Genomic DNA, 57,424 nt, shown 5'->3' with positions numbered 1-57,424 from the left:
ACGCTGGTCAACCTGCTCATGCGCTTCTATGAGATTGATTCCGGGCGGATCAGCATTGACGGCGTCAACACCGCAGAACTCACCCGCGATGAGCTGCGCCGCAAGTTCGGCATGGTGCTCCAGGACGCCTGGCTTTTTGGCGGGACCATCCGCGAAAACCTGGCGTATGGCAAGCTCGACGCAACGGAGGCGGAGATCACCGCCGCCGCGGAGGCCACGCACGTGGACCACTTTGTCCGCTCCCTCCCGGACGGCTATGACACCGTTCTCACGGACGACGGCGGCGGCCTGAGCCAGGGGCAGCGGCAGCTGATGACGATTGCCCGGGCCTGGATCGCCAACCCCGGAATCCTGATCCTGGACGAGGCCACCAGTTCCGTGGACACCCGCACCGAGGTGCTGATCCGCCAGGCCATGAACCGCCTGCGCAAGGGCCGGACCAGCTTTGTGATCGCCCACCGGCTGTCCACCATCCGCGACGCGGACCTCATCCTGGTCATGAACGACGGGCGCATCATCGAGCAGGGCACGCACGAACAACTGCTGGAGCAGCACACCTTCTACTACGATTTGTACATGTCACAATTTGGCGATCCCCTGGTGGAGGAAGTGGGCACGGCGTGAACGCCATGGACGCCATTGTGCGCAAGTGGAAACTGGACACCACCTCCTCGGTGCCGCCCTATGAACAGATCAGGATGCGCATCCTGGACCTGGCCGCCTCCGGCGCCCTGGCCGTCGGTGCCAGGCTGCCGTCGGTGCGCTCGCTCGCCACGATCCTCGGGGTGGCGGCCAACACCGTGGCCCGTTCGTACCGCGAGCTCGAACAGGCCGGCATCGTGGTGACGGCCGGCCGCAGCGGCACCGCCATCGCCTCCGGCGGGGACGTGCTCGGCGCCAAGGCGGCGGAAGCGGCGGAGGCCTATGCCGGCGTCGTGCGTGACCTCGGCATCCCCGGCCCCAAGGCCCTGGCGATTGTCATTGCCGCGCTGGAGCGCGGCTCCCGGCACTAGTCGCAAAGGCGTCGCCGGAAAGCCTGTTCGAGAAGCCTTGTTCGAACGAAGATTCGACTATACTGTTACGTGGTGCCACCGCAGCACCGCGTTGCCGGCACCTGTCCGGACGCCGCGAAAAGCGAAGGAAACAATGTACCAGCCTGCCACCGTGACCCCGGAAATCAAGCGTCCCGACCTCTCCCGCCTCGTGGTGAAGGGCGCCCGGGAACACAACCTGCGCAACGTCGACCTGGACCTGCCGCGTGACGCCATGATCGTCTTTACCGGCCTGTCCGGCTCCGGCAAGTCCTCCCTGGCCTTTGACACCATCTTCGCCGAGGGCCAGCGCCGCTACGTGGAATCCCTCTCCGCCTACGCCCGGCAGTTCCTGGGCCAGGTGGACAAACCGGATGTGGATTTCATCGAGGGCCTGTCCCCGGCCGTGTCCATCGACCAAAAGTCGACGTCAAAAAATCCGCGCTCCACCGTCGGCACCATCACCGAAATTTATGACTACATGCGCCTGCTGTGGGCGCGCGTGGGCATCCCGCACTGCCCCGTGTGCGGCGAGCCCATCACCAAGCAGACACCCCAGCAGATCGTGGACCAGCTGCTGGAAATGCCCGAGGGCACCCGCTTCCAGGTGCTGGCCCCCGTGGTGCGCGACCGCAAGGGTGAGTTTGTGGAGCTGTTCCGCGAGCTGACGGCAAAGGGCTATTCGCGCGCCAAGGTGGACGGCGTGCAGGTCCAGCTCTCCGACCCGCCCCAGCTGAAGAAGACCTTCAAGCACACCATCGAGGTGGTGGTGGACCGGCTGGTGGTCAAGGACGGGATCCGCCAGCGACTCACCGACTCCGTCGAAACGGCGCTCGGCCTGGCCGAGGGCCGGGTCCTGGCCGAGCTGGTGGACCTCGGGGAGTCCGAGGACGGGCGCGTGCGGCAATTCTCGGAGAACCTCGCCTGCCCCAACGAACACCCCCTGGCCATTGACGAAATTGAGCCGCGCTCCTTTTCCTTCAACAACCCGTTCGGCGCCTGCAGCGCCTGCAGCGGCATCGGCACCAAGCTGGAGGTGGACGAGGAACTGGTGGTCCCCAACCCCTACCTCTCGCTGCGCGAAGGCGCCATCGCCCCGTGGTCGCTGGGCACGGCCACCACCGAATACTGGAACCGGCTCCTGGAAGGGCTCGCCGATGAGCTGGGCTTCTCCCTCGAGGACTCCTGGAACAAGCTCAGCACCGAATCCCGCCAGGCCATCCTCTACGGCAAGGACCACAAGGTGGTGGTCCAGTACCGGAACCGCTTTGGCCGCGAACGCAAGTACAGCACCGGCTTTGAGGGCGCCGTGCAGTACATCCAGCGCAAGCACCAGGAGACGGAGTCGGACTCCGCCCGCGACCGCTACGAAGAGTACATGCGCCAGATTCCGTGCCCGGCCTGTGGCGGTGCCCGGCTGAACCCGGCGTCGCTGTCCGTGTTGATCAACGGCAAGTCCATCGCCGAGACCTGCGCCCTGTCCATGCGCGACTGCTTCGAATTCCTCTCCACCCTGGTGCTGACGGGCCGCGAGGCACAAATCGCCAGCCAGGTCCTGAAGGAGATCCAGGCCCGGCTGAAGTTCCTGCTCGACGTGGGTCTGGAGTACCTGAACCTGGAGCGGGCTTCCGCCACCCTCTCCGGCGGCGAGGCCCAGCGCATCCGGCTGGCCACCCAGATCGGATCCGGCCTGGTCGGCGTGCTGTATGTGCTTGACGAACCGTCCATCGGGCTGCACCAACGCGACAACCGGCGGCTCATCGAGACGTTGACGCGGCTGCGGGACCTGGGCAACACGCTCATTGTGGTCGAACACGACGAGGACACCATCAACGAGGCCGACTGGATCGTGGACATCGGCCCCGGGGCCGGCGAGCACGGCGGCCGTGTGGTCCACTCCGGCTCCGTGGCGGGACTGCTGGAAAACACCGGGTCGCTGACGGGGGACTACCTCTCCGGGCGCAAGAACATCCCGGTGCCGGCCAAGCGGCGTAAACACGACAAGGCACGCCAGCTGAAGGTGGTGGGCGCCCGCGAAAACAACCTCCGAAACCTCGACGTCGCCTTTCCCCTGGGCGTCATGACGGCCGTCACCGGCGTCAGCGGTTCCGGCAAGTCCACCCTGGTCAATGAGATCCTGTACAAGGTCCTTGCGAACAAGCTCAACGGCGCCAAGCAGGTGGCCGGGCGCCACCTGCGCGTGGACGGACTGGAGCACCTGGACAAGGTGGTCCATGTCGACCAGAGCCCCATTGGCCGTACCCCGCGCTCCAACCCCGCCACGTACACCGGCGTCTTTGACAACATCCGCAAGCTGTTCGCCGAAACCAACGAAGCCAAGGTCCGCGGCTACCAGCCGGGCCGCTTCTCCTTCAACGTCAAGGGCGGGCGCTGCGAGGCCTGCGCCGGCGACGGCACGCTGAAGATCGAAATGAACTTCCTGCCGGACGTCTACGTCCCCTGCGAGGTGTGCCACGGGGCCCGCTACAACAGGGAGACCCTGGAGGTCCACTACAAGGGCAAGTCCATCGCCGACGTGCTAAACATGCCCATTGAGGAGGGCGCGGAGTTCTTCGCCGCGTTCACCCCCATCGCCCGGCACCTGCGCACCCTGGTCGACGTGGGGCTCGGCTACGTCCGCCTGGGCCAGGCCTCCACGACGCTCTCCGGCGGGGAAGCGCAGCGCGTGAAGCTGGCCGCGGAACTGCAAAAGCGCTCCAACGGGCGCAGCATCTACGTCCTGGACGAGCCGACCACGGGTCTGCACTTCGAGGACATCCGCAAGCTGCTGCTGGTCCTGCAGGGCCTGGTGGACAAGGGCAACACGGTGATCGTGATTGAACACAACCTGGACGTCATCAAGAGTGCCGACTGGATCGTGGACCTGGGCCCGGACGGCGGCACCGGCGGCGGCCAGCTGGTGGCCCAGGGCACCCCGGAGAAGGTGGCCAAGAGCACCGAAAGCTACACTGCGACGTTCCTGCGGGAGGCACTGGCCGGCTGACGGCCGGCGCAGGGAAGTCCAGCCCCGGCCGGGCGTACATGCCCGCCGGGGCATGCTTGTCCGGCAGGGCGGGCGGCACATGAGAAAATGGGCGGGTGACTACTGCCCAACCCGCGCTGGCTGCCGGCCGGCCCGTTCCCGACGCCCCCGGCGGCGCTGCCGTCCATGAAGCTGTCTCTTATGATGCTGTTGTCTTTGACCTTGACGGGACCCTGGTGGACCCGGCTGGCGGCATCACCGGCGGGATCGCCCACGCCCTGCACAGCCTGGGCCTGCCGGTTCCCGCCCCGGAAATGCTCGACCGGATGGTTGGACCCAAGCTGGCCGACGGGCTGGTCAACATTTTGGGCGTCCCGGAACCGCAGGTCCCCGCGGTGATCGCCAGCTACCGCAGCTGGTACGCCGAACGCGGCATGGCGATGTCGGCCGTGTATCCCGGCATCAAGGAACTGCTCGGGCTGCTGCGCGCCCGGGGCGCGCAGCTTGCCGTCGCCACCCAAAAACCGGAGCCGCTGGCGCAAACCCTGCTGGCGCACCACGGGCTCGCGGGATGCTTTGACGTCATCCGGGGCTCGCACGCCGACGAGACCCTCATGCCCGGCGACGCCGGCTACCGTGCCGGCAAGGCAGAGATCATTGCCGCAGCCCTTGACGCAATGCCCGGCGCGGACCGGGCCGTCATGGTGGGGGACCGGCACCAGGACGTCAACGGGGCCCGCGCCAACGGCCTGGACTGCATCGGCGTCGCCTGGGGCTTCGCCCCCGACGGTGAGCTGGAAGCGGCAGGGGCCGCCGGCGTCGTGCATTCCACGGAGGGGCTGCTGCAGGCGCTGGCGGCGGAACCGGCCCGAGCAGCCGGGGAGGCCGCCGATGGCGCTGTATGACCTCACCCGCGCCCTGACCCGCGGCACCATCGCCGGCTTGTGCCACCCCACGGTGGAGGGGCTGAAGAACGTCCCCGCCGACGGGCCGTTCATCGTGGCGCCGAACCACCTGTCCTTTTTTGACTCGGTCATCGTCCAGGCCCTGACGCCGCGGCCGGTGTCATTTTTTGCCAAGGCCGAGTACTTCACCGGCAAGGGCCTCAAGGGCAGGCTCATGAAGCAGTTCTTCGAGGCCGTGCACTCCATTCCGGTGGAACGCGGCGAACAGGCGGCCAGCGTGCAGGCCCTGAAGACCCTGCTGGACATCCTGGGCCGCGGCGAAGGCGTCGGGATCTACCCGGAGGGCACGCGCTCCCGCGACGGCGTCCTGTACCGCGGCCGCACCGGGGTGGGCTGGCTGGCCCTGACCACGGGCGCCCCCGTGGTGCCGGTGGGGCTCATCGGCACCGAAAAGCTGCAGCCGGCCGGCCGGAACACCGTCAAGCCGGCCCCGTTCACCTTGAAGTTCGGCACGCCCCTCAGCTTTGAAAAGACCGGCCCGGACCATTCCCTGCCGGCCCGCCGCGCCGTCACCGACACCATCATGGACGCCATCGCCGCACTGACAGGGCAGGCCCGCAGCTCCAAGTACAACCAGAGCCCCGGCACGGAGTAGTCGTGGCAGATCCTTCCAGCTACCGGCCCAAGCCCGGGGAGATCCCCACCAACCCCGGCGTGTACAGGTTCCGGGATGAACACGGCCGCATCATCTATGTGGGCAAGGCCAAGAACCTCCGCTCGCGGCTGAACTCATACTTCGCCAATCCGGCCGGCCTGCTGCCCAAGACCCACGCCATGGTCCACCATGCCGCCAGCGTGCAGTGGACCACGGTGGGCAGCGAGCTGGAAGCCCTGCAGCTGGAATACACCTGGATCAAGGAATTCGCGCCCCGGTACAACCTGGCCTTCCGGGACGACAAGACCTACCCGTACCTGGCAGTGTCCATGGGGGAGAAGTTCCCGCGCGTGCAGGTCATGCGCGGTGAACGGCGCAAGGGCACCAAGTACTTCGGCCCCTACACTGCGGGGGCCATCAGGGAAACCATGGACACCCTGCTGCGTGTCTTCCCCGTGCGCAGCTGCAGCCCCGGCGTGCTGCGGCGCGCCGAACGCAGCGGGCGCCCCTGCCTGCTCGGCTACATCGACAAGTGCGCCGCACCCTGCGTGGGCCGCATCAGCGAGGAGGACCACCGGGCGCTCGCCCAGGACTTCTGCGACTTCATGGGCGGGGAGGCCAAGCGCTTCATCAGCCGCCTGGAGAAGGAGATGCAGGCCGCCGTCGCCACGCTCGACTACGAGCAGGCAGCCCGGCTGCGCGACGACATCATCGCCTTGAAGAAGGTGTTTGAACGCAACGCCGTGGTGTTGGCGGAAGACACCAATGCCGACATCTTCGCCGTCGAACAGGACGAGCTGGAGGCCGCCGTGCAGGTGTTTTACGTCCGCGGCGGGCGCATCCGCGGCCAGCGCGGCTGGGTCGTGGAAAAGGTGGAGGACGCCACCGACGCCGACCTCTGGGAACACCTCATGCAGCAGGTCTACGGGGCCGGGGACCAGCAGCAGGACGCCATCCCGCGCCAAATCCTGGTGCCCGAGCTGCCGGCCAACCACCTGGACCTGGCGCAGTGGCTGGGCGGGCTGCGCCACGGCAAGGTGGAGATCAAGGTGCCCCAGCGGGGGGAAAAGGCAGCGCTCATGGACACGGTCCGGCAAAATGCCCGGCAGGCCATGGCGCTGCACAAGTCCCGCCGGGCGGGGGACCTCACCACCCGCTCCCTGGCACTCGCCGAGCTGCAGGAGGCACTGGACCTGCCCATGCCGCTGCTGCGGATCGAATGCTATGACATTTCCCACGTGCAGGGCACCAACGTGGTGGCCTCCATGGTCGTCGTGGAGGACGGGCTGGCCAAGAAGGGCGAATACCGCAAGTTCGCCATCACCGGCGACGCCGCCATCGACGACACCGCCTCGATGCACGACGTCATCACCCGCCGCTTCCGCAACTACCTGGCCGAGCAGGGGGAGCGGGCCCAGGCCGTGCCGGCCTCGGGGGACATCTCCGCCGCCGACGCCGCGCCCGAGGCGGCCCGCAAGTTTGCCTACCCGCCCAACCTGGTGGTGGTCGACGGCGGCGTGCCCCAGGTCAACGCCGCCTCCCGCGCACTGGCAGAACTGGGCATCACCGACGTTGCCGTCGTCGGGCTGGCCAAGCGCCTGGAGGAGGTCTGGGTGCCGGACAGCGACTTCCCGGTCATCCTGCCCCGGTCCTCCGAGGGGCTCTACCTGCTCCAGCGCATCCGCGACGAGGCCCACCGCTTCGCCATCACCTTCCACCGGGCCAAGCGCGGCAAGGCCATGACGGCCTCCGCGCTGGATGCCGTCCCGGGCCTGGGCGCGGCGAAGCAAAAGGCGCTCCTGGGCCACTTCGGCTCCCTCAAAAAGGTGCGGGCCGCGTCCGTGGACGAACTGGCCCAGGCCCCGGGGATCGGCCCCGTGCTGGCGCAGGCGGTCCATGACACCCTGGCCGCCGGGGGCCAGGGTGAGGCCGCGCCCGCCGTCAACATGGCCACCGGGGAAATCCTCGACTGACCCGGCCGCGGACCGGCTGGGGGACGGCTCCGGGACGCCCCGGGGACCACTGCGGGACAGCCGCGGGGCCGTCCCCGCCCGGCTCCGGGATTCCGGGCCGGCGGGAAATTCCTCTAGGCTTGCAGGTAGCAAAGCCGGACGCCCTGCCGCGCAGGAAGCGGCGTCCACACCACCGATTCCAAGGGAGCGCCATGCCAGGGCACCAAGATCCAGCAACCGCTGAACGTCCGCTGACCCCGGTCAAGCCGGTCGAACCGGAGCTGTTGGTGGTCACCGGAATGTCGGGGGCCGGGCGCAGCACGGCAGCCAACGCCCTCGAGGACCTGGGCTGGTACGTCATCGAAAACCTGCCCCCGCAAATGCTCGCAGCCCTGTCCGAGCTGGTCTCACGCATGCCCGGTGCCCTGCCGAAACTGGCCGTGGTGGTTGACGTGCGCGGCAAGGCCCTCTTTGCCGACATCCGCGAATCGCTCAACGCGCTCTCCGCCGCGGGTGTGGCCTACCGGGTGCTGTTCCTGGACGCGAGCGACGAGACGCTGGTGCGCCGGTTTGAGCTGGCCCGCCGCCCCCACCCCCTGCAGAAGGACGGGCGCATCCTGGACGGCATTGGCGCCGAACGACAGCTGCTGGCCGAGATGAAGTCGCAGGCGGAGATGGTGCTGGACACCTCCGTGCTGAACGTGCACGAACTCGGCGCGGCCGTCACGGAGCTGTTCTCCGAATCCGGCCCCGTGGTCCTGGCCCTGACCATCATGAGCTTCGGCTTCAAGTACGGGCTGCCCGTGGACGCCAACTACGTCGCCGACGTCCGCTTCATCCCCAACCCGCACTGGGTCCCGCAGCTGCGCCCCCTCACGGGCGAGGACAAGGCGGTGAGCGACTTTGTGCTCAAGGACCATGGTGCCGCCGACTTTGTGCAACGCTACGTGCACGCCCTGGAACCCGTGCTGGAGGGGTACCGCCGGGAAAACAAGCACTACGCCACCATCGCCGTCGGCTGCACGGGCGGCAAGCACCGCTCCGTGGCCGTGGCGATCGAGCTGGCCAGGCGCCTGAGCCAGTACCCGCGGGTCACCACCAGCATCAGGCACCGCGACCTGGGCCGGGAGTAACGGTGTACACGGGTATTTTGCCGGTGGTCCCGGCCGGCGGCGGGCGCCTGCCCGCCTTCGAATCCGGCGTGCAGGTCACCGCACTGGGCGGCGGCCACGGCCTGGCCGCGTCCCTGTCCGCCTTGCGCCTGCTGACGAGCAACCTCACCGCCGTCGTGACCGTGGCGGACGACGGCGGTTCCTCCGGCCGCCTGCGCGACGAGCTCGGCGTCCTCCCGCCGGGCGACCTGCGCATGGCCCTGGCCGCGCTCTGCGACGACACCGACTGGGGCCGCACCTGGCGCGACGTCATGCAGCACCGCTTCACCTCCCGCAACGGCACGGCCGGTTCATTGGACAACCACGCCCTCGGCAACCTGCTGATCGTGACCCTGTGGGAACTGCTGGGGGACACCGTGGCAGGACTGCGCTGGGCCGGCGCCCTGCTGGGCGCCCGCGGCGAGGTGCTGCCCATGGCCAGTGTGCCGCTGACCATCGAAGGCCGCGTGGTGGCCGCGACCGACGCCACACACCCGGACGGCACCGTCATCCGCGGCCAGGCCCATCTGGCCAAGGCCGGGGGGCTGGACAACGTCCGGCTGCTGCCCGAGGACGCCCCCGCCTGCGTCGAGGCCGTCACGGCCATCCACGAGGCCGACTGGGTGGTGCTGGGGCCCGGTTCCTGGTACACCTCCGTGCTGCCCCACCTGCTCCTGCCGGAGATGCGCCGGGCGCTGTGCACCACCAAGGCCAGGCGCCTGTTGACCATGAACCTGGACGTCAACGACCTGGAAGCCACCGGACTGGATGCGGCGGACCACCTGCGGGTCATTTCCCGCTATGCGCCTGGCTTCGGAGTTGACGTGGTGCTGGCGGACCCGTCCGGCATTGCCGATGTGGCGGGGTTCACCGAGGCGGCCGCGATGCTGGGCGCCGAGGTGGTGTTCGGTAAGGTGGGGAGCTCCGCAAGGACCTCCGTCCACGACCCGCTGCGGCTGGCCGCGGCATACCGGGACATTTTTGGGGACAACTGGAATTCGAAAGTGAAGGGCTGAACCATGGCGCTGACAGCGGCGGTCAAAGAGGAACTGTCCAGGCTGGACATCAAGAAGTCCTCTGTGCGCAAGGCGGAAGTTTCGGCGCTGCTGCGCTTCGCCGGGGGACTGCACATCATTTCCGGGCGGATTGTGATCGAGGCGGAGGTGGACTCCGCCGCCACGGCCCGCCGCCTGCGGGCGGCCATCGCGGAAATCTACGGCCACCAAAGCGAAATCATTGTGGTCTCCGGCGGCGGGCTGCGCCGCGGCAGCCGCTACGTGGTCCGGGTGGTCCGCGACGGGGAGGCCCTGGCGCGCCAGACGGGCCTGCTCGACGGCCGGGGACGGCCGGTGCGCGGGCTCCCGTCCGTCGTCGTCAACGGCTCCGCGGCCGACGCCGAAGCGGTGTGGCGCGGCGCGTTCCTGGCCCATGGCTCACTGACCGAGCCCGGCCGCTCCTCCGCACTGGAGGTCACCTGCCCCGGCCCCGAGGCCGCCCTGGCCCTGGTGGGCGCGGCCCGCCGCATCGACATTGCCGCCAAGGCCCGTGAAGTGCGCGGGATCGACAGGGTGGTGATCCGCGACGGCGACACCATCGCCGCACTGCTGGTCCGCATGGGTGCCCACGAAACCCTGCTGGTCTGGGAGGAACGGCGCATGCGCAAGGAGGTCCGGGCCACCGCCAACCGGCTGGCGAACTTTGACGACGCCAACCTGCGGCGCTCGGCCCAGGCTGCCGTGGCCGCCGGCGCCCGTGTGGACCGGGCCCTGGAAATCCTCGGCGACGACGTCCCCGACCACCTCAAGTACGCCGGCGAACTGCGTGTGGCCCACAAGCAGGCCAGCCTGGATGAGCTGGGCCGCCTGGCCGACCCGCCACTGACGAAGGACGCCATCGCCGGGCGCATCCGCCGTCTGCTGGCCATGGCGGACAAAAAGGCGCTGGAAACAGGCATCCCCGGCACGGAGTCAAATGTCACGTTCGACATGTTGGAATCCTAAACGTGCCTAGTATGGAAGAGTAGAAACATAACCGGCACCACAGTGGTTATGCAGTTTGCACGGGGTTGGAAAACCCGGTGCCAACCCACCCGTAGAATCCAATCGGAGGAACCGTGACCAAGTACACACTTCCAGAACTCAGCTATGACTACGCTGCCCTGGAGCCGAACATTTCGGCCCGCATCATGGAGCTGCACCACAGCAAGCACCACGCAGCATACGTCGCCGGCGCCAACACGGCGCTTGAGCAGCTTGCCGAAGCCCGCTCCACCAACAACTTCGCCAACGTGGCCAAGTACTCCAAGGACCTGGCCTTCAACCTGGGCGGCCACACCAACCACTCCATTTTCTGGAACAACCTCTCGCCCGAGGGCGGCGACAAGCCCGAAGGTGAGCTTGCGGCAGCCATCGACGACGCCTTCGGCTCCTTTGACGCCTTCCGCGCCCACTTCACCGCAGCAGCCCTGGGCATCCAGGGCTCCGGCTGGGCGCTGCTCTCCTTCGAGGGCCTGGGCGGCAACATCGTGATCGAGCAGCTGTTCGACCAGCAGGGCAACGTCCCCGTGGCCACCACCCCGCTGCTGATGCTGGACATGTGGGAGCACGCCTTCTACCTGGACTACGTCAACGTCAAGGCCGACTACGTCAAGGCGTTCTGGAACATTGTCAACTGGGCCGACGTCGCCAAGCGCTTTGACGCCGCCCGCAAGAACGCCACCGGGCTGATCCTGCCGTAAGCAGACCGGCCTGCCGGCCGCCTGGCGGCCGGTCCATGGGTGCCCGCCGCCGTCACATTGGCGGGGCGGGGCCCTAGGAACGTAATATGGATCACGGCGCGCGCATCGCAGGCGCGCCAGCGTCAATCTCTGCCCAACGTCGTGCGGGAACCACCGGTTGAGTGCCCACACCCAACCAGACAACGGGTGCCGCAGGCACCAAGGAGAGAGAAACAGTGACTACACGTATTGGCATCAACGGTTTCGGCCGGATCGGCCGCAACTACTTCCGCGCAGCGTTGGCCCAGGCTGCCGACATTGAAATTGTGGCGGTGAACGACCTCACCAGCCCGGAGGCCCTGGCCCACCTGCTCAAGTACGACTCCGTCAGCGGCCGCCTTCCGGTGGGCGTGGAAGTTGCCGACGGCCACCTCGTGGTGGACGGCAAGACCATCACCGTCCTGGCTGAGCGCGACCCCGCCAAGCTGCCCTGGGGCGAGCTCGGCGTTGACATCGTCATCGAGTCCACCGGCTTCTTCACGAAGGCCTCGGACGCCCAGAAGCACATCGACGCAGGCGCCAGGAAGGTCCTGATCTCCGCGCCGGCCTCCGACGAGGACATCACGATCGTCCTGGGCGTCAACGACGAATTGTACGACCCCGCCGCGCACCACATCATCTCCAACGCCTCCTGCACCACCAACTGCCTCGGCCCGCTGGCCAAGGTCCTCAACGACAGCTTCGGCATCGAGCGCGGCCTGATGACCACGGTGCACGCCTACACGGCCGACCAGAACCTGCAGGACGGCCCGCACCGCGACCTGCGCCGCGCCCGCGCCGCAGCCATCAACATGATCCCCACCTCCACCGGTGCCGCCAAGGCCATCGGCCTGGTCCTGCCGGAGCTCAAGGGCAAACTGGACGGCTACGCCATCCGCGTCCCCGTCCCCACCGGCTCCGCCACCGACCTGACCGCCACGGTCGGCCGCGAAGTCACGGTGGAGGAAGTCAACGCCGCCTACAAGGCCGCCGCGGCCGAAGGCAAGCTCTCCGGCTACCTGACGTACACGGAAGACCCGATTGTCTCCTCGGACATCGTGGGCGACCCGGCGTCGTCCATCTTTGACTCGGGCCTGACCAAGGTCATCGGCAACCAGGTCAAGGTGGTCTCCTGGTACGACAACGAATGGGGCTACTCCAACCGCCTGGTCGACCTGACCGAACTCGTAGCAGCCAAGCTCTAAGGAATCGCATGACACTCCACACCCTCAGCGAACTCATCGATGAAGGTGTCCGCGGGCGGCACGTTCTTATCCGCAGTGATTTGAACGTGCCGCTCGACGGCGCTTTGGTGACTGATGACGGCCGCATCAAGGCCTCGCTGCCCGTGATCAAAACACTGGCCGAGGCCGGTGCCCGCGTCCTGGTCAGCGCCCACCTGGGACGGCCCAAGGGGACACCCGAGGCGACGTACTCGCTGGCACCGGCCGTGGCCCGCCTGGCGGAGCTCGCGCCGGAACTGAACGCCACCCTCGCAGCGGACACCACGGGCCCCGCGGCCCGGGCCGGTGCCGCCGCGTTGGCCGACGGATCGGTGCTGGTCCTGGAAAACGTGCGCTTTGACGCCCGTGAGACCTCCAAGGACGACGCCGAACGTGCAGCCTTTGCCGCCGAGCTCGCCTCCCTCACGGGGGACAACGGCGCGTACGTGGACGATGCCTTCGGCGCCGTGCACCGCAAGCACGCCAGCGTATACGACATCGCCAAGCTGCTCCCGTCCTACCAGGGTGACCTGGTCCGGACGGAGCTGGAGGTGCTGACCAGGCTCACCACGGACACGGTCCGACCCTACGTGGTGGTGCTGGGCGGCTCCAAGGTCTCGGACAAGCTGGCCGTCATCGACAACCTGCTCGGCAAGGCCGACACCATCCTGGTGGGCGGCGGCATGCTGTTCACGTTCCTGGCCGCACAGGGCCACCAGGTGGGGGCGTCGCTGCTGGAGAAGGACCAGATCCCCGTGGTCCGGGCGTACCTCAAGCGCGCGGCGGCGGCCGGGACAACCTTTGTCCTGCCCACCGACATCGTGGTGGCCTCCGGCTTTGCCGCCGACGCCGATCACGAAACCGTCGCGGCGGAAGCCATCGAGGCCTCCAGCTTCGGTGCCACCGGGCTGGGCCTGGACATCGGGCCCGAGTCCGGGGCCGCCTTCGCTGCGGCCATCGCTCCCGCCAAGACGGTGTTTTGGAACGGGCCCATGGGCGTCTTTGAGTTCCCGGCATTTGCCGGCGGCACGCGCGCCATTGCGGAGGCACTGGCCAAGAACACCGCCAACGGCGGCTTCACGGTCGTCGGCGGCGGGGACTCGGCCGCAGCAGTGCGCACGCTGGGCTTCGACGACAGCGCCTTTGGCCACATCTCCACCGGGGGCGGGGCCAGCCTGGAGTTCCTTGAAGGCAAGGAACTGCCGGGCCTGGGCGCCCTGGAGCGCTAGCCACACCGGGTGGCGGCAGCAACGCTGCCGCCACCTTCGTGCGCCTGCCGGCGCACCCTGAAGATTTTTCACTTTGAGCACTGCAAGGAACGAGAGAGCGATGACGACTTCGACCAACGGGAAATTTGACCGCACACCGCTGATTGCCGGCAACTGGAAGATGAACATGGACCATGTCCAGGGCATCACCCTCCTGCAGAAGCTGGCGTGGACGCTGTCCGACGCCCGCCACGACTTTTCCCGGGTAGAGGTTTCCGTCTTTCCCCCCTTCACCGACATCCGCGGCGTGCAGACACTAGTGCAGGGCGACAAGCTCAAGCTCAGCTACGGCGCCCAGGACCTCTCCGACCAGGACTCCGGCGCCTACACCGGCGACATCTCCGGCGCCTTCCTGAACAAGCTCGGCTGCACATACGTGTTGGTGGGCCACAGCGAACGCCGCGAGATCCACGGCGAAAGCGACGAACTGCTCAATGCCAAGGTCAAGGCCGCGTTCCGCCACGAACTGACCCCCGTGCTGTGTGCCGGCGAAGGCCTGGAAGTCCGCCAGGCGGGCACCCACGTGGAGCACACGCTCGCCCAGGTGCGTGCCGCCGTCGCCGGACTCACCGCTGAACAGGCAGCGCAGCTCGTCATCGCCTACGAACCGATCTGGGCCATCGGCACCGGTGAGGTTGCCGGCCCCGCCGATGCGCAGGAACTGTGCGCAGCCATCCGCGCCGAACTGGCCGGGCTGTTCGACGCCGACACGGCCGCCAAGACCCGCCTCCTCTACGGCGGCTCCGTCAAGGCGGCCAACGTGGCGGCCATCATGGCTGAGCGCGACGTCGACGGGGTCCTGGTGGGCGGGGCCAGCCTGGACGCGGGGGAGTTTGCCAACATTGCGCGCTTCGAAAACCACCTCGTCACCAACTAGGCCCCGTCTCCGGCCCGTCCAGTGTCCCGCCGGCCGCGCCGGTTCGCAAAGACCGGACCGGGGCGGATAGACTGGGTCGAAACGGTGCCCTGCACCACCCCTGAGACAAACCGCGCTGAAAGGCCACAAGTGGAAGCACTGAAAATTGCCCTGCAGATCCTGTTGGGCATCACCAGCCTGCTGCTGACCCTGCTGATCCTGCTTCACAAGGGCCGGGGCGGCGGGCTGTCGGACATGTTTGGCGGCGGCATGAGCTCCAACCTCGGATCCTCCGGCGTGGCAGAACGAAACCTCAACCGCTTCACCGTGGTGCTGGGCATCACCTGGGGCGTCGTGATCATCGGCCTGGGCCTGGTCATGTCGTACGCCACCTAGGAACTGGGTCGTATAGGAACTGGGTCGTCTAGGAACTGGGTCGTCTAGGAACGGCGCCACAAACGCACAAAGGTCCCGTCCGTAAGTCTTCTTCCGGACGGGACCTTTTTGCGTGCCGGCTGACCCGGCGGTGATCAGCTGTCGCGGCGCATAAGCTGTTCGGGGACCTTCGCGGCAGCCTCCTGGTCGATGAGCCACAGGGTCTTGTTGACCCCGCGCGCACCGGACGCAGGCACCTGGACGGGGTTGGCGCCGGCCAGGCCCAGCCCGACGGCGGCCGCCTTGTCCGCGCCGGCGGCCACAATCCAAATTTCCTGGGCAGTGTTGATTGCTTCCAGCGCAAGCGACACGCGCGTCGGGGGCGGCTTGGGGGAGTTGCGCACGCCCACCACGGGCTCGCCCTGGCTGCGGATGCCGGACATGTCGGGAAACAGGGAGGCAATGTGGGCGTCCGGGCCCAGGCCCAGCAGCAGCACGTCGAAGCGGGGGACGGCCGGGGCACTTTCGGACCGGTCGTCGTCGTCGTTCTCCCATTGCAGCTTCGCCGCAGCGGTGAGCTGGTCCGTATAGTCGGCCACGGCCGCATCCAGGCTGTCCACGGCATCGGAGGCGGCCATGATGTGCACCCGGGCGGGGTCGGTGCCGATGTGGTCCAACAGTGCCTCAGCGGCCTGGTTGGCGTTGCGGTCAGGGGAGCCGGCCGGCACGAACCGTTCGTCGCCAAACCAGAAGTTCACCTTGGCCCAGTCGACGGCGAGGCGGGCCGGCGACGCGGCCACCGCCTTCAGCGTGGCAATGCCTACGCTGCCGCCGGTCAGGACCACGGTGGCCTCGCCCCGTTCGCCCTGGACATCCAGGAGCCGCGTAATGAGCCGGGCCGCCGTGGTGGCGGCCAGCACGTCAAAGGAGGGGTGCAGGGTGATGCGTACATTGCGGCTCATGCAGTGACTACCTTCTCTTCCGCCAACAGCTTGCTCATGCCTTCGGTGACCACTTCGCCGAAGACCTCGTCGGGGTCAAGCCTACGCAATTCTTCGGCGAGGCAGTCCTGGAGGGTGCGGCGGGGCAGGGAAATTTGCTGGTCGGGCTGGCCGGGCTGGGTGAGCACGGCCTCGACGGAGCCGGGGCGGTGGAGTTCGACGTTCCCGCCATCGCGTTCGAGCACGACGCGCCGGATCCCGGTGCCGCGGGGGTCCTCCGTGACCGTGATCGGCACGTCCAGTGCCTGGTGCAGCCAGGCGGCCAGCAGCAGCGTGCTGGGGGAGTCGCTGGCGCCCTCGACCTGCAGCCCGGTGATGGGCCCGGCCGTGTCCAGCTGGTCCAGGACCGCGGCCAGCTGGATCCGCCAGTTCGTCAGCCGGGTCCAGGCCAGGTCGGTGTCCCCGGCGGCATAGGTGGCACCAATGTGCTCCAACGCCGCGCGCGGGTCCGCCTGGCCGGCGGAGTCGGTGATGCGGCGGTGGGCGATGCGCCCGATCGGGCTCAGGCTCGCGGACTCGGGCGCGTTGTTCGGCCACCAGGCCACGATGGGCGCGTCGGGCAGCAGCAGGGCCGAGACCACGGACTCGCTTTCCGGGGCGAGCTCGCCGAAGCCGCGCAGCACGATCACCTCCGACGCGCCGGCATCGCCGCCCACCCGGATTTCCCCGTCCAGGCGGGTCGGCTCCCCGGCCGAACCGGCCGCCAGGACGATGATGCGGCACGGGTGTTCCCTGCTGGCCAGGTTCGCGGCCGCAATGGCCTCCTCCTCCTGCCCGTTTTGGGTGATGACCACCAAGGTCAGCACACGGCCCAGGGTGACCACGCCGCCCTGTTCACGCATCGTGACAATCCGCTTGGTGATCTTAGAGGTGGTGGTGTTGGGTAGGTCAACGATCACGGTCGCCGCCACGTCCTTCCGTCTCGCTTTAACAATTCATCGGCCGAGGTCGGCCCCCAGCTCCCGGGCGCGTACGCCTCCGGCTGGATGTTTTCCGCCGCCCAGAAATCCTCAAAGGGATCCAGGATCTTCCAGGACAGCTCCACCTCCTGGTGCCGCGGAAACAGCGGCGGCTCACCCAGGAGCACGTCCAGGATCAACCGCTCATACGCCTCGGGGCTCGACTCGGTAAACGCATGCCCATAGCCAAAGTCCATGGTCACATCCCGGACCTCCATCTGCGTCCCGGGCACCTTGGAACCAAAACGGATCGTCACCCCCTCATCCGGCTGGACCCGGATCACCACCGCGTTCTGCCCAAAGTCATCCTCGGCATGGTCGGTGAACAACAGGTTCGGGGCCCGCTTGAACACCACCGCGATCTCCGTCACCCGCCGGCCCAGGCGCTTGCCCGCCCGCAGGTAAAACGGCACCCCGGACCAGCGCCGGGTGTTGATGTCCAGGCGGATCGCAGCAAACGTCTCCGTCGTGGAGTCCGAGGGGATCCCCTCCTCCTCCAGGTACCCCAGCACCTGCTCCCCGCCCTGCCACCCGCCCGCGAACTGCCCGCGGGCCGAATGCCCCGTCAAGTCCGCCGGCAGCTTCACGGCCGCCAACACCTTCTCCTTCTCCGCCCGCAGGTCCTCGGCATTGAAGGAAATCGGCTCCTCCATCGCCGTCAACGCCAACAGCTGCAACAAGTGGTTCTGGATCACGTCCCGGGCCGCGCCCACGCCGTCGTAATAACCGGCACGGCCGCCCGTGCCAATGTCCTCCGCCATGGTGATCTGCACATGGTCCACATAATTCGCATTCCACAACGGCTCAAAAAACTGGTTCGCGAAACGCAGCGCCAGGATGTTCTGCACCGTCTCCTTGCCCAGGTAATGGTCAATCCGGAACACCGAATCCGCCGGGAACACCGACTCCACAATGTCATTCAACGCCCTCGCCGAAGCCAGGTTGTGCCCGAACGGCTTCTCAATGACCACCCGGCGCCAATTCTCCTCCCCGCCCTGCGCCAGCCCATGCACCGACAACTGCCGGCACACCAGCTCAAAGGCCTTCGGCGGGATCGAAAGGTAGAACGCATGGTTGCCCTGCGTGCCCCGCTGCTCATCCAACCCCGCCAGCGTCGCCTTCAGGCGCTCAAAGGCCTCGTCGTCGTCAAAAGTGCCGCGGACGAAACGGATGCCCTCGGCCAGCTGGTTCCAGACAGCCTCGTCAAAGGGGGTGCGGCAATGCGCCTGTACGGAGGCCTTGACCTCCGCGGCAAAATCCGCACGGTCCCAGTCACGCCGGGCAAAACCCACCAACGCGAAACTCGGCGGCAACAGCCCCCGGTTCGCCAGGTCGTACACGGCCGGCATCAACTTCTTCCGGGACAGGTCACCGGTCACTCCAAAGAGCACCAGCGACGACGGACCCGCCACCCGGGACAGCCGCCGGTCGCGACCGTCCCGAAGCGGGTTTGCTTGTTGTGTTGCAGTGTTCATGGGCATGTGGGGTGGCTCGGCCTTATGCGTCGGTGCGGCGGCCGGCAAGGGCTGCCACAGCAGTTTTCAGTTGTTCAACACCGGTGGCGACGTCCGTCAGGTGCAGGCGCAGCACGGGGCGGCCGTGGTCGGCCAGGACCCCGGCGTCGCCGGCGGCCTGGGCTGCGATCAGCTGGCCAAAGGTGAACGGGCGGTCCGGAATGGCCAGGTCCTGTGCAGCAGCTCCGGTCACCTGCAGGAAGACGCCGATGGCCGGGCCGCCCTTGTGGAACTGTCCGGTGGAGTGCAGGAAGCGCGGGCCCCAGCCGAACGTGACGGGGCGGGCGGTCGCGGCCGCCAGTTCGTCGCGGATTCCGGCCAGCGGCGCGTTGGCGGGCCGGTCCAGGTAGGCCTGGACGCTGAGGTAGCCGTCGGCCGGCAGTGCCCCGGCCAGGGCGGACAACGCCCCGGCCACGGTCGAGGCACCGGCCAGCCAGCCGGCGTCGGCGTTGGCCGTGCGGACCTCAATGGCACCGTCGGTGAACAGGGCCGGCGTGGGCTGCGGCGTGGCGTCGAGCAGCCCGCGGGCAGCGGCCTTGGCGGCCTCCACGTCCGGCTGGTCGAAGGGGTTGATGCCCAGCAGGCGCCCGGCCACGGCCGTGGCGAATTCCCACACCATCATCTGCGCGCCGAGGTCACCGGCGATGGACACTTCATTGTTCCGAAGTTCGACGTCGGCATCCCCGGCCACCAGCCGGACCACCAGGACATCGGCGAGGCCTTCGGTGACCTCGGGCGAGGCCGGATCGGCCACGACGGGCAGCAGCCCGGTGCCCAGCTTGCCGGTGGATTCGGCAATGAGCTGTTCGGCCCAGTCGGCGAAGCCCACGATTCCGGAGCCTTCGTCGACGATGACCACCTTGTTGCGCAGCGGGGTGGTGCCGCCCAGGGCTGCGCCGAGGCGCAGTCCGATGTTGTCGGCGTCGTCATCGCGCAGGATCTCGGCGGCCTCCTCAGCGGAGTCAAGCAGCGCCTGCACGTCCACGCCGGCCAGGCCGGAGGGAACGAGCCCGAACGCGGTCAGGCCGGAATAGCGCCCGCCCACGTTGGGGTCCGCGTTGAAGACCTTGCGGTAGCCGGCCTCGCGGGCCGACTTGTCCAGCGGGGAGCCGGGGTCGGTGACGATGACGATGCGCTGCCTGGCGTCGATGCCCGCGGCGGTGAACTCCTGCTCGAAGATGCGCCGCTGGGAGTCCGTCTCCAGGGTGGAGCCGGACTTGGAGGAGACCACGATGGCGGTCTGTGCGAGGCGGTCCTGCACGGCGGCACGCACCTGGCCCGGCTCGGTGCTGTCCAGCACGGTGAGCTCAACGCCGGCGGTGGCCGTGATGACTTCCGGGGCCAGCGAGGAGCCGCCCATGCCGCAGAGCACGATGTGGCTGATGCCCTCGGCCGCGAAGGCGTCGCGGAGGGCGTTGATCTCGGCGACGAGCGGTGCCGAGACCTCGGGGGTCTCCACCCAGCCCAGCCGTTTGGCGGACTCGGATTCGGCGTCCGGCCCCCACAGCGTGGCGTCCTTGGCGAAGATCTTGGAGGCGACCTTGTCGGCGACGAGTGATTCCAGGTGGATGGTTCCGGCGGCCTGTGCGGCGCCTGTCGCGGCGAATGCCAGGGAGGTCATGGCTAGGCCTCCTTGCCTGCGGCGTCCAGGGCGTCCTGGACGTGGTTGAGCAGGTCCTTCCAGCTGGCGACGAACTTGTCCAGGCCCTCGGTTTCAAGCAGCCCCACGACGTCGTTGTAGGAGATGCCCAGGCCTTCGAGCTGGTTGAGCAGCGCGTTGGACTCCTCGTAGGTGCCGGTGACGGTGTCGCCGGTGATTACGCCGTGGTCGAAGGTGGCGTCGAGGGTCTTCTCCGGCATGGTGTTCACCACGTCCTTGGCAACCAGGCCCGTGACGTACAGGGTGTCCGGGTAGGCCGGGTCCTTGACGCCCGTGGAGGCCCACAGGGGGCGCTGGGGGAGGGCCCCGGCGTCGGCCAGCAGTGCCCACCGCTCGGAGGAGAAGACCTCCTCGAAGGCCTGGTAGGCGAGGCGGGCATTGGCCAGGCCGGCCTTCCCCTTCAGGCCCTTGGCCTCGTCGGTGCCCAGCGCGTCCAGGCGCTTGTCGATTTCGGTGTCCACGCGGGAAACGAAGAAGGAAGCCACGGAGTGGATGTCGGCCAGCTGGTGGCCGTTGGCCTTGGCCTGCTCAAGGCCGCTGAGGAAGGCGTTCATCACAGCGCGGTAGCGCTCCAGGGAGAAGATCAGCGTGACGTTGACGCTGATGCCCTCGGCGAGGGTCGCCGTGATGGCTGCCAGGCCCTCGACCGTGGCCGGGATCTTGATGTAGACGTTCTTCTTGTTGACCTTGGCGTACAGGCGCTTGGCCTCGGCGATGGTGCCTTCCGTGTCCCAGGCCTTGCGGGGATCGACTTCGATGGAAACGCGGCCGTCAACGCCGTGGGTGGCCTCGGCCACGCCGGCGAACAGGTCGCAGCCGGCCGCTACGTCCGCCGTCGTCATCTCAAAGACGGCTGCCTCGGCGTGGACGCCCTTGGCGGAGAAGTCCTTCAGCTCCGTCTTGTAGGCGTCGCTCTTGGTGATGGCGGCCTCAAAGATGCTGGGGTTGGTGGTGACGCCGACCACGTTCTTTTCCTCGATGAGCTTTTGCAGCGTGCCGGTGGTCAGGCGGGTGCGGGACAGGTCGTCGAGCCAGATGGACACTCCGGCGGCGGAAAGCTGGGCAGTGGGTGATGCGTTGGTCATGGCTTGGTGCTTCTTCCTGCAAAAAATGGATGGGTGGGAGCCGGCGCGGGACCGGCGCTGCGGTTCCGGGATCAGGCCCCGGCGGCGGCCAGCGAGTCCTTGGCTGCGGCCGTGACAGCCGCGGCGGTGATGCCGAACTCCTGGAACAGGCGCTTGTAGTCGGCGGAGGCGCCGAAGTGCTCCAGGGAGATGGAGCGGCCGGCGTCGCCGACGAACTCGCGCCAGCCCAGGGCCAGGCCGGCCTCGACGGAGACGCGGGCCTTGACGGCTGCCGGGAGCACCGACTCGCGGTAGTCGGCCGGCTGGGCGTGGAACCACTCGACGCACGGCATCGAGATGACCCGGGCGGCAATGCCGTCGGCGGCCAGCGCCTCGCGGGCCTCCACGGCCAGCTGCACCTCGGAACCGGTGGCGATCAGCAGCACGTCGGGGGTGGCGACGGCGCCGTCACGCACGGCCTCGGCCAGCACGTAGCCGCCCTGGGCAACCCCGGCGGCGGAGCCGAACTCCGTGGCCGTGGCAGCGCCGTCACCGCGGGCGTAGGTGGGGATGTTCTGGCGGGTGAGCACGATGCCGGCCGGGTGGTCCGTGGTTTCCAGGATCTTCGCCCAGCCTGCGGCGACCTCGTTGGCGTCGCCGGGGCGGACCACGTCCAGACCCGGGATGGCGCGCAGGGTGGCGAGCTGTTCCACCGGCTGGTGGGTGGGGCCGTCCTCGCCCAGGCCGATGGAGTCGTGCGTCCAGACGTAGACCGAGGGGACGCCCATGAGGGCGGAGAGGCGGATGGCCGGGCGCTGGTAGTCGCTGAAGATCAGGAACGTGCCGGAGAACGCCCGGGTGGGCCCGCCCAGGTGGATGCCGTTGACGATCGACGCCGCGGCATGCTCGCGGATGCCGAAGTGCAGCACCCGGCCGTAGGGGCCGCCGGACCAGGTGTCGGTCTGCTTGGACGTCGGGACAAAGGAGCCGGCACCCTCGATGGTCGTGTTGTTGGAACCGGCGAGGTCGCAGGAGCCGCCCCACAGCTCGGGGAGGACTCCGGCGACGCCGTTGATGACCTTGCCGGAGGCCACGCGGGTGGAGACGTCCTTGCCGGCCTCAAACACCGGCAGGTTCTTCTCCCAGCCTGCCGGGAGCTCCTTCTTTTCAATGCGCTCCAACAGGGCCGCATTCTCGGGGTTGGCGGCCTTCCAGGCCTCGAAGCCGGCACTCCATTCCTGGTGTGCCGCGGCGCCGCGGTCGGCGACCTGGCGGGCGTGGGCGAGGATGGCCGGATCGACGTCGAAGTGCTTCTCCGGATCGAAACCAAGTTCCACCTTCAGCGCGGCGACTTCGCCGCCGCCCAGGGCGGAGCCGTGGATGGCGCCGGTGTTCTGCTTCTTCGGCGAGGGGTAGCCAATGATGGTGCGCAGCAGGATGATGGACGGTTTGGTGGTCTCGGCCTTGGCGGTTTCGAGGGCGGCGTTCAGTTCCGCCACGTCCTCAACGTATTCTCCGGTTTTGGTCCAGTCGACGCGCTGGATGTGCCAGCCGTAGGACTCGTAGCGCTTGAGCACGTCTTCGGAGAAGGCGATGTTGGTGTCGTCCTCAATGGAGATGTGGTTGGAGTCGTAGATGACGACCATGTTGCCCAGCTCCTGGTGGCCGGCCAGCGAGGAGGCCTCGCTGGTGACGCCTTCCTGGAGGTCGCCGTCGGAGGCGATGACCCACACCGTGTGGTCGAACGGGCTGGTGCCGGGGGCGGCGTCGGGGTCCATGAGCCCGCGCATGCGGCGCTGGGAGTAGGCGAAGCCGACGGCGGAGGCCAGGCCCTGGCCGAGCGGGCCGGTGGTGATTTCCACACCCTTGGTGTGCTTGTACTCGGGGTGGCCCGGGGTCAGGGAGCCCCAGGTGCGCAGTGCTTCCAAGTCCTTTAGTTCCAGGCCGTAGCCGGAGAGGAAGAGCTGGATGTACAGGGTCAGGGAGGTGTGGCCGGGGGAGAGGATGAAGCGGTCGCGGCCGATCCAGTCGGGGTCCTTCGGGTCGTGGCGCATGACCTTCTGGAACAGGAGGTAGGCGGCCGGGGCCAGGGACATGGCGGTTCCGGGGTGCCCGTTGCCCACCTTCTCAACGGCGTCCGCGGCCAGGACACGGACGGTGTCCACTGCCTTCGCATCTGCTTCGGTCCACGTAAATGTTGCTGTTTCAGGATGTGACACTGACAGTTCCCTCTCGTTGGGTGCGTGCATGAAACAAGTGCCGGGCACACGGATGGCCTGCGGGGGTGAACTCGTCCGCCATCGGGTACTGCGCACTGTCCAGCGTTGAAACGTTGATCTGTCTTCAGCTTAGTGCCACGGGTGCCGCCATGGGCCAAACCAGGGAGGCCCCCGGAATTCACAAAGCCGGTGGCGGCAGGGCATTTGATCTAATTTCCGTCAAATTCCCGTAAAGACTTGACATATGCGCGTTCACGCCTTTTCACGTGCGGCCAGCTATGATATTTAGAGGCTTGGCCCGGCATGGCCCTGTTGTCCGGCTGGTGCGGTGCACCGGCTGCGCGGCGTGCGGGCCATGGAGAATGAATGAGAACGACCGACTAGAACATGGTGACATTACACGTGAGTGCAACGCATGCCCCGATCGCTGGAACTTCACCGGAAGCACCCCGTGCACGGTTGGGATTTTCGGCCAAAGCCAAGGGGTACCTGGCCCTGACCAAGCCGCGGGTGGTGGAACTGTTGTTGGTCACCACGCTCCCCACGATGTTCTTCGCCCAGGGGTATTCCGGCCGGGGCGGTCTTCCCGGCGTGTGGCTCATGGTCGCCACCATGGTCGGCGGCGCGTTGGCCGCCGGCGCATCGGGGGCCTTCAATTGTTACATTGACCGCGACATCGACAAGGTGATGCACCGCACGTCAAAGCGGCCGCTGGTCACCGGCGTCATCACCCCGCGTGAGGCACTTGTCTTTTCCTGGATCCTGACCGTCCTGGCCGTGGGCCTGCTGTGGAGCATCAACCCGCTGACGGGCGTCCTGGGCATCGGCGCCATCTTCCTGTACGTGGTGGTCTACTCGCTGGTCCTCAAGCGCCGCACCACGCAGAACATCGTCTGGGGCGGGGCGGCCGGCTGCATGCCGGTGCTCATCGCCTGGTCCGCCGTCACGGACACCGTCCAGTGGCCGGCCGTGATCCTGTTCATGATCATCTTCCTCTGGACGCCGCCGCACTACTGGCCGCTGTCCATGCGCTACAGCGACGACTACAACGCCGTCAACGTCCCCATGCTGGGCGCCGTGGCCGGTTCCCGCACCGTGGCCGTGCAGGTGGTCCTTTACACGTGGGCGATGGTGGCCTGCTCGCTGCTCATGGTGCCCCTGGGCGGTGCCGGGATCGTGTACACCGTGGTGACCGTGGCCGCGGGCGCGTGGTTCCTCGTTGAGGCCCACACGCTGTACAACAATTCCAAGAAGGACCTGGTCACGAAGAAGAACGCCATGAAGGTCTTCCACGCCTCGATCACCTACCTGACGCTGGTGTTCCTGTCCCTGGCCGTGGACCCCTTCGTGGGCCGGGCCCTGATGGGCTAGCCTCTCCTGCGAGGCACGTGAGGCACGGTCCTTGTTGATCGACGGCGGCACCCACCGCATGCGGACGGGTGCCGTTTTGCTGTAGTGGGCTCCCGTGGACGCAGGCGGCGACTCCCAGGACGCAGCAGGCCCCGCACCTTTGGTGCGGGGCCTGCTGCGTTATTCAACGGCTGGTGCCGTTACGCGGACCGGACGGGATCCTTGCCGCGGCGCAGTGCCAGGTCCACGATGTTGGTGCCGGTGGCCAGCAGCAGGGAGGCCCCCACCATGTGCAGCCCGACCAGGAAGATGGGCACGCCGGTGAAGTACTGCCAGTAGCCGATGGCGCCCTGGTAGACCACGCTGACGATGAGCAGGATGGCCGCGTTGCGCAAGATGTCACCGCGTCCGCGGCGCCACAGCAGCACCATGAGCAACACCGAAACCGCCACGAGGACGTACACCGGCAGCACGTGGATGCGGGTGACGAGGTAGCCGTCGAGGTTGGTGCGCGGGGATGTGGCGTCCCCGGAATGGGGGCCGGTGCCGGTCACCAGGGTGCCGAGGATGACGGCCAGGTAGGTGCACACGGCTGCAACAACGCTGAGCTGGCGGATGGTCTTCCGCGGACGCAGTGCCGCGGGAGGCGCAGTCCGGCCCGCACGGCCATAGGCACGGTTGACCAGCAGCATGGTGAACACCACCAGGGCCGCCGAGACCAGGAAGTGCAGGCTCACCACGTAGGGGTTGAGCCCGGACAGCACGGTGATCCCGCCAATGACCGCCTGGACAGGGATGCTGGCCAGCAGCGAGAAGGTCAGCCAGAACAGGTCCTTGCGTTCCTTGCGAAGGTTCCACAGCACCACGACCAGGGCCAGTGCCACGGCGGCCAGCGCAAACGTCAGCGTGCGGTTGGTGAACTCAATGACGCCGTGGATGCCCATCGCAGGGGTGTTGGTGAGCGATCCGGGCGTGCAGTTCGGCCACGTGGGGCAGCCCAGGCCGGAACCGGTCAGGCGCACCACCCCGCCGGAGACGATCAGCACGCCCTGGCCGATCAGCAGGCCCACGGAGAGGCGCCGGATCGCGGGTGTGACTGTCGTGGGCAGCTTGCGCGCCACGGACTTGATCGTGTTGTTTTGACTCACTTCATTCACAACTTTCAGTTCCACTTGAACCATTTGATTGCCGCGATGGAACCGGCAACGGCCCAGGCCAGCAGGATGACAATTGAAAAAACATCAATACGGCCCTGCAGCAGCGCGGCCCGCATCAGGGTGCCCAGGGCTCCGGACGGCAGCCATGCCACGATCCCGGCCATCGTGGCGGAGAACTTTGCCGCCGGCAGCACAATGCCGCCCAGGGCGGCCAGCAGGATCCAGCCCAGGTTCGTGATCGCCAGGGTGGCTTCGGGGCGGACGGTGCCGGCGATCAGCAGGCCCAGGGCCGTAAACGTGGCGGCCCCGAGGATCAGCAGGGGAATGCCGAGTGCGACGCCGGCCGCCGAGGGCCGCCAGCCCATGAACGCGGCCACCGTGGAGATGATGGCCACCTGGATGGCGAGGGCCACCAGGACGGCAATGACCTTGCCGGCGATGAGGCCGGCCTTGCCGAGCGGGGTGGTGGAGAGGAAGCGGAGCACGCCGTAGCGCCGGTCGAAGCCGGTGGCGATGCCCTGTCCGGTGAAGGCCGTGGAGAGGGCGCACAGGGCCAGGATGCCGGGGGTGGCGATGTTGATCCGGGAATCACCCATGCCGTTGAGGATGGGGGTCACGGCCAGGGCAACCAGGCCCAGCAGTGGCATGACGATCATCAGGACCAGCTGCTCGCCGTTGCGCAGCATGGCGGCGGCCTCGTACCGGCCCTGGTTCAGCACGCGGCGGGGGAGCGATGCCGGGAGCCCCGCGGGGGCGTCGTGGAACAGGGTGCTCATCGGATCTCCGTCTTGAGTGCGTGCGGCTTCACGGTTGCAGGTTCCCGCGACGCGGCAATGGCCAGGAACACATCCTCCAGCGACTGTGACGCCAGGTGGACCGAGGTTGGCATGACGCCCAGCCGTGCACACCATTGGCCAAAGCGGGCCAGGTCGGCCGGTTCCAGCGCGCCGGCCAGCCGGTAGCTGCCCGGCCGGGTCTCCTCGCAGTGCACATGTTCGTGGGCCAGCGCCGAGGTGTCCAGCCCGGGTCCCGCTTCGAAGGTCATGGTGCGCTGCGATTGCGACGCCGTCGACTGGCTCAGCAGTTCCGGCACGGTGCCCTCGGTGACGGATTCGCCGTGGTTGACAATGTAGACGTAGTCGGCCAGCCGCTGGGCGTCATCGAGCAGGTGGGTTGTGAGCACGATGGCCTTGCCGGCGTCGCGCAGTTCCCGGATGAGCTCAAAGACCATCAGCCGGGACTGCGGATCCAGGCCGGCGCTGGGCTCATCCAGGAACAGGACCTCGGGGTTGCCCAGCAGGCTTGCGGCCAGGGCCACCCGCTGCTTTTGGCCGCCGGAGAGCCTGCGGATGGTGGTGGCGGAAAATTCGGCAATCCCCAGCCTGTCCACGAGCGCATCCACGCTCAGCGGGTTGCTGTACAGCCTGGCCACGTGGCGCAGCAGCGCCACGGGGCGGGCCGCCGGTGGCAGGCCGCCGTCCTGGAGCATCACCCCCACCCGGGCGCGGAGCGCGGCACCGGCATTTTCCGGGTCCTGGCCCAGCAGGGAGATGGTGCCGGCGGTGCGGTTCTGCAGGCCCTGCGCACACTCGATGGTGGTGGTCTTGCCGGCACCGTTGGCACCAAGCAGCGCAGTCACCTCGCCAAAGCGGGCCTGCAGGCTAATATTGGAAATGATCCTCTTCATCCGCCCGTCCAGGGCGGGGATGGGACCAACGTCCTTGACCAGCCCGGTGATGACCAGGGCGGCGTCGGGAGCGGAGTTGGGAGTCAGCGTCACGGGCCTATTCTACGTGATGTAGTACCCCATCCGTGAAGGTGCGACGGCGGTGCATCCGCCAGGGGTGCGCGTGTAGGGTCGCCTTACTGGCATGCGGCCGACAATTACGACATAATAGTGTTGTTTATTGTTCTGTTCCCAATTGAGGTGGCGGAGGTGCCGGGAATGACGGAAGTCCAAGCGGGGCAGGTCCCCGTCCTTGATCCGGACGAGCGTACGCGCGACCGTGTGCTGACGGCCGTGCTCGAACACGGCCCCGTAAGCGCAGCCCAGATGGGGAAACTGTTGGGCCTGACACCGGCGGCCGTCCGCCGCCACCTGGACACCTTGTCCCGGCACGGCGTCATTGAGGTCAAGCTCATCAGCAACGCCAAGAGCGGCGCCGGGCGCCCGGCCCGCCGTTACGTTGTCTCCCGCCAGGGGCAGACGAAAATTGGTGACGACTACCTGGAGATTGCGCGGCTGGCCCTGAAGGAACTGGCGGCCACGCGCGGGGGCCAGGGCGTCATGGAATTTGCCGAACGGCGCTTCGCCCACATGGAATCCAGCTACCAGCCGCTCGTGGACGCAGCCGGGCCCGACGTCGCGGCACGCTCCAAGGCGCTGGCCCGGGCCCTGACCGCCGACCGCTTTGTGGCCACCTCCGACTCGCTGAACCCGCACTCCGCCATGGCTGCTGAACAGCTGTGCCAGGGACACTGCCCCATCCAGGAACTGGCCACCACCTTCCCCGAGTTTTGCGACGCCGAGACTGAAGTTTTTTCCCGGCTCCTGGGTGTCGATGTGAGGCGGCTGTCCACCATGGCCAGCGGCGGCCACGTATGCACCACCCACGTACCAACGGGCCGCGCCGTGGTCCGCAAGCGCGTCAGCGCGCCTGCGGGCACCGTGCGGACGAACGGAAATATTTCCAACCATCAGCAAGAAAGGCCGTGATGACGGATCAATTGGCGCAAGAAGTACGCGCGAATGACGTGGTGGAGGACTCCACCAACCACGATATCCTCCAACGAAACCCGGAGCTGGAGGGGCTGGGCTCCTACGCTTTTGGCTGGTCAGACAAAAACGCAGCCAGCGACAACGCCCGCCGCGGCTTGAGCGAAGAGGTCGTCCGCGACATCTCAGCCAAGAAGAACGAGCCCCAGTGGATGCTGGACATGCGCCTGAAGGGCCTGAAGTACTTTGACCGCAAGCCCATGCCCACGTGGGGTGCGGACCTGTCCGGCATCGACTTCGACAACATCAAGTACTTCGTCCGCTCCACGGAGAAGCAGGCCCAGACCTGGGAGGACCTGCCCGAGGACATCCGCACCACGTACGAGCGCATCGGCATCCCGGAGGCCGAGCGCAGCCGCCTCGTCGGCGGCGTCACGGCCCAGTACGAATCCGAGGTGGTCTACCACCAGATCCGCGAGGACCTCGAAGCCCAGGGCGTCATCTTCACCGACACCGATACCGGCCTGCGCGACTACCCGGAAATCTTCCAGGAGTACTTCGGCACCATGATCCCGGTGGGCGACAACAAGTTCGCCTCGCTGAACACGGCCGTCTGGTCCGGCGGATCCTTCGTCTACGTCCCCCCGGGCGTGCACGTGGAAATCCCGCTGCAGGCGTACTTCCGCATCAACACCGAGAACATGGGCCAGTTTGAGCGCACGCTGATCATCGCCGACGAGGGCAGCTACGTCCACTACATCGAAGGCTGCACCGCCCCGATCTACACCTCGGACTCGCTGCACTCGGCCGTCGTTGAGATTGTGGTGAAGAAGAACGCCCGCGTCCGCTACACCACCATCCAGAACTGGTCCAACAACGTGTACAACCTGGTCACCAAGCGGGCCATCGCCCACGAGGGCGCCACCATGGAATGGGTCGACGGCAACATCGGCTCCAAGGTCACCATGAAGTACCCCGCCGTGTACCTGGTGGGCGAACACGCCAAGGGCGAGACCCTCTCGGTCGCGTTTGCCGGCGAGGGCCAGCACCAGGACACCGGGTCGAAGATGGTCCACATTGCGCCGAACACGCAGTCCTCCATCATCTCCAAGTCGGTGGCCCGCGGCGGCGGCCGCTCCGCCTACCGCGGGCTCGTCCAGATCCGCGAGGGCGCCAACCACTCCGCCAACACGGTGCGCTGTGACGCCCTGCTGGTGGACAACATCTCCCGCTCGGACACCTACCCGTACGTGGATGTGCGCGAGGACGACGTCTCCATGGGCCACGAGGCCACGGTCTCCAAGGTCAGCGAAGAACAGCTGTTCTACCTGCAGTCCCGCGGCATGCCCGAGGACGAGGCCATGGCCATGATTGTGCGCGGCTTCATCGAGCCGATCGCCAAGGAACTGCCCATGGAATACGCACTGGAACTGAACCGCCTGATCGAACTGCAGATGGAAGGGGCCGTCGGCTAAATGACCGAGCTCACCGAAGAAAAAACAATCGACGCCGCCGACGGCAAGGTCTGGTCACAGGGCTTCATCAAGGGCATGACGGAGGAAGGGGAGCAGCTTTCGGACCTCAACCCCGAAAGCGGCCCGCTGGGCGGCAGCGCCGTCAAGGCGCACAGCCACGGCGACAGCCACGGCGGCGGCGTCGGCGTCCCCGACAGCTCCCGCGCAGGCCGCCTGACCTCCTACAAGCTGGCTGACTTCCCGCTGATCACCGGACGGGAAGAGGACTGGCGGTTCACCCCGCTCAAGCGCCTGCGCGGCCTGGACCGCGTCGGTGTCAAGGGCCAGCAGCTTGACGGCCCGGCACCCGCCGTGGAGGTCACCAAGCCCGACGCCGTCACGGTGGAGACCGTGGGGCGCGGCGACGCGCGCATCGGCCGCGCCGGCATCCCCGAGGACCGCGTGGCAGCCGCCGCATGGGAAAACTTCGCAGAAGCCACCGTGGTGACCCTGCCTGCCGAATACCAGGGCACGGCCGAGGACGTCACCACGCTGACCCTCACGGGCGCCGGCACCACCCCGGCCGCGTCCCACATCCTGGTGCACGCGAAGCAGTTCGCCACCGGCGTGGTGGTCCTGGACCACCGCGGCACGGCCGTGCTCAGCGAAAACGTCGAAATCCTGGTGGAGGACGGCGCCAACCTGACCGTCGTCAGCATCCAGGACTGGGACGACGACGCCGTCCACGCCAGCGCCCAGCACATCCAGGTGGGCCGTGACGCTAAGGTCAAGCACGTTGTCATCAACCTGGGCGGCAACCTGCTGCGCACCACCCCGTCGGCCCGCTACGCGGGCACCGGTGCCGAGGTGGAGATGTACGGGCTGTACTTCGCCGACGCCGGCCAGCACCTGGAACAGCGCCTGTTCGTGGACCACTCCACCAACAACTGCAAGTCCCGCGTCACGTACAAGGGCGCCCTTCAGGGCGACGGTGCCCATGCCGTGTGGATTGGCGACGTGCTGATCCGCAAGGCCGCCGAAGGCACCGACACCTACGAGATGAACCGCAACCTGATCCTGACCCAGGGTGCCCGGGCCGACTCGGTGCCGAACCTGGAAATCGAGACCGGCATGATCGAGGGTGCCGGCCATGCCAGCGCCACCGGCCGTTTTGACGACGAGCAGCTGTTCTACCTGCAGGCGCGCGGCATCCCGGAGGATGTTGCCCGGCGCCTGGTGGTGCGCGGCTTCCTCAACGAAGTCATCCAGCACATCAAGGTTCCCGCCCTGGAAGAGCGCATGCGCGAAGCCGTGGAACGTGAGTTGGCGGCAGGCACACTGTAATGACCGAACCGTCCACCACAACGCCCACCGGCGTTGTTGTCTGCCAGGACAGCGACGTCGAGGTGAAGTCCGCCCTGCTCGTGGAGATTGACGATTACCCCATCGCCATCGTCCGCGACTCCTACGGGGAACTGCACGCCATCGGCGACACCTGCTCACACGCGGAAATCTCGCTCAGCGAGGGCGATGTGGAGGACTGCACCATCGAATGCTGGGCACACGGCAGCTCGTTCGACCTCAAGACAGGCCAGCCGCTGACCCTTCCCGCCTTCGAACCGGTGCCCGTCTTTGCCCTGTCAGTCCACGGCAGCGACGTCTACGTGGACGTCACCAACATCATCAACGGCGTCAGCACGCAGTAGCGTCCGGCCCACCAGCACACCACCAAACTTTTTTACGAGAAACGAGAGAGCATGTCGACTCTGGAAATCAAGGACCTGCACGTCAGCATCACCACCGAGCAGGGCGTCAAGAACATCCTCAAGGGTGTCAGCCTGACCATCAAGACCGGTGAAACCCACGCCATCATGGGCCCCAACGGCTCGGGCAAGTCCACCCTGGCTTCCACCATCGCAGGGCACCCCCGCTACACCGTGGACAGCGGATCCATCACGCTTGACGGCGAAGACGTCCTGGCGATGACCGTCGACCAGCGCGCCCGCGCCGGCCTGTTCCTGGCCATGCAGTACCCCGTGGAAATCCCCGGCGTCACCATGACCAACTTCCTGCGCACCGCCAAGACGGCAATCGACGGCGAGGCCCCCAAGCTGCGCACGTGGACAAAGGACGTCAAGGAAGCCATGGCCCAGCTGCGCATCGAACCCGAATTCGCCCAGCGCAACGTCAACGAAGGCTTCTCCGGCGGCGAAAAGAAGCGCCACGAGATCCTCCAGCTCGAACTGCTCAAGCCCAAGTTCGCCATCCTGGACGAGACGGACTCCGGCCTGGACGTTGATGCGCTGAAGGTGGTCTCCGAGGGCGTCAACCGCGCCATCGCCGAGGGCGGGCTGGGCACCATGCTCATTACTCACTACACCCGCATCCTGCGGTACATCAAGCCCGACTTTGTGCACGTCTTTGTCGACGGAAACATTGCCGAGCAGGGCGGCCCCGAGCTGGCCGACCGCCTCGAGGACGAAGGCTACGACCGGTACCTGGCCGATGCCCAGGCCACGGCCTAGCCGCCGCCCCTCTTCAAGCGAAAGCGAAGAAACACACCATGACTGAGATCAGCGAAACAAGCCCCGCCGCACCCAGCGCGCAGGCAGGCCTCGAGGACGTCGAGGAGGCCCTCAAGGACGTCATTGACCCCGAACTGGGCGTCAACGTCGTCGACCTTGGCCTGCTGTACGGCCTGCGCTATGGCGAGGACGGCGCCCTGCTGCTGGACATGACGCTCACCACGGCCGCCTGCCCGCTTCAGGACGTCATCGAGGAACAGGTTGAAAACTGCCTCGGGCCCATCGTGGACGAATGGCGGATCAACTGGGTGTGGATGCCGCCGTGGGGTCCCGAGCGGATCACCGACGACGGCCGCGACCAAATGCGCGCCCTCGGCTTCAACATTTAGCACGGCACCCCGGGAACCGCCGTCGTCGCAATACCGACGACGGCGGTTCCCGGGCTTAAAAAGATGGGTCCCATGCCTTTTACCGACCAGCTCCAGCACTGGGCCCGCAAGGAACCGCAGCGGACTGCCGTCGTGGTGGGCGGGGCGCGGCTCAGCTTCGCCCAGCTTGTTGCGGAGGCCCGGGAGCACCTGCTTCCGCAGCCGGGCGTCGGCGCGGCACTGGCCGTCATTGACGAGCCCAACGGCACGCGCCTGGCGGCCCGGTTTGCCGGTGCCGTGGCCGGCCACGGCACCGCTGCCGTGCTCGACGCCGGCTGGCCCGATGCGCTGAAGGCGGCCACTGCGGCACGGGCACGGGCCTGGGCCGCCGCCCAACCCCCCACCTCCGCCGGGCCCCCGGGCTTCCACGACGGCCCGCCCGCCTCCACCTTCCTCCTGGGGTTCTCCTCCGGCACCAGCGGGGTGCCCAAGGCGTTTACGCGGTCGCGTGCGTCGTGGGAGGCGTCCTTCCGGGAAGGCGCACGCCACTTTGGCCTCACCGCGGCGGACGTGACCCTGGCACCCGGACCCATGGCCGCCAGCATGAACCTCTACGCCCTGGGCGAGGCCTTCTTCACCGGATCAACCTTTGTGTCGCTGCCGCAGTTCAGCCCGGATGCCGCCCTGCACGCCATCCGGCACGACGCCCCCACCCGGCTGGTCGCCACACCCACGGTCCTGTCCCTGCTGGCCCGGCGCGGCCTGGACACGGGCCAGGGGGCCGGGGCCCTCACATCCATCGTGTGCGCCGGCTCGGCGCTGTCCGGGGACGTCACGGAACTGGCGCAGCGGTGGGCGCCCCACGCCGTGATCCACCAGTACTACGGTGCGTCCGAGCTCGGCTTTGTCGCAGCCTCCCGGCTGGTGCCGGGCGAACCGGACTTCCCCGGGTCCCTGTGTGCCGGGTCTGCCTTCCCGGGGGCCGAGCTTTCGGTGCGCGGCTCCGACGGACTGCCCGCCGGCGCGGGGGAGTGCGGCAGCATTTACGTCCGTGGGCCCTACGTCAGCAACGGCTACGCCTGGGGCGACGACGGCCTGGCCTTCAACCTGCTGCCGGACCCCGCAGAATCCGGGGGGCCCTGGTACACGGTCCACGACCAAGGCTTTGTGGACCCGGCCGGCCGGCTGCACGTGGTGGGCCGGGCCTCGGACATGATCGTCACCGGCGGCACCAACGTGTATCCGCAACAGGTGGAGGCGGCCCTGGAACCCGCGGGCGGCCCCGGCACCGTGCTGGTGGCCGGACTGCCTGACGACGTGCGCGGGCAGCGCGTGGTTGCCGCCCTCTTTCCGGGCCCGGGCCCGGCGGGGGAGCCCCCTCTGTCCATCGAACAGTTGGTGGCCGCCTGCCGGCGGCACGCGGCGGGCCTGCCGGGCCACCAACGCCCCACCCGCTACTATGCCCTGTCCGAACAGCCGCTGACGGACCGGGGGAAGATCAGCCGGGCCCTGTTGCAGGCCTGGATCACGGAAGGGGACGCCCGTGCCCGGCGCATCTACTGACGAGGACCGCACGCCGGTCATCATAGCCGCCCGCCGGCTCGCAAACGCCAAGGCGGGCGGGGCCTACCGCGGGCTGCGGGTCCACGAACTGGCAGCCCCCGTGCTCCAGGCCGTCCTGGACGATGCCGGCGTCGACCGCGCCGCGGTGGACGACGTCATCCTCGGCAATGCCACGGGCGGCGGCGGCAACCTGGCACGCCTGTCCGCCCTGACGGCAGGGCTGCCGGACACCGTGCCCGGGCTGAGCGTGGACCGGCAGTGCGCTTCCGGGCTGGACGCAGTGGTCCTGGCCTGCCGGCTCGTCCAGGCCGGTGCCGGCACGCTGTACCTGGCCGGCGGCGCGGAAAGCATCAGCACCGCCCCGGCACGCGCCCACCGGCTGCCCGGCGGGGGGCTGGAGTTCTACGACCGGGCCCAGTTCGCGCCGCTGGACCCTGGGGATCCCGATGCGGGGGTGGCCGCGGAAAACGTGGCCGCCCGGTACGGCGTCAGCCGGGAACGCCAGGACGCCTATGCCCTGGAGAGCCACCGCAGGGCCTGCGCCGCCGCGGACCGGGGCGTGTTTGGCCAGGAGATCGTGCCCCTGGCCGGGCTCGGCGCCGACCAGGGCCCCCGCAGGGCGCTGGCCCCGCTCATGGCCCGGTTCCCAGCGGCGTTTGTGGCGGGCGGCACCGTGACCGCAGGGAATTCCTGCCCCTACAGCGACGGCGCCGCCGCCGTGGTGGTGACCACCCTGGCCAAGGCACGCGGACTGGCGGCCCACGGGCTCGTGTTCACGGGCAGCGCCACGGCGGGCACGGACCCGTCCCTGATGGGCGTGGGCGCGGCCGGCTCCACCCGGGCGCTGATGGACGCGCTGGGGGCCGGCCCGGACCGGCTGGAGGCCGGCCTGCTGGAGTTCAATGAAGCGTTTGCCGCCCAGGTCATCGCCTCTGCCGGGCTGCTGGGCCTGGATCCTGGGACCTTCAACCGCGACGGCGGGGCCCTCGCCCTGGGCCACCCCTACGGTGCCTCCGGGGCCGTCCTCGTCACCCGCCTGTATGCCCAGGCGGCGGCGCGCGCCGAGCAGGGCGTGACGGCCGTGGCCATGGTGAGTGCGGCCGGCGGGATGGGCACCAGCGCCGCCTTTGAGTGGCGCGTGTTTTAGGAGCCGGGGAAGTCCGGATCCTCGGGGAAGCCGGGGTCGCCGGGGAGATCGGGGTCGCCCAGGCCGCGGGCTGACAGCGCTTCGCCCGTGGCACGGGCGTAACCCACGGTGGCAATGACCACGGGCAGCGAGCGGGCCAGCAGGTTCCGCTCAAGGCCCCGTGCACGGGCGGCCTCGCGGACATCGCTGAAGGCCCCAATGACAAACGGAATGCTGCGCAGCATGAGGGCCACGGTGAGCGAAAACCGTTCCGGGTCGGCGCCGACGCGCTCCAGGGGGCGCACCACCGCCGCCAGGCCGTCGAGCAGCTCATCCACCGGGGTCGTGGCGGTGAGGATGTTGGCGGCCAGGACCGTGGCCACGATGGCACCCACCACCTGCCACGCCACCAGGCCGCCGTGCTGCCACCACTGGTAGGCGCCAATGAGCACCAGAAAAATCCACATCAGCTTCACGGCCCGCCCCAACCGCGCCCAGGGCAGCCCGGCCAGGGCATGGCCCGCCACCACGAAAAGCAGCACCGCAGTGGTGATCGCGGCCCCCGCGGCCACCGAGACGGCGGGGGAGGCCAGGCACAGCACGGCGGTGGCCAGCAACAGGCAGGCCTTGAGCCACAGCGGCCAGCGATGGAGGGGGGAGCGGCCCGGGATGTATCCGGCCACCAGGTGGGCGTGGCCGCGCATCAGCCCGCCAGGGCCCGGTACCGGTCCACGGCGGCCGCGGGCGGGCCGTCGAAGGCGATGCCGCCGTCGTCCACCACCAGCACCCGCCCGCAACTGGCTGCCAGGTCCAGGTCGTGGGTGGAGAGGATGACCTGCTGCGGCAGCCCGGCCAGCAGCTCGCGCAGCATCCTGGTGTTGCGCAGGTCCAGCAGGGTGGAGGGTTCGTCCAGGACCAGGATGGCAGGTTCCACGGCCAGCACGGTGGCCAGGGCCACCATCTGGCGTTCCCCGCCGGAGAGTTCATAGATGCTGTTCGAGCCCAGGTGCGCCAGTCCGTGGCTCTCCAGCAGTTCCATGGCCAGGCGGCGGCGTTCCCTTTTGGGCAGCCGGAGCCTGCGCAGGGACAGCTCCACGTCCTCCAGGGGAGTGGGCATGACGAGCTGGGAGATCGGGTCGGTGAAGACAAAGCCGACGGTGCGCCGGACGGCGGCGCCGTCCCGGGACGTGTCCAGTCCGTTCACCTGGACGGAGCCGGTGGACGGGAGCACCAGGCCGTTGAGGAGGCGCAGCAACGTGGACTTGCCTGAACCATTGGCGCCGATGACGGCTATGCGGCGATCGGACAGTTCCAGGTCCAGCGGCCTGAGGATGGTCTTGGGCCCGGCCGCGGCCGGGTCGGCGGGGTCAATCGTGACGCCCGCCCCGGCGAGGACAATCGACGTTCCGGCAGGCGCACCACGGTCCTGGGCGGAGTCTGTTCTGGGCTTCACCGGCGCCGGCGCACCAACAGGTCCGGGAAGGCGCGGTGCAGGCTCAGCGCAATGGCCACGGCCACCACGTTCTTCAGGATGTCGCCGGGCAGGAAGATGGCGTCGGCGCCAATGGCGGCCGGCAGCGCCATGCCCTTCAGGACAAACCCGATGATGCCGCAAACATGGATGACCACCATGCCGGTGAGCGCGGCCCCGAACAGGGCGGCGGCGCGGTACCGGCTGCGCACGGCCCAGGTGGCGAGCAGGCCCACCGCGGCCGCACCGAAGATGAAGCCGATGATGTAGCCGGCCGACGGGCTGGCCAGCACGGCGGGGCCGGCCCGGAAGCCGCTGAAGATCGGCAGCCCGACCAGCCCCACCAGGATGTACAGGGCCGTCGCGGCGGTGCCGCGGCCCAGGCCCAGCACCAGCCCGCACAGGCTGACCACCAGCGTCTGCAGCGTGATGGCCACGCCCAAGGGGCCCACATTGATCCCGGGCACCGCTATCGAGGCGGCCAGCAGGGCGGCGAACACGGCGATCAGGGACAGGTCCACGGCGCCCCAGCGCCGGCGGCGTGCCACCCGGCCGGGGGTCCGCGGCGCCGGCGTGCCCGGCACCGTGCCCTGGAAGTGCCCGGCGGCGGCGTGCGGCCGTGATGTTCGATTCATTGGGAGTGACTTTCCTCGCGCCGTGACCAGGGGCGGCCCGGACGTCGCTAGACTGTATAGGTTGCGCCGCGAGTGCCCAACCACAGGCAGGGTGCGTTTTGCACCACCTGCCCGCTTACTTGAAAGGTTACTACGTTGATTACGGTCCAAGACCTTGAGTTACGCGCCGGGGCGCGCCTGCTCATGGACGAAGTGTCATTTCGGATCGACAAGGGTGACAAGATCGGCCTGGTGGGGCGCAACGGCGCCGGCAAGACGACATTGACGCGTGTCCTGGCCGGCGAGGGCCTGCCGGCGGGAGGCAAGGTCACCCGCACGGGCGACATCGGCTACCTGCCCCAGGATCCGCGCACCCCGGACATGGAGCAGCTGGCCCGCGACCGCATCCTGGCGGCCCGGGACCTGGACAAGGTCATCACCAAGCTCCGGGCCGCCGAGGCGGACATGGCCAGCGACAACCCTGGCGTGCGCGACAAGGCAATGCGGCGCTACGACCGCCTGGAGAATGAGTTCCTGGCCGGCGGCGGGTATGCCGCCGAGGCCGAGGCCGCCGCGATCTCCTCCAACCTCGCCCTGCCCGAGCGGATCCTCAACCAGCCGCTGAAGACACTTTCCGGTGGCCAGCGACGCCGTGTGGAACTGGCCCGGATCCTGTTTTCCGGCGCCCAGACCATGCTCCTGGACGAACCAACCAACCACCTCGACGCCGACTCCATCGCCTGGCTGCGCGACTTCCTCAAAAGCCACCAGGGCGGGCTGATCGTCATCAGCCACGACACCGAGCTGCTGGAGGCGACCGTCAACAAGGTGTTCCACCTGGATGCCAACCGGGCCACGATCGACCAATACAACCTGGGCTGGAAAAAGTACCTGGCCCAGCGCGAGACGGACGAACGCGCCCGGCGCAGGGAACGTGCCAATGCCGAAAAGAAGGCCGGCGTGCTGATGGACCAGGCCAACAAGATGCGGGCCAAGGCCACCAAGGCCGTCGCAGCACAAAACATGGCCAAGCGTGCCGAACGGCTCCTCGCCGGGCTGGAGGACGTCCGCGCACAGGACAAGGTGGCCGCGCTGCGCTTCCCCGACCCCTCACCGTGCGGCAAGACCCCGCTGATGGCCGAGGGGCTGAGCAAGTCCTACGGCTCGCTGGAGATCTTCACCGATGTCAGCCTCGCCGTCGACCGCGGCTCCAAGGTGGTCATCCTGGGCCTCAACGGTGCCGGCAAGACCACGCTGCTGCGCATGCTCGCCGGCGTGTCCGCCCCGGACACCGGCAGGATCATCCCCGGGCACGGGCTGAAGATCGGCTACTACGCCCAGGAACACGACACCCTGGACACCTCCCGCACGGTGCTGGAAAACATGCGCGCCTCGGCAGGGAACATGAACGACGCCGAGGTGCGCGGCATCCTCGGGTCCTTCCTGTTCTCCGGCGACGACGTCAACAAGCCTGCCGGGGTCCTCTCCGGCGGTGAGAAGACGCGCCTGGCGCTGGCGACGATCGTTGCGTCTTCGGCGAATGTGCTGCTGCTCGATGAGCCCACCAACAACCTTGACCCGGCCAGCCGGGCCGAGATCCTGGGGGCGCTGAAGAACTATACGGGCGCCGTGGTGCTGGTCAGCCACGACGAAGGGGCCGTTGCGGCCCTGGACCCTGAGCGTGTGGTCCTGCTGCCTGACGGCGACGAGGACCTGTGGAGCCAGGACTACCTGGACCTGATCACGCTCGCCTGAGACGCCTCAGCGGACCGCCGTGGGGACGGCTCCCGTGATGCGGGCGAGATCCGCGTAGCTGATGGACAGCATGGCCTGGTGGCTGCCGGCGCCGGCCCACAGCACCGGATGGTGCGCCAGCCCCGTGTCAAGCAGGGCACGGATCGGGTGGCGGTGGCCCACCGGGGCCACCCCGCCCACCGGCTGCCCGGCGTGTTCCAACACGAATTCGGGGGTGGCCCGCCTGATTTTCGGCAGCTGGTGCAGGCGCGCCACAAGCTTGACGTCCACCTTCGCGGCGCCGCTGGCAAGGATCAGCAGGGGCTCTCCGGCGCACTCAAAAATCAGGCTGTTGGCGATGGCTGCCACGTCGCAGCCCAGCACGGCAGCCGCGCTGGCTGCCGTCGCCACCTTGTCGCCCACAACCACAACGGTGTCCGGCAGGCCTGCGGCCAGCAGCGCCGCACGGACCTTGGCGACGGCGGGGGCCGCGTCCAGGGCTTCCATGTTGGGATCAATGTTCACGGGCCCAGTCTAGGCCCCGGCCGGACCGGCGGCCCTGCTAGAAGCCCTGCGAGTCCAACAGGGCGTCTTCTTCCTCTTCGGCTGTGGGGCGGGCCCCGGGCTTGCGCACCTTTTTCCTGGGGCGCGGGTGGAATGGGGATCCACGGCCATAAACTTCCTCGACCGGCACCCCGGACTCGGCTGCTTCCAGGGTGTCATACTCGTCGTTGCGGCGCTGCATGCGCGCAGCGTAGCCAAAGCCGACGAAGGCCAGCACGCCAAAGCAGACCCACTGCAGGGCGTAGCTGAGGTGGGAGCCGGGGTCGATGGACGGTGCCGGGAACGGCGTCGGGTTCACGGCGGCGGCCGGCGACTCGCTGACGAGTTGGCCGTAGGCCCCCGTCTTGATCGGGTAGCCCAGCTGCGAGGCGTAGTCCTTGAGGTCAATGGAGGCTATTTGCCCGGCGGGGGCGCCACGGTCAAGCTTGGGCTCCGGCGGCCGCAACCTGGCCACGACAGTCACCGTCCCGGATTGCGGCTGGGGCACCACGTCCGGATGTCCGGGGACCTTGTTGCCAATGGGCAGCCAGCCGCGGTCGATGATGACGGTGTCGCCATTGGACAGCTTGAGCGGCACGATCACTTCATAGCCGGGCGCGCCGTTCAGGGGGCGGTTGCGGACCACCCTCTGGTCCGCCGTCAGGTAGGTCCCCTTCAGGGTGACCGGCGTCCATTCCTTGGCGGCGTCCAGGTGGTCAAAGTTCGATTTCAGCGCCTGGTAGCCGACCGGGGCGGCGGAATAGTTGTCGGTGATCTTGGCAATGTTGGCCATGGTCTCGTTGTTGCGGTTCATCTGCCAGTTGCCCAGTGCGACGCAGGCAATGGCGAACACCACGGCCACGGCGAAGTAGCCGGCCCACTTGCTGGAAAACAGGAACTTGTAGGTCTTCATGGATCAGGCGGGCCCCTCGGGCGTCATCGGCAGGGTTTCTTTCCACAGGGAACGCTCCTGGAGGTAGTCCTGGAGCCAGGCGGCGTGTTCGTCACAGGCCAGCCAGGTCTTGCGCCGTTCCGGCGTGTGGATCTTCGGGTTGTTCCACAGCAGCAAGGTGGTGGCCGTGTTGCGGCATCCCTTGCGGGAGCACACCGCCCCGGCAGGCTGCGGCCCGGTCATGTCCAACAGGTTCAATGCGAGGTCCCTCCCGGAGTGGATCCATTCCCTGGCACCGGTCCGTCGGCCCCGCCGTCGGCCTCGTCGTCGTCCGCGAGTTCACCGTGGAGCACCTCGGGGGACCCGTCGTCGTCGAGTTCGTCGGTGAGTTCATACAGGGGGGCGCCGTCCAACAGGCTGACGGTTTCCTGGTGGTTGGTGTCCGAGCCGCCGTTGGCAATGATCACTGCAATCCACGGCAGGACGACGGCGCCGACCATGGGCACCAGCTTGTACCAGCCGTCAACGACGAAGATCAGCCCGATGCACACCATGCGGATGCTCATCGCAACGGAGTACTTGACAAACCTGTCATGCATCTCCCGGCTGTGCGCCTCCTGGGCGTTGGTGATCGACTGCACCTCGGGTACGGCGGAACTGTGCCGGTAGCGTTTCCGGTGCGGGGCGCCGGGGGATGGCATGGTTGATCGGTCTTTCATCACACTCCAAGGGACACTTCCATCATCCCACTGCCGCGGTGCACCGCCAAAAGGGCCAAGTGTGTGGGCATGGCGCTTTCACCGTAGGATTCAATCCGAGCCAAAAAACTTGGAGGAATACATGAATGCACCACAAAGTGCACCCGCCCAGGGCCGCAGCGTCCTGGTCACCGGCGGCAACCGGGGGATCGGCCTGGCCATTGCGCAGGCCTTCCTGGCCAACGGGGACAAGGTGGCCGTCACGTTCAGGAGCCCTTCCGAACTGCCGGCCGGCATCCTGGGGGTCCAGGCCGACGTGACCGATGCCGCGTCCATCGACGCGGCCTTCAGGCAGGTCGAGGCGGACCACGGACCGGTCGAGGTGCTGGTGGCCAACGCCGGCATTACCAAGGACACGTTGCTGCTGCGCATGAGTGAAGACGATTTCACCTCGGTCGTGGACACAAACCTCACCGGCGCCTTCCGCGTCATCAAGCGGGCCTCCAAGGGCATGATCCGGCTCCGGAAGGGCCGCGTGGTGCTGATTTCCTCGGTCGTGGGACTGTACGGTTCCCCGGGGCAGGTCAACTACGCCGCGTCCAAGGCCGGCCTGGTCGGGATTGCCCGCTCGCTCACCCGCGAACTCGGATCCCGCGGCATCACGGCCAACGTGGTGGCACCGGGCTTCATCAGCACGGACATGACCGGCGCCCTGCCGGAGGAAACCCAAAAGCAGTACCTCTCCACCATCCCGGCCGGCCGCTTTGCATCCCCCGCGGAAGTGGCCAACGTGGTCCGATGGATTTCCAGCGACGAGGCGGCCTACATTTCCGGCGCCGTCATCCCGGTCGACGGCGGACTGGGCATGGGCCACTAGGCCGCACGACACCCCACCAATTTTGCGAAACAAAGGAATGCATATGGGAAAGCTTGACGGAAAGACAGCAATTGTTACCGGGTCCTCCCGCGGGGTCGGTGCCGATGTGGCCAAGTACCTGGCCGCGGAAGGAGCCGCGGTGGTGGTCAATTACCGCCAGAAGGCACCCCGGGCCAACAAGGTGGTCGCCCAGATCACCGAAGCCGGCGGCCGGGCCGTGGCCGTGGGCGCGGACCTGACCACCCAGGAAGGCGTGCAGGCACTGGTCAGCGCCGCCATGGAAAACTTTGGCTCGCTGGACCTGCTGGTCCTCAATGCCTCCGGCGGCATGGAGTCCGGCATGGCGGAGAACTACGCCCTGCAGCTCAACCGCGATGCCCAGGTCAACCTGCTCAAGTCCGCCCTGCCCCTCATGAAGCCGGGATCCCGTGTGGTGTTCGTCACCAGCCACCAGGCGCACTTCATTGAAACCGTGCCCACCATGCCCGAGTATGAGCCGGTGGCCAAGAGCAAGCGCGCTGGCGAGGACGCCCTGCGCGCACTGATCCCGGGCCTGTCCGAGGAGGACATCTCCCTGGTGGTGGTCTCCGGGGACATGATTGAAGGCACCGTCACCGCCACGCTGCTGGACCGTGCCAACCCCGGCGCCATTGAGGCCCGCCGGGCCGAGGCCGGCCGCCTGTACTCCGTGGCGGAGTTTGCCGCGGAAATCGCCAAGATGGCCACGGCCGACGTCGAGACCGGCCACACCGAATACGTGGGCGGCGCGGACTACTTCAAGTAGGCGCCAGCTACTCGCCGGGGATGCCGGCCAGCGCCAGCGCCACGTCCAGGTTGGGCAGGTTGATCTGGGCGTCGGCCACGGCGCGGACGGCCGGCTTGGCGTTGAAGGCGACGCCCAGGGCGGCGGCGGCCATCATGTCAAGGTCGTTGGCGCCGTCGCCGATCGCCATGGTGGCGTCCGCGCCGATGCCCGCGGCTGCACTCCACGAACGCAGCGAGGCCGCCTTGGCGGCGCGGTCAACCACGGCGCCGGAAACCCGGCCGGTGAGCCTGCCCCCGACAATTTCAAGGTCGTTGGCCAGGGCAAAGTCCAGCCCCAGCCGTGCCGCCAGCGGCGCCAGGATTTGCGAGAAGCCGCCGGACACCGCCGCCACGGTGTGTCCGGCCGCCTTCGCGCGCACGACCAGCCGTTCCGCGCCGACGGACAATTGGATCTTCGCCCCCACCTCGGCAAGCACGCTTTCCGGCAGCCCGGCCAGCGTGGCCACGCGGTGGTGCAGGCTCTGGGCGAAATCCAGTTCCCCGCGCATGGCGGCCGCGGTCACCTTGGCCACCTCCGCCTCCATGCCTGCATGGGCGGCCAGCAGCTCGATGACCTCCTGCTGGATCAGCGTCGAATCGACGTCCATGATGATGAACTTGCGCTCCGCGTCGCGCAGGGTGTTCGGCACCACGGCCGTGTCCACGCCCTCGACGGCGGCCGCGGCCAGGGAAGTGCGCAGGCGCGCGACGACGTCGCCGGTGTCATTTCCGGCCGCCGCCAGGGCGAAGGTGGTGCAGTCGAAGCCCGGGTGGCCCTCGGCGCATTCGGCACGGATTTCCACGCCGTTGGACGCCAGCACGGCGCGGATCTGTTGGAGGGCTGCGGGAGGGAGCGTCTGGCCGTAGCTGACCGCTGTCAAGGTGGAGGGCATGGGCCAATTCTAGCCAAGGCCCGGGCCGCCCGGCGCATGCCGGTGGCGGGCCGGCCCGGCAGGGGCGCACAGTTCGCGTTGGCTGGCCTGCGTGCCCTAGGCTCAGTGGTTATGAGTGAAGTTTTGGGTTTGGCCGGTGTCAGCGTGGTCCGCGGCACCAAAACACTGTTGGATTCCGTTGATTGGCAGGTGGCCGAGGGCGAACGCTGGGTGGTCCTGGGGCCGAACGGCGCGGGCAAGAGCACCCTGCTACAGATTGCCGGCGCCCGCATGCACCCCACCCGCGGCGTGGCGGGCATCCTGGACGAGGTGCTCGGCGCCGTCGACGTCTTTGAACTTCGCCCGCGGATCGGCCTGGCCTCCGCCACGCTGGCCAACCAGATCCCGGAACACGAAAAGGTCCTCAACGTGGTGGTGACGGCCTCCTATGGCGTGACCGGGCGCTGGCGTGAGGCCTATGAGCGCGACGACGAACGCCGGGCCTTCCGCCTGCTCGAGGACTGGGGCATGTCCACCTTCCTGAACCGGCCGTTCGCCTCCCTCAGCGAGGGCGAACGCAAGCGTGTCCAGATTGCCCGCGCCCTCATGAGCGACCCCGAATTGCTGTTGCTGGACGAGCCAGGCGCAGGCCTTGACCTGGCCGGCCGCGAGGACCTGGTCCACCGCCTGAGCGAACTGGCCGCCGATCCGCTGGCCCCGTCCACGGTCCTGGTCACCCACCACCTGGAGGAAGTCCCGCCGGGCTTCACCCATGCCCTGCTGCTGCGCGACGGCGGCATCGTGGCCCAGGGCCCCATCGACGCGGTGCTGACCGAGGAAAACCTCAGCGCCACGTTCGGCCTGCCCCTGGCCGTGACCAGCAACGGCGGCCGCTACACCGCCACCGCCCGCCACTAGCGGTGCGGTTCGCCACCGGACCCGGAACAGCCCGACCGTGATCATCCACCTGGAGGACCCGGCGGATCCTCGCGTCAGCGACTACACGTCGCTGACGGACGTCCAGCTGCGCAAGATGCGTGAGCCGGCCGAAGGCATGTACATTGCCGAGAGTTCGCGGGTGCTGCGGCGCGCGCTCGACGCCGGCCACCGGCCGCGCTCCTTCTTCATGGCGGAGAAGTGGCTCCCGGAACTTGCCGACGTCATTGACGCCCACCCGGACGTCCCCGTCTTTGTGGGCACGGCCCGCATGCTGGAGGACATCACCGGCTTCCACCTGCACCGCGGCGCCATGGCCGCCATGCACCGCCCTGCCCCGGCGGACATCCCCACCCTGCTGGCTGGCGCCCGCCGGGTGGCGGTGCTGGAGGACATCGTGGACCACACCAACATCGGCGCCATCTTCCGCTCCGCAGCGGCCTTGGGCGTGGACGCCGTGCTGGTCAGTCCCCGCTGCGGCGATCCGCTGTACCGCCGCAGCATCCGCGTCAGCATGGGCGCCGTCTTCCAGGTGCCGTGGGCCCGGCTGCCCGCCTGGCCCGCGGGGATGGACCTGCTGCGCTCGGCGGGATTTACGACAGCGGCCCTCGCCCTGAAGCCCGATTCGCTCACCATCTCCCAGCTCGCCGGCCGCCACGATGCGAAGCTGGCCCTCATCCTGGGCACCGAGGGTGACGGGCTCGGCGCGGCTACGGTGGCGGAGGCCGACCACACCGTCCTGATCCCCATGTATGCCGGGGTGGACTCGCTGAACGTTGCCGCGGCCAGCGCCGTGGCGTTCTTCGCCACGCAGTCCGGGCCAGGCGTGCAGGCGTAGGCTGGCTGCATGAAAATCGGCGATGTCATTGCAGACTTTGAACTGCAGGACCAGCACGGCACGCCGCGCAGGCTCTCCGCGCTGGCCGCCAACGGACCCCTGGTCATCTTTTTCTATCCCCTGGCCGGCAGTGGCGGGTGCACCAAAGAGGCCTGCCATTTCCGGGACCTGGCGCAGGAATTTGCCGCCGCGGGCGCCTCGGTGGTGGGCATCAGCACCGATTCACCGCAGCGGCAGCTGGCCTTTGCCACCGAAAACCACCTGGGTTTTCCCCTGCTGAGCGACCCCCGGGGGGAGGTGGCCGAACTCTTTGGTGTGCGCCGCCACCTGCTGGCCAGGTCACTGCCCACCAAGCGGGCAACGTTCATTGTGGACCCCTCACTGGCCGTGCAGTTCCAGGTTTCGAGCGAGACCAACATGGACGTCCACGCCGACCAGGCCCTGGCCGCGCTGACGGAACGTGGCTGAGCCTGGCCGCCGGCTTGGAAAATGCGGCCCGCAACCGGTAATGTTTACAGCTGGCCCGTGTGGCCATAACATTCATCAGTCTGGCAAAAACCAGACGATCACATTCAGAGGTAAACCGTGAAGCAGAACACCCACCCCAAGTACGAAGCCATTGTCTTCAACGACCTGGCCTCCGGCACCAAGTTCCTGACGCGCTCCACCGCCACGTCGGAGAAGACCATCGAGTGGGAAGACGGCAACACCTACCCCGTCATCGACGTCGAAATCTCCTCCGAGTCGCACCCGTTCTACACGGGCAAGCAGCGCATCATGGACAGCGCCGGCCGCGTGGAGCGCTTCAACGCCCGCTTTGCAGGCTTCGGCAAGAAGTAAATACTTCCGCCCCCACGTTTCCCAAGGCAGGCCCCCACCATGGTGGGGGCCTGCCTTGTATGTGGGCCTGCCTTGTCCATGTGCCAGCCTTGGGTGTTGGCCAGGCGCGCCTTGCCTGCTGCCCGCCACCGGCGGCCGTGCCGCCCTTTTGCGCGGTTAGGGCTTTAGTTGGGAAACTGAGGTCATGGGAACTCAACTGCATGGGGAATACAAGGTCCACGGCGGCAAATTGGTGGTGGTCGACCTTGACGTCGCGGAGGGGAGGCTGGCGAACGTTTCCGTCAGCGGCGACTTCTTCCTGGAACCCGACGACGCCCTCGGGGACATCAACGCGGCCCTGACCGGACTGTCCGCCGACCTCCCGGCCCAAGACCTCGCCGACGCCGTCACGGCGGGCCTGGACGACGGCGTGGTGCTCTTCGGCTTTTCCGCCCAGGCCGTCGCCATCGCCGTGCGCCGCGCCCTGGCCAAGGCGAGCAGCTGGCTGGACCACGACTGGGACATCATCGCCCCCACCGTCCTGCCCACGGCCGTCAACGTTGCCCTTGACGAGGTGCTGGCGGAGGCAGTGGGCGCCGGGCGCCGCAATCCCACGTTGCGGTTCTGGGACTGGGACGAGCCCTCCGTGGTGATTGGCAGCTTCCAGTCGGTGCGCAACGAACTGGACCCGGCCGGCGTCGAAAAGTACGGCATCAACGTGGTGCGCCGGATCAGCGGCGGCGGGGCCATGTTCATGGAGGCCGGCAACTGCATCACCTATTCCCTCTATCTTCCGCAAGGCCTCGTGGACGGGCTGTCCTTTGAGGATTCCTACAAGTTCCTGGACAACTGGGTCATGGCAGCGCTGGAGTCGATTGGCGTGCAGGCGTTTTACGTCCCGCTCAACGACATCGCCACCGACCAGGGCAAGATCGGCGGGGCGGCCCAAAAGCGTTTCAGCAACGGCGCGATGCTCCACCATGTCACCATGAGCTATGACATCGACGCGGACAAAATGGTCCAGGTCCTGCGCATTGGCAAGGAAAAGCTCTCCGACAAGGGCACCCGCTCGGCGAAGAAGCGGGTGGACCCGTTGAGGCGGCAGACCGGGCTGTCCCGGACAGATATCCTGGCCCGCATGGCCGGCACCTTCACCGCACGCTACAACGCCACGCCGTCGGAACTGACCGCCGGGGAGCTCGCCGAGGCCGCCCGGCGGGTGGAAGGCAAGTTTGGCACGCAGGCCTGGCTGAACCGGATCCCGTGAACGGCGGATCGCGCCCGGGGCCCCGTGCGGCGGCGCTGCTCCGGAGCTGGTGGCAGCACCAGCCCCCGGGCGCCTTCGCCTTCGTCATGGCGACCGGCATTGTCTCCGGGGCGCTGCAGGACGCGGGCTGGGACATCGCCGGCACGGTGCTGCTCTGGGTGGCCGCCGCCGGGCTGGTGGTGCTGTCCGCAGGCCTCGCCGGCCGGCTGGCCACCCGCCGGAACCATGCGGTGGCCGACTTCAGCAACCCCCATGCCGGTTTCGGCTACCTGACAAGCGTTGCCGCCCTGAACGTGGTGGGCGCGGGCTTCCACCCCATCCTGCCGGCGGTCACGTGGACGCTGGGCCTCATCAGCCTCCCGCTGTGGCTGTTCCTGGCATACGGGATTCCGCTGTCCATGATTGTGCGCACGGAGCGGGGGAGGTGTGGCCGTTCGCGGCTGCTGCCCGTGGATGGCACCTGGTTCCTGTGGGTGGTCTCCACCCAGTCGCTGGCCGTCGCCGCGGCCACCCTGGCCACCGGCTCCGGTTCCATCCACCTGCTCAGTGCCGCAGCCCTCGCCTTCTGGGGCATCGGCGTCATGCTCTACCTGACACTGACGACCTTGGTGATCCTGCACCTGCTCACGGCCAGGGAACTGCACGGCGGCATCGTCCCGGCAAACTGGATCTTCATGGGTGCCACCGCCATCACGGTGCTCGCCGGCGCCCTGATCCTGAGACTGCCCGGGAACCTCCCAGTCGTGGAGCTCACGGCACCGGCCGTGGGCGGCGTGAGCTACCTGCTGTGGGCGTACGGGCTGTGGTGGACGCCGTTGCTCCTGGCCTACGGCCTGTGCCGGCTCATCCTGTGGCATGTGCCGTTGAAGTACGCCGGATCGCTGTGGCTGATCGTGTTCCCCCTGGGGATGTTCTCCGTGGCCACGTTCCACTTTGGCCAGGAGAACCGCCTGCCGCTCATGGCGCAGCTGGGGCTGTGGGCGGACTGGGTTGCCGTGGCAGCCTGGCTGCTGGTCGCGGCCGGCGGGGCGGCGGCGGGTGTGGCACGGCTGCGCCGGTCCGGACCCTAGCTTGCTGCGGCCTGCGCCTTGAGGGACCTGACCAGGTGGTCCCGCTGTTCCAACAGCAGGCGGCGCAGCCCGGCGGCGGCGTGCGTGTTGGCGGCCAGCCAGGCATCCGTGCGCAGCACCACGGGGTGTGCCAGCGGGGCCGACCCCGGTGCCAGGTCCTGGTGTGCCGGAAACAGCCCCCTGACAATCCTGCCGGCAATCTCAATGCTGCGGGATTCCCACACCTCGTTCAACGCCGCAAAATACGGTTCCACGTACGGGTCGGGCAGCCCATGGCCGCCCACCATGAAGCCCTCGATGGTGGCACCGAGCAGTTCGTTGGTCAGGGACGTGCCGGCCACTGCCTCCGCCCACGCCGCGGCCTTGGCAGCGGGTTCGGGCCGCGCCGCCACCGCCGTGGTCCAGGCGGCGCGTGTCTCCGCCGTCATCCTGCGCGCCAATTCCCCGTCCAGCTCCGCCATGTCCGCTTCACCGCGGGCAGCCAGGGCCTGCCACAGCAGCCAGCGCAGCTCCGTGTCGACATCCAGCCCGTCAGGCACGCGGTCGCCGGCCAGCAGCGCCTTGATGTGTGCCGTGGGAGCGTCGGTGCTGCGTCCCAGCGCCGCCAGGGCCCGCGCCCACACCAGCTGTTCGTCGCTGCCCGGGGCTGCCGCCGCCAGGTGGTGTTCGACGGCGGCCAGCAGTTGCGCCTGCACCCCGTCCCGCGCTGCGGGCGCGGCGTAGTTCCCGGCCGCGAAGCACGCGTTGTCGGCCAGGGTCTGCAGGAGCGCGATGTCGGCTTCGCCGGCCGCGTGCCGGCACACGGCCCCAATGTAGGTGCCGGCAGGCAGCAGCGCATCCCGGACGGCGTTCCACAAGGCCGACCAGACCAGGCTGCGTGCCAGCGGGTCCTCGATGGCACCCAGCGAGGCCAGCGACGTTGCCAGGGACGTGGGATCGAGGCGCACCTTGGCATAGCTGAGGTCCTGGTCGTTGACCAGGACGAGGGCCGGTGCCGGCTGTCCGGCCAGTTCGGGCACGTCCGTCACCGGCCCGGCCACGTCCACAACGGCCGAATGGGTGCGCACCAGCCGTCCGGCGTCGTCCACGGACGCACCGAAGTTAAACAGGCCAACGGACAGGCGGTGCGGGCGGAGGGCGGGAAGTCCGGTGACAGGGTCCACGGCCTCCTGGGCAATGGAGAAGGAGGCGACGGTGCCGTCCGTGACGGTGAGGGCGGGCGTGAGCGTGGAGATCCCTGCGGTCTGGAGCCAGCTGGCGGCCCACCGGGCAAGGTCGCGGCCCGAGGCGGCGCCCAGTGGCTGCAGCAGGTCGTCCAGGGAGGTGTTGGCGTACTCGTGGGTGCGGAAGTATTCGCGTGAGCCCGCGATGAAGGCGTCCCGGCCCACGTAGGCTACCAGCTGCTTGAGCACGGAGGCACCCTTGGCGTAGGTGATGCCGTCAAAGTTCTGCTTGGCGGCCTCCAGGTGCGCAATGTCGGCGACAATGGGGTGCGTGGTGGGCAGCTGGTCCTGGACATAGGCCCAGGCCTTGCGGCGGCTGGCGAAGAGCGTCCAGGACTTCTTGCCCCAGCCGGTTGCGTCGGCAACGGCCAGGTGGCCCATGAAGTCCGCGAAGGATTCCTTCAGCCACAGGTCGTCCCACCAGCCCATGGTCACCAGGTCGCCAAACCACATGTGCGCCATCTCGTGCATGATGGTGTTGGCCCGCTGCTGGTATTGGGTGTCCGTGGCCCGCGAGGTGTGGATGTAGGACTCGGTGAAGGTGACCAGGCCGGGATTTTCCATGGCACCGAGGTTGTATTCGGGCACGAACGCCTGGTCGTACTTGCCGAACGGGTAGGGGTAGTCAAACAGTTCGTTGAAATAGGCCAGGCCGGCCTTCGTCACCTCAAAAATCGGGTCGGTGTCAAAGTTGGCGGCCAGTGAAGTGCGGCAATAGGCGGTCAGCGGTACGTCCAGCTGCATGCCTGCGTGGGCGCTCTCCGGGCCAAACGTCATGGAGAAATGGTCCGAGACCTTGAAATAGGGGCCGGCCAGCAGGGTGGTGATGTAGGTGGAGATCGGCAGCGTGGGCGCAAAGTCCCAGCATCCCGAAACGGAGCCGTCCTGGACGTCGGCGTCAACCTCGGCGTAACCGGCGACGGTTTGGTTGGACGCCACTTCCCAGCGGGCGGGCGCCGTGACGTGGAAGGTGAACGGTGCCTTGAGGTCGGGCTGTTCAAAGTTGGCGAACACGCGGCGGGCGTCGGCCGGTTCATATTGCGTGTAGGTGTAAATCCGGCCGTCGGCGGGGTCCTGGAAGCGGTGCAGGCCTTCGCCGCTGGTGGAGTATGCGGCGGTGGCGCGGACAACCACCTCGTTTTCCGGGGCGAGCCCGGGCAGGACTATCCGGGCGTCCTGCACCACCTTGGCAACGTCCAGTTCAACCCCGTTGAGCACCACCGACTCGATGCCCAGGCCGATGAAGTCCAGGAAGGTTCCGGCCCCTGCCTCGGCACAGCTGAAGGAGATGGTGCTTTGGGTGGCAAACCCGGGATCTGCCAGGTTTTCTGCGTTGCTGATGTCCACCCGGACGTCGTAGGAATGGACGCTGACCAGGGATTTCCGTGTGGCCGCTTCGTCACGGCTGAGGTTTGAATTCGACACCAGTTCATTCAACCACGGACCTCCGACGCGCCCGCACTGCGCGGCCCCCAATGCGGACCCTACGGCCCCATGAGGCGGACGGCCCCAAAGGCAAGAGCCGCAATGAGCGCCCACGAGCACAGCGCCATGACGGTGGCCCGCGCACCGGTCTTGAAGAGCTGGCGCACGCGCACCGAGGCACCAAGGCCAAAGAGGGCCGCCCCCAGCGCAATGTCCTGCGCCGTGGACCCGGCGGCCACGGCGCAGGCCGGCAGCCAGCCGCTGGTCCGCAGCAGGATCATGGCCAAAAAGCCCAGCACGAACAGCGGCACGACGGGCGGGAACTTCACCTTGCCGGCCGCCCCGGCCACGGCCTGGGCCGCGTTGCCGCGAAGCCGGTGCCGGCGTCGTTCGAGTACGCCCACGACCCCGACGATGGGGGCGAGCAGCACCACGCGGGTGAGCTTGATGATGATGGCCGCGGCCAGCGCCACCGGCCCGGCGGTCTGGGCGGTTGCCACGACCTGTCCCACGTCGTGGACGCCGGCGCCCACCCACTGGCCAAAGTGCAGCGCGTCCAGGCCGAGGGGGTTCATCAGCAGCGGGAGGACACCGATGGCGAGCGTGCCGCACAGCGTGACGAGGGCAACCGGCAGCACGGTGTCACGGTGCTTGGTGCCCCTGACGGCGGCCATGGCACCGATCGCCGAAGCGCCGCAAATCGAAAAGCCGGTGGCAATCAGGAGGGGGAGGTCGCCGTCGAGCCTGAACAGCCTGCCCAGGGCATAGATGCCGGCAAAGCTGAGCAGCACCAGGGCCACCACCACTCCCACCGTGGTCCAGCCCAGCGCCGCGATGTCGCCCAGGCTCAGCTTCAGGCCCAGGAAGACAATGCCCACGCGCATGAGGTGTTTGCCGGCAAAGTTCAGGCCGGCGCGCAGCGGCCCTTCGCACAGGGCAGAGGTTCCCGGAAGGTTGACCGCCACAATGCCAAGCACGACGGCGATGGTCATCGCCGGCATCATCGGCACCACGGCGTGGACGGCCAACGCTACGGCCACGGCGGCGAGTGCTGCCGCCAGCCCGGGGAGCAGGGGAGCGGTGCGTGCCCGCAGGGTGTCCGGGGCTGCCTTCAGCTCCCCTACCACGGGCTCGGCCTGTAGTCCTTGAGGAATACGCCGTATTGGTCCTCCCCGGACTCGCCCATGACGATGGGGTCGTAGACGCGTGCCGCGCCGTCGACCAGGTCCAGCGGCGCGTGAAAGCCCTCCTCGGCGAGGCGGACCTTCGTGAAGTGGGGGCGTTCATCTGTGATCCAGCCGGTGTCCACGGCGGTCATGAGGATGCCGTCCGTGTCCAGCATTTCCTGGGCGCTGGTGCGGGTGAGCATGTTGAGGGCGGCCTTGGCCATGTTGGTGTGCGGGTGGCCGGGTCCCTTGTAGGCACGGGAGAACTGGCCCTCCATGGCGGAGACGTTGACAATGTATTTGCGGCGGGCGGGGGAGGCCGCCATCGCCGGCCGCAGGCGGGAAACCAGCAGGAACGGCGCGGTGACGTTGCACAGCTGCACTTCCAGCATTTCCAGCGGGTCCACCTCGTCCACCACCTGGGTCCAGCTGTTGACGGAGGCGACGTCGGGCACCAGCCCGCCGGCGTCAATGGCGGTGCCGGCCGCCACGCGTTCCAGCGACGCCGAGCCCATGGACAGGGCCAGCGCGGCAATCTCATCCCCGCCCAGCTGCGGATGCGCGGCAATCTGGCCTGCCAGCGCAAGGGGATGCTTGTCGTGCGCGTGCCCAAAGGTCAGCAGTTCGGGCATGGGGGAGTCGTCCGGCAGCGGCTCCAGCTCGGCGTCGACCAGGGGCTTGTAGGCATTGCCGGAGCGCCTCACGGTCTGTGCTGCATTGTTGATGATGATGTCCAGCGGGCCGGCCTCATTGAGGGAGTCCGTCAGGGCAATGACCTGTGCCGGATCGCGCAGGTCGATTCCCACAATGCGGAGCCGGTGCAGCCAGTCGCTGCTGTCTTCCATGGCAGCGAAACGGCGCGCGGCATCCTTGGGAAAGCGCGTGGTGATGGTGGTGTGGGCGCCGTCCCGCAACAGCCGCAGGGCAATGTACATGCCGATCTTGGCCCGGCCGCCCGTCAGCAGGGCGCGCTTGCCACCGAGGTCCGTGCGGGCGTCCCGCTTGGAATGGTTGAAGGCTGCGCATTCCGGGCAGAGCTGGTGGTAGAAGGCGTCCACCTGCGTGTAGTGCTGTTTGCAGATGTAGCAGGGGCGGGAACGCTGCAGCGTTCCCGCCACCGCCCCGGTCGCGGAAGGCTTGAGTTTGTTACCCCGGGTTTCGTCGTCAATGCGGTCCGGGGCGGCGGTGGCGGTTTTTGCCAGCACCGCCCGGTCCGCATCGTTTACGGCATCCCTTTTAACATTCCGGCGGTATCTTTTTACGGCCTTGAACATTTTCCCGGTGGCCCGGCGGATTTTTACATAGTCCGGATTTTCTTCGTCATAAACATGAATGTTTTCCAAAACTTTAATGCAATTTTGGATTTCTTCGGGGGTCAGTTCAACAGCGCTCACTCCACAATTTTAGCCCGTTCACCGTTGGCTGCCGACCCGCGTGCTGCGCCGGCACCGGCTCCGGCGTCCGCCCGGGGCGCAGAGCCGTTGGCCATCCGCTGCCCCTCCCCTTGCCCGTCAAGCTTTTCGTTCGGATCCCGGTGCCCGGCAATGGCCTGTTGCAGGGCGGCGGGCAGCCCGGCGGCGGCGGCCTTGCCCAGGGCCAGCTCGCGCTCATCCGGCGCCGGAACCACTTGTCCCTTGCGGAGCACGGTCAGGCCCGATTCGGTGACCGCGAAGCCACGGGCGAGGTCCAGTTTCGGGTCCACGCCGATCGTGGCCCCGGCGGGAATGCGGACGGCCTTGTCGATGATGGCCCGTCTCACCACGGCACCTGCGCCCACCACCACGCCGTCCATGACCACCGAGTCGATCACGCGTGCACCGGCTCCGACGAACACGTCGTTGGAGAGCACTGAGCTTTCCACCACGCCTCCGGAAACCACCACGCCCGGCGCCACGATTGAATCCAGGGCCGTTCCCACCTCGTTGTTCTGGCCATGGACAAACTTTGCCGGCGGCGAGGTCGTGTTGCGGGTGTAGATCGGCCAGGACCTGTTGTAGAGGTTGAAGACCGGCAGCGGCGAGATCAGGTCCATGTGGGCGTCGTAGTAGGAGTCGATTGTCCCCACGTCCCGCCAATAGTTGCGGTCCCTGTCCGTGGCGTCGGGGATGTCGTTGGTGGTGAAGTCATAGACGTATGCTTCGCCGCGGTCCACGAAGTGCGGGATGATGTCCCCGCCCATGTCATTTTTGGTATCGCTCTTGATGGCGTCCTCCTCAAGCGCCTCAACCAGGGCATCGGTGTCAAAGACATAATTGCCCATGGACGCCAGGAACTGGTCGGGGGCTTCGGGCAGGCCCGGCGTCGATGCCGGCTTTTCCACGAAGGCTGAGATCTTGTGTGCCCCGGTGACGCCGGTGTCCGTGGCGGTGTCCACCTCGATGACGCCGAACTGGTCGGCCATGTTGAGCGGCTGCCGCACGGCCGCAACGGTGGCCCGGGCCCCGGACTTGATGTGGCTTTGGACCATCTGCTCAAAATCCATGCGGTACACGTGGTCGGCTCCCACCACCACCACAATGTCCGGTGCCGCGTCCACAATCAGGTTCATCGACTGGTAGATCGCATTGGCGCTTCCCAGAAACCAGCTCTTGCCGCGTCGCTGCTGCGCCGGCACGCTGGCCACGTAGTTGCCCAGCTGGGTGGACATCCGCCACGTCTGCGAGATGTGCTGATCCATGCTGTGGGACTTATATTGCGTCAGCACCACGATTTTCAAGTACCCGGAATTCACCAAGTTTGACAGCGCGAAATCAACGAGCCGGAACCCTGCAAAAGGAACTGCAGGCTTGGCCCGATCTGTTGTCAAGGGCATCAAACGTTTGCCCTCACCGCCCGCCAATACAATTGCAAGTACTTTTTTGACAGACATGCCCCAACCTCCAACAGCTTAAAATTGCCTAGAATTAGTCCCCGCGAACGGGTCCATGTCCTTCACACTAGAACAACGTGTTGGAAGACACTACATTGGGATCGTGCGTATCGATATTGTGACTAAGGAATTTCCACCCGAAATATACGGCGGGGCCGGCGTCCACGTCGCCGAGCTCAGCCGCGTCCTGGCCGAGAAGGTGGACCTGCGGGTCCATGCCTTTGGCGCGGACCGCGACCCTGACTTCCACGGCGCCACCGTGTCGAGTTATGGGAACCTTCCCGAACTGGACGGTGCCAACCCCGCCATGCAGACGCTGGGAGTGGACCTGCAGATCGTGCCGGACATTGCCGGGGCGGACTTGGTGCACTCGCACACCTGGTACGCCAACATGGCCGGGCATCTGGCGTCGCTGCTCCACGGAATTCCCCACGTACTCAGCGCCCACAGCCTGGAACCGCTGCGCCCCTGGAAGGCGGAGCAGCTCGGCGGCGGCTACGCCCTCTCGTCCTGGGTGGAGAAGACCGCCTACGAGGCAGCGGCGGCCATCATTGCCGTGTCCGATGGCATGCGTCAGGACATCCTGCGCAGCTACCCCGACGTCGACCCGGACAAGGTCAAGGTGATCCACAACGGCATCGATGTGGAGGCCTGGCAGCGGGACGGGAAGGACGACGTCGTCCGTACCCTCGGCATTGATCCTTCCCGTCCCAGCGTGGTGTGGGTGGGGCGGGTCACCCGGCAAAAAGGTGTTCCGTACTTGTTGAAGGCGGCCGCGGAACTTCCGCCGGAAGTACAGCTGGTCCTGTGCGCTGGTGCCGCCGACACGCCTGAGCTGGGCGCAGAAGTGAATTCGCTCATTGACGGACTCAAGGCCCAGCGCGACGGTGTCATTGTCATCGAACGCATGCTGCCGCGCCATGAACTGATCCAGGTGCTCAGCCATGCGACCGTTTTTGCCTGCCCGTCGATTTACGAGCCCCTCGGCATCGTGAATCTCGAGGCGATGGCCTGCGGCGCGGCTGTCGTGGCCAGCGCGACTGGTGGCATCCCGGAAGTTGTCGCCCACGGTGAAACCGGGCTCCTGGTGCCCTTGGAACAGCTTGCCGATGGCACCGGGACGCCCCTGGACCCGGACAAGTTTGTTGCCGACTTTGCCAAGGCCCTGGTTGAAGTGGTGGGCGACCCCGTCCGTGCCCGCTCGATGGGGGAGAAAGGCCGCGTCCGGGCTCAGCAGAACTTTTCTTGGGAGTCCATTGTTGAGAAGACCCTGGACGTATACCGAAGCGTGCTCCCCAAGTAGGTTCCTAGACCCCGTCCGGTAACAGGCCATCGATCGGCGCCCGTATTCAACCTTGGGTCCGCGATTCATGCCTGTCCTGAGTTGGCCGTCCGGCTGGTCCTGGGTTTGCCGCCCTGTTGGTCGGGTGCCCTGCACCCGGCTGGCTCTGCGGCGGCGTTACGGCCAGTGGTGGC

The 57,424-nt window shown here is 67.7% G+C and carries 54 protein-coding genes (1 of these 54 cut by a window edge); 33 read left to right on the top strand and 21 right to left on the bottom strand.

Annotation, left to right across the window (positions count from 1 at the left end):
• The 14 genes from G6035_RS11310 to secG form a co-directional block, all read left to right on the top strand.
• Positions 1–624 carry the end of an ABC transporter ATP-binding protein gene (locus G6035_RS11310; RefSeq protein ID WP_176617191.1) on the top strand. 1,308 nt of this gene lie to the left of the window's left edge, so the window shows 624 of its 1,932 coding nt (coding positions 1,309–1,932); its start codon lies off the left edge, out of view; the stop codon is at positions 622–624.
• 5 nt (positions 625–629) lie between these two features.
• Positions 630–1,013: a GntR family transcriptional regulator gene (locus G6035_RS11305; RefSeq protein WP_176617218.1), complete on the top strand. Its 384-nt coding sequence runs from the start codon at positions 630–632 to the stop codon at positions 1,011–1,013.
• 133 nt (positions 1,014–1,146) lie between these two features.
• Positions 1,147–4,035 carry an excinuclease ABC subunit UvrA gene (gene uvrA, locus G6035_RS11300; protein ID WP_176617190.1) on the top strand — a complete coding sequence of 963 codons (2,889 nt, stop codon included), beginning with the start codon at positions 1,147–1,149 and terminating at the stop codon, positions 4,033–4,035.
• A 95-nt stretch (positions 4,036–4,130) separates the two neighbouring features.
• Positions 4,131–4,919, top strand: a complete 789-nt coding sequence (locus G6035_RS11295) for an HAD hydrolase-like protein (RefSeq protein ID WP_256883631.1) — start codon at positions 4,131–4,133, stop codon at positions 4,917–4,919.
• Positions 4,906–5,574, top strand: a complete 669-nt coding sequence (locus G6035_RS11290; protein WP_176617189.1) for a 1-acyl-sn-glycerol-3-phosphate acyltransferase — start codon at positions 4,906–4,908, stop codon at positions 5,572–5,574. The genes G6035_RS11295 and G6035_RS11290 overlap by 14 nt, the downstream gene beginning before the upstream one ends.
• A 2-nt stretch (positions 5,575–5,576) precedes the next feature.
• Positions 5,577–7,547 (top strand): excinuclease ABC subunit UvrC, encoded by a 1,971-nt coding sequence (gene uvrC, locus G6035_RS11285; protein WP_176617188.1) that lies wholly within the window; start codon positions 5,577–5,579, stop codon positions 7,545–7,547.
• Positions 7,548–7,738: 191 nt separating this feature from the next.
• The gene (gene rapZ / locus G6035_RS11280) at positions 7,739–8,659 is read left to right on the top strand and encodes an RNase adapter RapZ (protein ID WP_176617187.1); all 921 of its coding nucleotides are present in this window, start codon (positions 7,739–7,741) and stop codon (positions 8,657–8,659) included.
• Positions 8,660–8,661: 2 nt separating this feature from the next.
• Positions 8,662–9,693 (top strand): uridine diphosphate-N-acetylglucosamine-binding protein YvcK, encoded by a 1,032-nt coding sequence (yvcK, locus tag G6035_RS11275; RefSeq protein WP_176617186.1) that lies wholly within the window; start codon positions 8,662–8,664, stop codon positions 9,691–9,693.
• 3 nt (positions 9,694–9,696) lie between these two features.
• Entirely contained in the window at positions 9,697–10,677 is a 981-nt protein-coding gene (whiA, locus tag G6035_RS11270) for a DNA-binding protein WhiA (RefSeq protein WP_176617185.1), read from the top strand.
• 113 nt (positions 10,678–10,790) lie between these two features.
• Entirely contained in the window at positions 10,791–11,414 is a 624-nt protein-coding gene (locus G6035_RS11265; RefSeq protein WP_176617184.1) for a superoxide dismutase, read from the top strand.
• A 215-nt stretch (positions 11,415–11,629) separates the two neighbouring features.
• Positions 11,630–12,637: a type I glyceraldehyde-3-phosphate dehydrogenase gene (gap, locus tag G6035_RS11260; protein ID WP_176617183.1), complete on the top strand. Its 1,008-nt coding sequence runs from the start codon at positions 11,630–11,632 to the stop codon at positions 12,635–12,637.
• Positions 12,638–12,645: 8 nt separating this feature from the next.
• Complete coding sequence (gene pgk, locus G6035_RS11255) at positions 12,646–13,884, top strand: phosphoglycerate kinase (protein WP_176617182.1); 1,239 nt, start codon at positions 12,646–12,648, stop codon at positions 13,882–13,884.
• A gap of 100 nt (positions 13,885–13,984) precedes the next feature.
• A complete protein-coding gene (gene tpiA / locus G6035_RS11250) occupies positions 13,985–14,800 on the top strand; it encodes a triose-phosphate isomerase (protein WP_176617181.1) in 816 nt (271 codons plus the stop codon).
• 129 nt (positions 14,801–14,929) lie between these two features.
• On the top strand, positions 14,930–15,175 hold the full coding sequence (secG, locus tag G6035_RS11245) for a preprotein translocase subunit SecG (RefSeq protein WP_176617180.1): 246 nt from the start codon (positions 14,930–14,932) through the stop codon (positions 15,173–15,175).
• Between the two features lie 134 nt (positions 15,176–15,309).
• On the opposite strand, the gene pgl is transcribed toward secG, so the two are convergent.
• The 6 genes from pgl to tkt form a co-directional block, all read right to left on the bottom strand.
• Positions 15,310–16,116, bottom strand: coding sequence for a 6-phosphogluconolactonase (gene pgl, locus G6035_RS11240; RefSeq protein WP_176617179.1), 807 nt, complete (start codon positions 16,114–16,116; stop codon positions 15,310–15,312).
• A complete protein-coding gene (locus G6035_RS11235; RefSeq protein WP_176617178.1) occupies positions 16,113–17,054 on the bottom strand; it encodes a glucose-6-phosphate dehydrogenase assembly protein OpcA in 942 nt (313 codons plus the stop codon). The genes pgl and G6035_RS11235 overlap by 4 nt, the downstream gene beginning before the upstream one ends.
• Positions 17,051–18,589: a glucose-6-phosphate dehydrogenase gene (zwf, locus tag G6035_RS11230; protein ID WP_256127910.1), complete on the bottom strand. Its 1,539-nt coding sequence runs from the start codon at positions 18,587–18,589 to the stop codon at positions 17,051–17,053. The genes G6035_RS11235 and zwf overlap by 4 nt, the downstream gene beginning before the upstream one ends.
• Positions 18,590–18,611: 22 nt before the next feature.
• Complete coding sequence (locus G6035_RS11225) at positions 18,612–20,249, bottom strand: glucose-6-phosphate isomerase (RefSeq protein ID WP_176617176.1); 1,638 nt, start codon at positions 20,247–20,249, stop codon at positions 18,612–18,614.
• Between the two features lie 2 nt (positions 20,250–20,251).
• A complete protein-coding gene (gene tal, locus G6035_RS11220) occupies positions 20,252–21,373 on the bottom strand; it encodes a transaldolase (protein ID WP_176617175.1) in 1,122 nt (373 codons plus the stop codon).
• Positions 21,374–21,444: 71 nt separating this feature from the next.
• Positions 21,445–23,601 (bottom strand): transketolase, encoded by a 2,157-nt coding sequence (gene tkt / locus G6035_RS11215; RefSeq protein ID WP_176617174.1) that lies wholly within the window; start codon positions 23,599–23,601, stop codon positions 21,445–21,447.
• A 360-nt stretch (positions 23,602–23,961) separates the two neighbouring features.
• Here tkt and G6035_RS11210 point away from each other — a divergent pair, with 360 nt between their 5' ends.
• Positions 23,962–24,942: a heme o synthase gene (locus tag G6035_RS11210; protein WP_371130983.1), complete on the top strand. Its 981-nt coding sequence runs from the start codon at positions 23,962–23,964 to the stop codon at positions 24,940–24,942.
• Positions 24,943–25,121: 179 nt separating this feature from the next.
• Here the strand turns inward: G6035_RS11210 and G6035_RS11205 are convergent, their stop codons facing one another.
• From G6035_RS11205 to G6035_RS11195, 3 genes are read right to left on the bottom strand one after another with little or no spacing between them, the layout of a single operon-like run.
• Positions 25,122–26,078 (bottom strand): heme A synthase, encoded by a 957-nt coding sequence (locus G6035_RS11205; RefSeq protein WP_371130979.1) that lies wholly within the window; start codon positions 26,076–26,078, stop codon positions 25,122–25,124.
• Positions 26,079–26,083: 5 nt separating this feature from the next.
• Positions 26,084–26,854: an ABC transporter permease gene (locus G6035_RS11200; protein ID WP_176617171.1), complete on the bottom strand. Its 771-nt coding sequence runs from the start codon at positions 26,852–26,854 to the stop codon at positions 26,084–26,086.
• The gene (locus G6035_RS11195) at positions 26,851–27,858 is read right to left on the bottom strand and encodes an ABC transporter ATP-binding protein (RefSeq protein WP_371130978.1); all 1,008 of its coding nucleotides are present in this window, start codon (positions 27,856–27,858) and stop codon (positions 26,851–26,853) included. The genes G6035_RS11200 and G6035_RS11195 overlap by 4 nt, the downstream gene beginning before the upstream one ends.
• 165 nt (positions 27,859–28,023) lie before the next feature.
• Between G6035_RS11195 and G6035_RS11190 the strand changes: the two genes are divergently transcribed.
• The 8 genes from G6035_RS11190 (at position 28,024) to G6035_RS11155 (ending at position 35,851) form a co-directional block, all read left to right on the top strand.
• Positions 28,024–28,794, top strand: coding sequence for a metalloregulator ArsR/SmtB family transcription factor (locus G6035_RS11190; protein WP_176617170.1), 771 nt, complete (start codon positions 28,024–28,026; stop codon positions 28,792–28,794).
• On the top strand, positions 28,794–30,269 hold the full coding sequence (sufB, locus tag G6035_RS11185) for a Fe-S cluster assembly protein SufB (protein WP_176617169.1): 1,476 nt from the start codon (positions 28,794–28,796) through the stop codon (positions 30,267–30,269). Before G6035_RS11190 ends, sufB begins: the two co-directional genes overlap by 1 nt.
• Positions 30,270–31,592, top strand: a complete 1,323-nt coding sequence (sufD, locus tag G6035_RS11180; protein ID WP_176617168.1) for a Fe-S cluster assembly protein SufD — start codon at positions 30,270–30,272, stop codon at positions 31,590–31,592.
• On the top strand, positions 31,592–31,954 hold the full coding sequence (locus tag G6035_RS11175) for a non-heme iron oxygenase ferredoxin subunit (protein ID WP_176617167.1): 363 nt from the start codon (positions 31,592–31,594) through the stop codon (positions 31,952–31,954). Before sufD ends, G6035_RS11175 begins: the two co-directional genes overlap by 1 nt.
• A 51-nt stretch (positions 31,955–32,005) precedes the next feature.
• On the top strand, positions 32,006–32,773 hold the full coding sequence (gene sufC, locus G6035_RS11170; protein WP_176617166.1) for a Fe-S cluster assembly ATPase SufC: 768 nt from the start codon (positions 32,006–32,008) through the stop codon (positions 32,771–32,773).
• A 38-nt stretch (positions 32,774–32,811) separates the two neighbouring features.
• Positions 32,812–33,162 carry a metal-sulfur cluster assembly factor gene (locus G6035_RS11165; RefSeq protein ID WP_176617165.1) on the top strand — a complete coding sequence of 117 codons (351 nt, stop codon included), beginning with the start codon at positions 32,812–32,814 and terminating at the stop codon, positions 33,160–33,162.
• A gap of 72 nt (positions 33,163–33,234) precedes the next feature.
• Positions 33,235–34,704 carry a class I adenylate-forming enzyme family protein gene (locus tag G6035_RS11160; RefSeq protein WP_176617164.1) on the top strand — a complete coding sequence of 490 codons (1,470 nt, stop codon included), beginning with the start codon at positions 33,235–33,237 and terminating at the stop codon, positions 34,702–34,704.
• A complete protein-coding gene (locus G6035_RS11155) occupies positions 34,685–35,851 on the top strand; it encodes a thiolase family protein (RefSeq protein ID WP_176617163.1) in 1,167 nt (388 codons plus the stop codon). Before G6035_RS11160 ends, G6035_RS11155 begins: the two co-directional genes overlap by 20 nt.
• Here the strand turns inward: G6035_RS11155 and G6035_RS11150 are convergent.
• The 3 genes from G6035_RS11150 to G6035_RS11140 are packed head-to-tail and all read right to left on the bottom strand — an operon-like array spanning position 35,848 to position 37,936.
• Positions 35,848–36,534, bottom strand: a complete 687-nt coding sequence (locus G6035_RS11150) for an energy-coupling factor transporter transmembrane protein EcfT (RefSeq protein ID WP_176617162.1) — start codon at positions 36,532–36,534, stop codon at positions 35,848–35,850. The genes G6035_RS11155 and G6035_RS11150 overlap by 4 nt on opposite strands.
• Complete coding sequence (locus tag G6035_RS11145; protein ID WP_176617215.1) at positions 36,534–37,229, bottom strand: ABC transporter ATP-binding protein; 696 nt, start codon at positions 37,227–37,229, stop codon at positions 36,534–36,536. Before G6035_RS11145 ends, G6035_RS11150 begins: the two co-directional genes overlap by 1 nt.
• A gap of 50 nt (positions 37,230–37,279) precedes the next feature.
• The gene (locus tag G6035_RS11140) at positions 37,280–37,936 is read right to left on the bottom strand and encodes a biotin transporter BioY (RefSeq protein ID WP_176617161.1); all 657 of its coding nucleotides are present in this window, start codon (positions 37,934–37,936) and stop codon (positions 37,280–37,282) included.
• A 135-nt stretch (positions 37,937–38,071) separates the two neighbouring features.
• Between G6035_RS11140 and abc-f the strand changes: the two genes are divergently transcribed.
• Positions 38,072–39,670, top strand: a complete 1,599-nt coding sequence (gene abc-f, locus G6035_RS11135) for a ribosomal protection-like ABC-F family protein (protein ID WP_176617160.1) — start codon at positions 38,072–38,074, stop codon at positions 39,668–39,670.
• A gap of 6 nt (positions 39,671–39,676) precedes the next feature.
• Here abc-f and G6035_RS11130 read toward each other — a convergent pair whose 3' ends face one another.
• Genes G6035_RS11130 through G6035_RS11115 form a run of 4 tightly spaced genes read right to left on the bottom strand, consistent with a single transcriptional unit; the run spans position 39,677 to position 41,803 of the window.
• On the bottom strand, positions 39,677–40,156 hold the full coding sequence (locus G6035_RS11130; protein ID WP_176617214.1) for a YbaK/EbsC family protein: 480 nt from the start codon (positions 40,154–40,156) through the stop codon (positions 39,677–39,679).
• Positions 40,157–40,211: 55 nt separating this feature from the next.
• Complete coding sequence (locus tag G6035_RS11125) at positions 40,212–41,105, bottom strand: SURF1 family protein (protein ID WP_176617159.1); 894 nt, start codon at positions 41,103–41,105, stop codon at positions 40,212–40,214.
• A 3-nt stretch (positions 41,106–41,108) separates the two neighbouring features.
• Positions 41,109–41,327 carry an acetone carboxylase gene (locus tag G6035_RS11120; RefSeq protein WP_176617213.1) on the bottom strand — a complete coding sequence of 73 codons (219 nt, stop codon included), beginning with the start codon at positions 41,325–41,327 and terminating at the stop codon, positions 41,109–41,111.
• A gap of 11 nt (positions 41,328–41,338) precedes the next feature.
• Entirely contained in the window at positions 41,339–41,803 is a 465-nt protein-coding gene (locus G6035_RS11115) for a DUF3099 domain-containing protein (protein WP_176617158.1), read from the bottom strand.
• Positions 41,804–41,924: 121 nt separating this feature from the next.
• On the opposite strand from G6035_RS11115, the gene G6035_RS11110 reads away from it, so the two are divergent.
• Both G6035_RS11110 and G6035_RS11105 read left to right on the top strand, forming a co-directional pair.
• Positions 41,925–42,659, top strand: coding sequence for a beta-ketoacyl-ACP reductase (locus tag G6035_RS11110; protein WP_176617157.1), 735 nt, complete (start codon positions 41,925–41,927; stop codon positions 42,657–42,659).
• Positions 42,660–42,702: 43 nt separating this feature from the next.
• A complete protein-coding gene (locus G6035_RS11105; RefSeq protein ID WP_176617156.1) occupies positions 42,703–43,443 on the top strand; it encodes an SDR family oxidoreductase in 741 nt (246 codons plus the stop codon).
• A gap of 7 nt (positions 43,444–43,450) precedes the next feature.
• On the opposite strand, the gene serB is transcribed toward G6035_RS11105, so the two are convergent.
• On the bottom strand, positions 43,451–44,356 hold the full coding sequence (gene serB, locus G6035_RS11100; protein ID WP_176617155.1) for a phosphoserine phosphatase SerB: 906 nt from the start codon (positions 44,354–44,356) through the stop codon (positions 43,451–43,453).
• A 111-nt stretch (positions 44,357–44,467) separates the two neighbouring features.
• On the opposite strand from serB, the gene G6035_RS11095 reads away from it, so the two are divergent.
• The 6 genes from G6035_RS11095 (at position 44,468) to G6035_RS11070 (ending at position 49,265) form a co-directional block, all read left to right on the top strand.
• Positions 44,468–45,253, top strand: coding sequence for an ABC transporter ATP-binding protein (locus G6035_RS11095; protein ID WP_176617154.1), 786 nt, complete (start codon positions 44,468–44,470; stop codon positions 45,251–45,253).
• A 37-nt stretch (positions 45,254–45,290) separates the two neighbouring features.
• Entirely contained in the window at positions 45,291–46,109 is an 819-nt protein-coding gene (locus G6035_RS11090) for an RNA methyltransferase (RefSeq protein ID WP_256883612.1), read from the top strand.
• Positions 46,110–46,118: 9 nt separating this feature from the next.
• Positions 46,119–46,577, top strand: a complete 459-nt coding sequence (locus tag G6035_RS11085; RefSeq protein ID WP_176617153.1) for a peroxiredoxin — start codon at positions 46,119–46,121, stop codon at positions 46,575–46,577.
• A 117-nt stretch (positions 46,578–46,694) separates the two neighbouring features.
• Positions 46,695–46,949 (top strand): type B 50S ribosomal protein L31, encoded by a 255-nt coding sequence (locus G6035_RS11080; protein WP_176617152.1) that lies wholly within the window; start codon positions 46,695–46,697, stop codon positions 46,947–46,949.
• A gap of 184 nt (positions 46,950–47,133) precedes the next feature.
• Entirely contained in the window at positions 47,134–48,195 is a 1,062-nt protein-coding gene (locus G6035_RS11075) for a biotin/lipoate A/B protein ligase family protein (protein WP_176617151.1), read from the top strand.
• Positions 48,192–49,265, top strand: coding sequence for a tellurite resistance/C4-dicarboxylate transporter family protein (locus G6035_RS11070; RefSeq protein ID WP_176617150.1), 1,074 nt, complete (start codon positions 48,192–48,194; stop codon positions 49,263–49,265). Before G6035_RS11075 ends, G6035_RS11070 begins: the two co-directional genes overlap by 4 nt.
• Here G6035_RS11070 and pepN read toward each other — a convergent pair.
• Genes pepN through glgC form a run of 4 tightly spaced genes read right to left on the bottom strand, consistent with a single transcriptional unit; the run spans position 49,262 to position 55,948 of the window.
• Positions 49,262–51,913 carry an aminopeptidase N gene (gene pepN, locus G6035_RS11065; RefSeq protein WP_176617149.1) on the bottom strand — a complete coding sequence of 884 codons (2,652 nt, stop codon included), beginning with the start codon at positions 51,911–51,913 and terminating at the stop codon, positions 49,262–49,264. The two genes, G6035_RS11070 and pepN, sit on opposite strands and share 4 nt — an antisense overlap.
• Positions 51,914–51,972: 59 nt before the next feature.
• Positions 51,973–53,040: a YeiH family protein gene (locus G6035_RS11060; RefSeq protein WP_371130977.1), complete on the bottom strand. Its 1,068-nt coding sequence runs from the start codon at positions 53,038–53,040 to the stop codon at positions 51,973–51,975.
• The gene (locus G6035_RS11055; protein WP_176617148.1) at positions 53,034–54,473 is read right to left on the bottom strand and encodes an SDR family oxidoreductase; all 1,440 of its coding nucleotides are present in this window, start codon (positions 54,471–54,473) and stop codon (positions 53,034–53,036) included. Before G6035_RS11055 ends, G6035_RS11060 begins: the two co-directional genes overlap by 7 nt.
• A complete protein-coding gene (glgC, locus tag G6035_RS11050; protein WP_176617147.1) occupies positions 54,470–55,948 on the bottom strand; it encodes a glucose-1-phosphate adenylyltransferase in 1,479 nt (492 codons plus the stop codon). The genes G6035_RS11055 and glgC overlap by 4 nt, the downstream gene beginning before the upstream one ends.
• Before the next feature lie 103 nt (positions 55,949–56,051).
• On the opposite strand from glgC, the gene glgA reads away from it, so the two are divergent.
• A complete protein-coding gene (gene glgA, locus G6035_RS11045) occupies positions 56,052–57,251 on the top strand; it encodes a glycogen synthase (RefSeq protein WP_371130975.1) in 1,200 nt (399 codons plus the stop codon).
• Positions 57,252–57,424: the final 173 nt, after the last annotated feature.

Source organism: Arthrobacter sp. SDTb3-6, from assembly GCF_013376095.1.
In the GTDB taxonomy this organism is placed as follows: Bacteria; Actinomycetota; Actinomycetes; order Actinomycetales; family Micrococcaceae; genus Specibacter.
The sequence above is the reverse complement of the archived record's forward strand: the minus strand, read 5'-3'. Positions and strand labels throughout refer to the sequence as shown.

Bases quoted from the DNA above. Each gene is read 5' to 3' on its own strand.
- G6035_RS11305 (WP_176617218.1), top strand. From the start codon at position 630: ATGGACGCCATTGTGCGCAAGTGGAAACTGGACACCACCTCCTCGGTG.
- uvrA (WP_176617190.1), top strand. From the start codon at position 1,147: ATGTACCAGCCTGCCACCGTGACCCCGGAAATCAAGCGTCCCGACCTC.
- G6035_RS11290 (WP_176617189.1), top strand. From the start codon at position 4,906: ATGGCGCTGTATGACCTCACCCGCGCCCTGACCCGCGGCACCATCGCC.
- rapZ (WP_176617187.1), top strand. From the start codon at position 7,739: ATGCCAGGGCACCAAGATCCAGCAACCGCTGAACGTCCGCTGACCCCG.
- whiA (WP_176617185.1), top strand. From the start codon at position 9,697: ATGGCGCTGACAGCGGCGGTCAAAGAGGAACTGTCCAGGCTGGACATC.
- pgk (WP_176617182.1), top strand. From the start codon at position 12,646: ATGACACTCCACACCCTCAGCGAACTCATCGATGAAGGTGTCCGCGGG.
- tpiA (WP_176617181.1), top strand. From the start codon at position 13,985: ATGACGACTTCGACCAACGGGAAATTTGACCGCACACCGCTGATTGCC.
- pgl (WP_176617179.1), bottom strand. From the start codon at position 16,116: ATGAGCCGCAATGTACGCATCACCCTGCACCCCTCCTTTGACGTGCTG.
- zwf (WP_256127910.1), bottom strand. From the start codon at position 18,589: ATGAACACTGCAACACAACAAGCAAACCCGCTTCGGGACGGTCGCGAC.
- G6035_RS11225 (WP_176617176.1), bottom strand. From the start codon at position 20,249: ATGACCTCCCTGGCATTCGCCGCGACAGGCGCCGCACAGGCCGCCGGA.
- tal (WP_176617175.1), bottom strand. From the start codon at position 21,373: ATGACCAACGCATCACCCACTGCCCAGCTTTCCGCCGCCGGAGTGTCC.
- tkt (WP_176617174.1), bottom strand. From the start codon at position 23,601: ATGCACGCACCCAACGAGAGGGAACTGTCAGTGTCACATCCTGAAACA.
- G6035_RS11200 (WP_176617171.1), bottom strand. From the start codon at position 26,854: ATGAGCACCCTGTTCCACGACGCCCCCGCGGGGCTCCCGGCATCGCTC.
- G6035_RS11190 (WP_176617170.1), top strand. From the start codon at position 28,024: ATGACGGAAGTCCAAGCGGGGCAGGTCCCCGTCCTTGATCCGGACGAG.
- sufB (WP_176617169.1), top strand. From the start codon at position 28,794: ATGACGGATCAATTGGCGCAAGAAGTACGCGCGAATGACGTGGTGGAG.
- sufD (WP_176617168.1), top strand. From the start codon at position 30,270: ATGACCGAGCTCACCGAAGAAAAAACAATCGACGCCGCCGACGGCAAG.
- G6035_RS11175 (WP_176617167.1), top strand. From the start codon at position 31,592: ATGACCGAACCGTCCACCACAACGCCCACCGGCGTTGTTGTCTGCCAG.
- sufC (WP_176617166.1), top strand. From the start codon at position 32,006: ATGTCGACTCTGGAAATCAAGGACCTGCACGTCAGCATCACCACCGAG.
- G6035_RS11165 (WP_176617165.1), top strand. From the start codon at position 32,812: ATGACTGAGATCAGCGAAACAAGCCCCGCCGCACCCAGCGCGCAGGCA.
- G6035_RS11160 (WP_176617164.1), top strand. From the start codon at position 33,235: ATGCCTTTTACCGACCAGCTCCAGCACTGGGCCCGCAAGGAACCGCAG.
- G6035_RS11150 (WP_176617162.1), bottom strand. From the start codon at position 36,534: ATGCGCGGCCACGCCCACCTGGTGGCCGGATACATCCCGGGCCGCTCC.
- G6035_RS11140 (WP_176617161.1), bottom strand. From the start codon at position 37,936: ATGAATCGAACATCACGGCCGCACGCCGCCGCCGGGCACTTCCAGGGC.
- G6035_RS11130 (WP_176617214.1), bottom strand. From the start codon at position 40,156: ATGGAAGCCCTGGACGCGGCCCCCGCCGTCGCCAAGGTCCGTGCGGCG.
- G6035_RS11125 (WP_176617159.1), bottom strand. From the start codon at position 41,105: ATGAAGACCTACAAGTTCCTGTTTTCCAGCAAGTGGGCCGGCTACTTC.
- G6035_RS11120 (WP_176617213.1), bottom strand. From the start codon at position 41,327: ATGACCGGGCCGCAGCCTGCCGGGGCGGTGTGCTCCCGCAAGGGATGC.
- G6035_RS11115 (WP_176617158.1), bottom strand. From the start codon at position 41,803: ATGAAAGACCGATCAACCATGCCATCCCCCGGCGCCCCGCACCGGAAA.
- G6035_RS11110 (WP_176617157.1), top strand. From the start codon at position 41,925: ATGAATGCACCACAAAGTGCACCCGCCCAGGGCCGCAGCGTCCTGGTC.
- G6035_RS11105 (WP_176617156.1), top strand. From the start codon at position 42,703: ATGGGAAAGCTTGACGGAAAGACAGCAATTGTTACCGGGTCCTCCCGC.
- serB (WP_176617155.1), bottom strand. From the start codon at position 44,356: ATGCCCTCCACCTTGACAGCGGTCAGCTACGGCCAGACGCTCCCTCCC.
- G6035_RS11095 (WP_176617154.1), top strand. From the start codon at position 44,468: ATGAGTGAAGTTTTGGGTTTGGCCGGTGTCAGCGTGGTCCGCGGCACC.
- G6035_RS11085 (WP_176617153.1), top strand. From the start codon at position 46,119: ATGAAAATCGGCGATGTCATTGCAGACTTTGAACTGCAGGACCAGCAC.
- G6035_RS11075 (WP_176617151.1), top strand. From the start codon at position 47,134: ATGGGAACTCAACTGCATGGGGAATACAAGGTCCACGGCGGCAAATTG.
- glgC (WP_176617147.1), bottom strand. From the start codon at position 55,948: ATGTCTGTCAAAAAAGTACTTGCAATTGTATTGGCGGGCGGTGAGGGC.